The following is a 57,671-nucleotide window of genomic DNA, read 5'->3' as shown; positions in this document are numbered from 1 at the left end:
TATGGTCTGAAAGCATCAACTGTCAAAACACCTGTGTAGGTTCCCGCTGGTGCAGTAGCATTTAATGTGACATCCAAAGCAATGTCTTTTGGAGTAGCAGCAGTTAAGCCTTCAGCAGTTATTGAGGCAGTACTAACATCACCACCATTAACAACAACTGCAAGATTATTCGCGCCGCTTACAAAAGGACCAGGTGTAATGTCTACTTCATAACTTCCTGTAGGACTGTTAGACCAAACGATGTAGGCACTGGGAATAGTTTTGAGCACAGGTGCTGCGGCTACTGTAAAGGGGGATACAATATCAAGAGTACTACCAGCAGATTGACCACTGCCTTCGTAAGCAGCGGGAGTACCACCATTTGAAGTTAATAATGCTGCTCCTGCGGCGCCAACTAAATCAGTTGGAGTAATGGCTACATCAGCAGTTGTGATAGTTCTCAAAAACAGAATCTCTGGGACAGAGACATTGACAGTGATGGGCTGTGTTTGACTACCTGGAGCAATCTGAGCGTTAACAGGAGCAGAAAGAATTGCACCACCTAGAATAGCAGTACCAAAAGCAGCAAGAGCTAAAAATTTGTTCTTCATATTGGAAAACATCTCCCTATTTTTTGTGTTGTATTGTTAGCAAATCTCGTGGACTCGATAGTTTGTCTACAAATGGCTGAAATTTTAGTGAAACCGCAACCAGTTAAATTTCGCTTCTTCTTATATCGACTTTGTTTCTAAAATCACCTCCTGTTTAAAGCACGTATAATTCTGTACCGTTAGTCCCGTTGTCGGCGGTGAAGAACAGCTGTGTACCAACGACAGTCAGCCTGCCAGGGTTAGCATTTCCTGTAGCGTTAATGTTGCTAACCTTACGAGTATTGGCAGTTGTGCCGTCACTGAACCACACCTCCCTGTTGCTGCTTTCACCTTCAGAACCTTCCAAAGGATCAGAAGCTGCAAAAGCCAGGGTGCCATTGAAATTGACGAGACTAGTGGGAATACTGTTATTAGGCTGGCTATTTCCGTCTGTGCCAGCCCAAATATCTTTGACAACTGCTGTGTTAACGTCTGTGCCATCAGTTCGCCACAATTCTAGACCAGTTACTGGGTCGTTGCCAACAAAGTAAAGAATATTACCAACAGCAGTTAGAGAGAAAGACCCTAAACCAACATTAGGTGCTTGTCCATTAGTTCTGATGTTGACGGTTCCGCCAGATGTTCCATCACTCTTCCACAGTTCCAAGTTAAAGTCATTATCGCTATCTGTCACAAAGTACAAAGTGTTACCAACGGCTGTCAAATATGTCGGCGCGAACCTATTGTTCCCAGGTGTAATATCTTTCAGCAAGCTAGCTGTTGTACCACTTTGGTATTTCCAGACCTCAAAACCGCTTGTACCATTGCTGGCAGTGAAGTAGAGTGTACTATCAACTACTCTAAAGTTAGCAGGATATGATTGAGTAGTTCCTCCGACACTAATAACTTGCGTACCGCCTATAGTGCCATCAGTTGACCAAAGCTCACTGTTGTTTTTGGCTGTGAAAAAGAGCTTACTGTTAAAAGCAACGAAAGTGGGTGATTGAGAACTACTGAAACTAGGATTAATATCTACTAAACTGACACTTGTGCTGTTATAAACCCACAGTTTTTTGATATTGCTGCTATCAACTGCTACAAAGAAAAGTTTGTTACCAACAACGGTAAGATTACTGGGGTTAGAACTGCCAGTATTCAGATTAATATCACTAATCCTAGTTACAGACGTGCCATTGTACTCCCAAAGTTCTGTACCAAAAGTGCTGTTAGTAGCAGTGAAGTATAACTTGTTATTGAAAACAATCAAATCATCAGGATTAAAACCATTAGTATTAGTAATGCGGGTATTTGTAGTTCCATTAGTCCTCCATAGTTGAATACCTGTAGTACCATCATTGGCAGTAAAGTACAAAGCGTTATTCCAAGTGGTCAAGTTATCAGGGTCAGAACTACCAGCTCCAGGATTTATTTCCAGTTGTCGGGCTTGTGGCTGCGCCGTTATGTCTAAGTTGTAGAAAGTTTCGGCTGAACCAGAAGGATAGATCCGAATGTAGTATGTACCTGCACTCAGGGAAAGATTGCTGATAGTTTCGTTGCTATTTCCGGTTTGATTAGATATCGCTATTTGTGTATTAACGCTGTTGAATAGCCGTACATCTGCATTGTCACTCAAGCCAGAAAGGCTGAGATTAAAGGAACTGCTGGTATTAAGATTGAACTTATAGTAATCATTAGAATCTATACTGCCCACAAACTCACTGCGGGAAATAGAACCGCTTAAAGTACCTAAATTCTGAGCTGCCCCTTGACTGTTACCAGCTTGGTCTGGGCTTATAGTTTGTGCAACCGCACTTAGAGTATAGTTAGCTGTTGTTGTACCAGCACCACGAGTTACTAAGATGTTGTAAGTACCAGGATTTAAGCTGCGGCGAATTGCATCTAGGGTTGTTCCTGATTGGTTAGTGGTTGGAACAATGCCATTACCATTTTGGTCTTGCAGTGTTAAATTAGCATCTGCTGAGAGTGATGTGAATCGGATATCAACTAAGGCGGTTGAGTTGAGAGTGAACTTATAATAGTCTTGAGTATCATTAGTGTTGACTAAATCTGAGATAGTGGCAGGAAGACTGACAACAGTGGCATTTGCTACAGTGTTTCCTCCTTGATCTGGGGCATCTGCGGTAAAATTAACCTGCAAATTATAGTTAGTCGAGTCTGCGGCTCCATAGACTTGGATATAGTAACTACCTGCGGCTAAAGAACGATTTATAGAATCTTGGTTTGTACCTGTTTGAGTACTAGTGGCGGCAGGTTGAAGAGATTGTCCAGAGCTATTCAACAACTGTATGTCAGCATTCCCACTTGAAGGATTGAGGTTAATACCAATAGTGCCATTATTATTTAAGGTGAATTTGTAGTAGTCGCTAGTATCTGTAACAAAGCCACTACTTGCGACAAAATCAGTTCCACTGTAGCTGCCACCATTGACAAATCCACTAATATCTCTGTTAGTGTTTGCCAGTGCAATTGTATTGTCAGAGATACCACTATCTTGAATGACTTCGGCTGACAGAGTGAGATTATAAGTTGTGCTAACTGCCCCAGTTACTAAATAAATCCGGGCATAGTAAGTGTTGGGAGCTTGGTTATTAAGGGTAAAACGTATATTCTCTGATGCGTTACCAGACAAGTTAGGAGCAGTAATAGTTGAACCATTACTATCTGTCAAGATTAAATTGGCATTACTATTTGCTGCTAATCCATCTAGGCTTAAGGTAACTATACTAGAACTACTAAGAGTAAATTTGTAGTAATCGTCTCTATCAAGACTGCTGAGAGAGTCTTGAAAGGTGTTGCTTGTACTGGTAAGAGAACCACCGATATAAGTTGCAGTATTTAAAGCTGTGGCTGTTGTACTTCCTGGATCGGTGAATCCTGAATAAGTTGGCATAAGTTATCTATTATTTTTTATAAAATAAACACTTGTATTGGCTGAAATTACTTATGGCTTTGCAACTAATGCAAGTTTATTGCTATTAATCAACCACAAATTTTTTGTTACTTCTGGCAAATTATTAAACTGTGTCATGATTATGCACCCATTCAGAAGTATGGTTTTTCCTTTTGGAATTTAAGTGTTTGTATGTGAATTAGTTGATGTTAAATATTTAAAATTCTGATATTTGTTGTACCTAGGTTTCAAGTTTTAAACACACTGCTGAATCTTCATAGTCTTTCGTTAGCAGTCAATTTGGTTCATTTCAGCGAAAAATAAGTACTAGATGAGGAAAGTTATTGCCATTACGAAGTTGCTCAAACTTTTTGTAGCCAATTGTAATTTTGTTACAACTTTATAAATTCATCCACAAAAGAGTTATGTATTAGCTGTTGCTATGAAATTTTTAATGTTCTTTTGTATTTCTCCTTCAAACTTCACTGCAAATAAAATTTAACTCTCAGGTAAAAGATACTGCCTGCGTAAAAATACTTAATTTATTGATTCTAATTGTTAAAAAAATAAATTAGTTTCTAGAGGATTTTAGTATAAAAGTTTTCCGGTTAGATCCTGACAGAGAGTATTTTAAAGGAGAATAATCGATAATACATATCTGTTTTTTCTTTACTAACTCTCTTATCCAAAGCATTTTTCACAGCATTACAATATGTTTCAAGCTACTCGTCGCCGTCTCGCCCTTTGGTATACTGCCGTCACTGCTGTATTACTACTACTGTTTGCCAGTGGCGTTTATTTATACGTCCGCAGTACACTGATTGAGCGCATTGACGATACCCTTAACCATGTAGTGGAAATAGTGGAGCGTTGTCTCACAACAAGCCCCTGTGCATCTAAGCTCATATTTGAGCCAATTGATGCTGATGCAGATAAATTTCGCATTAATAATCTAGAAGCCAGTTTTCCTGAGAATGCCGACACCGTAGAAGATGACCACATCGACCTTGAATGGTTTAGTCCAACTGGTGAATTACTTTGGTCAACGCTATCCGAACCCCTAAATATTCCCATTCATGCCAACCGCACTGGTGAAACTGTGCGCGTAGTTAAGGGGGAGAAAGAAAAAGGCAAAGATGATAAACTCCTCACTCCTAACTCCCCACTCTTTACTCCCCACTCCCCATTGTTATTACGGCAAGTTACCCAACGGGTGGAAGTAGGGCGGCAAGTATTAGGATATCTGCGTGTTAGCCATCCCTGGTTTGAAGTCACTAAACCTAGTCGTGAGTTAATTTTTGATTTGGCGCTAGGTATTGGTTTAATGGTGGTTTCTGTAGGGGCAAGTGGCTGGTTTCTTTCGGGTAAAGCGATGGAACCTGTAGGTGAATCTTATCAACGCCTCAAACAATTCACTGCTGATGCTTCCCACGAACTTAGAAGTCCGATTACTTTGATTCAAACAAATGTGCAAGTTGCGCTTGCTGACTTGGATTTAGCAGAGACAGAAGCAACCACTTCTATGCAGTATCGGCAACAGTTAAAGGTGGTAGAACGCTTAACCCAGCGTTTGGGTAAATTAGTCAATGACTTACTGTTCTTAGCACGACAGGATAGTGGGATTAGCAAAGATATTTTTTCACCTTGTCCGCTAGATGCCTTGCTGATGGAAGTGGTTGAAGAACAACAATTGTTAGTCCCTGAAAAAAAAATCGCCCTTTCTCTAGACTTAGTTGATCCTCCTGCCTCTGAAACTAACCCTGAATTACTGGAAAATTGGTTTACCTTTGTGGGTAATTGGGATCAACTGGTGCGCCTGTTCACAAATTTAATTGCTAACGCCTTGCATTACACTCCATCTGGCGGACGGGTGAAAGTTGAATTAGCGCGGATTGAAGGAATAAATCGAGTTTCTGGACTACGTTATACCAGTGCCCAGTTGCAAGTTAAAGTGAGTGATACCGGAGTTGGAATTCCAGCAGAGGCACTACCACGCTTGTTTGACCGCTTTTATCGGGTAGATCCGGCACGGACTCATACAACAGGGAATACAGCTACAGCTAGCGCTACTGGTTCAGGATTGGGATTAGCGATCGCTCAAGCTATTGTCGAACATCATCAAGGACATATTCAAGTGGAAAGCACTCAAGGCATTGGCACAACGTTTACTGTGACTTTACCGATAACTCTTGAGTCTTAAATCGCAAATTCAACAATTGTTTCCTGTGACAGATGTAGATAAGTGAATTTATTTACTAATATTTATATCAACAATTGCAGATTTAACCATTAATTTGAAACTTTATACCAATTTAATGTGAAGTTGCATATATTTTGATCCCCCTAAATCCCCCTTTTTAAGGGGGACTTTGATAGATGTTTTCCGGTTCTCCCCTTATTAAGGGGAGCCAGCGCGGTCTTCTCTGCGAGATGCTGCGTGATAGCGAAGCGGTAGCGAGTCATCGAGCGTCTGGGGTCTCCCCAAGTGGAGCGACTGGCGTGGGCTAGGGGGGATCGAATTATATGCAACTTCACATTAAATTGGTATTAAAATGAGATATTTATGTCTGCTAATCTATTATTTCTAAACCTCTAGCTAGAGAACAAAGCTTGACTATATTGTTAAAATCTATGTGTTTAGATAACAGATTAGCCAACTAATTAAATTTGCTGGTTGAAAAATTTTTAAATAAAGAAAAATTCAGATCAGGAGTCAATCATGAATATGAAGCGTCAAAACTTTCGTAAGTCTGCTGAGTTATTTGGTGCTATTTGTGGTGGATTAATGATTAGTCTGCCAGTAATTCCTCAAGCAATAGCACAACAATCAGTAGGACAAGAATCTACTCCGAAGATTAACCCCTGTCCGAGAATTTTCTACGAAGAACCACATAATAGTCGGGTTGTAGTGCCGCAAGGATGTCCTCCGAATGCACTAACTCAAAGACTAGCTGCTCAAGGACTTCTTCCCACCTCCGCTACCCCATCACAAGAGCAGACAAGATTGGGTGTCGGCGGTGAATCTCCAGAAACAGGTGTTACACCACCACGCCCAGCCCCTGGAGATCAAACTCAACAGCCTTCACCAGGGGCGGTTTCGACCGATCAACCACAACTACTACAACCACGGCAAACTCCCAGCGCGATGATCGCACTGGCAAATGGTACTGTTAATGTCAGATTGGTAAATGACACTGCGGCTAATGTAACTTTCCAAGTAATTGGTGATACGGCACCGCGATCGCTACAAGGTAAGTCAAATGTTATATTGCAAGGTCTAAGGGCACCAGTAACGGTGACGTTTGAACGAGAAGATGGTGGACAGTTGACAGTGACTCCACAAGCTTCTTCAGAGCCAGGAAGTTTGGAAGTTAAATTTAACGAAGCCACCAATGCCGCACAGGGTAGAAGTGCTATGAGAATTGAACGAAACGGTTCAGTATTCTTGAATTAATCAAATTGACTACGAAAGTAGGGGCAGAAATTGCCCCTATTTTCGCTGAAGCATTTTAGTTAGCTGATCTCGCAATTGCACTTCTTGCTTGCTGTCTTCCAATGTCCGCGCCAGTATAATCGCCCTTTCGTAAAAATTACGGGCAGTTAGATAATTACCTTGTTGTTTGTATAACTGAGCGTAAGACTCAAAAGATTTTAATTCTTCTCGCAAATTTTGCAATTCTTTAGCGAGTGCTAAACGTTGCTCTAGTAAATCAAAAGCTCTCTCGTAGCGTCCGACAGCAGTGTGAGCTTTCACTAAACCGTCAATTGCCCGTAATTCATTGGTGCGATCGCGGTTAGTTTTAGCTGTCCGCATCGCTTCACCATAGGTAGCAATGGTATCTTGATAATTTCCCGACGCTCGGTAGGCATCACCTAAATTATTCAGGGTATTTGCTTCACCAATGGCATCGCCAGTCTGACGGCGGAAAATTAAGGCAGTTTCATACAATTTAATCGCCTTGTTGTAATCTCCCAACCTAGCAGTTACCAAACCCAAATTGCTCAAAGACAGTCCTTCCCCTTCAATGTTTTTGACACCGTGAGCAATTGCGAGTGCATCTTCAACTGTTTTACCAGCAGTAGAAACTTCTCCTTGTTGCAGGAGAAATGTACCGATATTATTTAGCACAAAAATCTGAGATTGGAAGTCTTTCGTATCACGAGCGATCGCTAATCCTCGTCGTAAAGCATCTTCCGCCTCTTTTAGACTATCAATCTGGATATAAGCCTTTGCAAGCAAATTGTAAGTCAGACCTTGTGCTTTGAGGTCGCCAATTGAGTGATATAGTTCTAGTGCCTGCAAGCAAGATGCAATTGTTTTATCGGCATATCCTGAAGCATATTGTTGTTTACCGATACGTAGTAGGCTATCTGCTTCATCTCTTGATTGTCGCCCAACAGAACTATTTAAAGGACGATGGAGTTGTTGCGTAATATCAACTGCACCAGCAGCGATGGGACTCAGCAAAAAAGTAAACAGTAAAAAGCTGTGTAAAAGCATCTGGGGACGAGAAATCACATCTACACAAACTAATTGCCTTGGAAATACAAGCCGTTGTTTCATAAAAATTACCCGTAAAGTTGCGGGTTTAAGTAGAAGGTCTAAGAAGAAGTTTTAAGTTTATAAATTGAAGACAAACAATATACGCGTTTACACTTAAGCTAGGATTAAGCTAAATCTTCCCCAAAGTATATGGTGCGGATATCTGTGGGTAATTTGTCCTCTAGCATACGATAGCCTTCCTGAAGAAAATTGGCTACTTCGTTGGGAGCGATCGCTTCTCCTTCGGCTTGCAGATAGGCAGCGATTCTTGTTTCGCTCCAGTGGAAAGTTTGAGACATTAACACGATTAATCGTAAAACAGGGGGTAGTTGGTCTAATGCCTGTTGTACATAGCACCATAGCGGTGGTGAAGTCGCTTGCAGAGAATAATGAATTGCTTCTGTCGGTGGTAGCTTAATTTCGTTAATACAGAAAGCTGTCATATTAATTAACCAATTTTGCATGGTTAAGGCTGGCTCACCTGATTCAGGGCTGGTTAAATTTAGTCCACCGAGTTCGTAATAGATATGCCGCCAGGTAAGGGCAAAGAGATAATCTGCTTGCACTGGCGATCGCGCCGAATGCCGAATTAAGGTATACACTATGGGGCTATAGCGGCAAAAAATCACCGTAAAATACTTTCCAGCATCTGGATGGCGCTGAAACAAAGTCAGTAGTTCATGGTCACTGTGATGAAATAGCGACTTTACCAGAGGATGATTAGCTTCAGGAAAATGAGGAATTTGCACAAGTCTTTGAGTTGATAGTTGTTAAAATAATTTTGGGAATTGCACTCCCGTAGTTAATCGCATAATATCTTGGTGTTGCCCAGTTTGTAGCCGAGACTCAGACAACTTGAGTTATTGATAAACTAGAAACAAGGACTTAATTTTAGTCTTAATCGACAATTATAAAATCGACTCCCCTATAGAATCCTTATTTGTTCATGGTTATAGCAGTTAGTGCGATGTCGTTCCTCCTCAGTCCCCTTACTTTAGGCTCCTTTCTCCCTTCCTTGCCCTTGGATAGCCTGTTTTCCACCCAAGGCATTATGGTAATGCTGCTAGCAGCTTACGCTGGTGCGATGTGGATGTTCCTCACCAGTGCCCCAAAAGTACACACTGTCATGGTGTCAGATTTGGAGATTGCCCGACAGTTGTATGAAGGGCTGCTAGATTTGCCAGCAGCTGAGGTGCCCTTGCACTATTACTACAACTACGAACAAACTATAGGCGCAACTGGGATTGATCCGCTATATATGTCTACAGGGCCGAGTTTGTCAAGCAAAATGATGAATAATGCTACCGAAGGGCTGTGGTATCAATTGAAGAAAAACACCCAGCTACACGTTATTACTGGTGCGAGTTTAGGTAGCAAAAATCAGCAACGCCACGTTTGCTTTGACCACGACTGCTTGGAAATGATTTTAATGCGAGTCGAAACGCGCGGTTTGAAATTCAAGATTCGTAACCAGAAGCCCCTGAACTTTTTGGTCAAGGACTATGAAGGGCGAGTGATTGAGGTGGCTGAGGTAGCGAATTAGCCATTAGATTTTAGATTATTTTAGATTGTGTGATGCGTAGCTTGCCATCGTAGGTATCGCGCCACACAATCTTTTTTTAGTGGCTAGGCGTAAATAAATTAAAGTTTGTAGTAAGGACTTTAGTCCAGAGAAACCTTGCTATGAGCCAATACGGTTCAGTTAATAAAAATTGTAGTAGCGCAGTAAGCTTAATGGGTTTGGCTTTAGCAATTCGAGAAACTGAGTTAGGTGAGCAAGTTTTTCCAGAAATCTGTCTTTATACTTTAAGCGAAACTCTAAATCCTGAATTCTTACCAAATCTGAATCAGGTTGAGGAGCAGGGCGAGTAATTACCTAAATAATCTTTTATCACCGTAAACCGTGGCAAATAAAAGCAGCCCAGTAACGAGGGTCTGAAAAGGGAAATTGCTGAGTAGAATTTTCTATTTCTTGAATTCGGCTGTTCAATTTGGCATACATATTATATTCACGCTTCCATTGTTCATGTTCGATAGAACCTGAAGGATATTTTTTTCTATTTCCTATCAGTTCTTTCTCCTTTGCTTCTACTTCCTGGAAGATTTTATTTAGGTCTACTTTTGTAAATTCTCGTAGCTGAATTTGGGCTTGCTGTAAAGCTTCAGGACGGTTTCTACCTTCTTGTCGCTGCTGGTAGTAAAAAATGGAAAATAATGCTGTGGCTAAATCATTGACTGACCAGAGAGTACTAACTACACTTCTAGCACCAGCACACAAAAAGCCTGTGGAGAGAGTAAGAATGTCATCAGTTAGAGAAGGAATACCCAAATTAGTTTCGCAGCAAGACAGAAACACTTCTACAAGTTGAGGTAAACGCCAACCAGGTGTCATCAATTGCCCCAAGGTGATGCTGTTACCATGCGCTAATTTTAACTGTGATTCTAAAGGATTATCGAGGCGAGATTGGGCATGGTGGCAGGAATGAAGTACTTGAACTTGTTGTGCTAGCTGTCGATAGTTATTGGAGGTGGCTTGACTGCTGCCAATTAATCTGTTTTCTGGTGGAATATTATACATTTGGGCAAGTTTTTCGCCTTCAAACCTGGCACAGGGAAGGTTATCTTCGGCATCTTCCACAGTTCCATATTGTAGAGATATTTCATTAAATTCTCCTACATTGTCGCGTTGTTGACAAAATTCTAAAATTTGGCAACTTGGGGTATAACGAATAAGAAATTTATCTCCTAAATATTCCTGATATTCTCCTGTAGGCAAAGCAGCGAAGGGAATTTGATGGAGTAACAGGTGAGGTACTAAAATTAATTCTTCTATTCCTTGAAGATGTTGGGATATGAGTTCAGATATTTGCAAGCGTTCAGCTAATTCGCGGAGAATGCTATTAATTTGAGTTTCCCATTTTTTGTAATCATTCATATAAGGCAATAACCAATTCTGGTTAATCCAGCCTTGCAACGTCTCTAACCCTTGTCCTGTGCAAGTGTGGAGAGTAATTTGGTGTTTCTGCACGACAAAAATATGGGTGTCGCTGTTGGTAGTGTAGAAACTGAGGATAGCTATATTTGGCTGGTCAATTAGCTTTTGAATTTCTGACAAGCTGAGGGGGTTAACTTGAATTTCGCCAGCTAATACGGGATCTTCGCGTCTGAGATTTTCCCAAACTTGTTGTTTTTGGGCTTCTAAAGATGCGATCGCTTCATTATAAGCTTCCCAAGCAGCGCGTGTATCACTACGGCTATTTTCAGATTTATGGCTTTGGCGTTCTTGGTCAATTTGTCGTTGCAGTTCTTCATACTGCTGCAATAATTCTTGGACTTTTGGGGGAATTTCTTCGCCTTGAGAGAGGTTGTAGCTTGCCATTAAGTCTACCAGGCGTTTGGAACGCGATCGCTCTGAGTATTCAAAGGCTTTTTCTATTTGACCAGCATTGATGCAGGCTTGCACCATTTTTTCATAAACATCAATAGCTTCTTCTAAAATTTCTTGACGACGGAATTCAGAAGTTACCCAAGTACGGATTTTTTCAATAGCATTAATTGCTTTTTCATAGCCATAAATAGCTTCAGACCAAAGTTGAGTAGTAAATGCTGCATAACCAAGATTACGAGCGTTTACCCAGCAGCTATTCGGAAAACCATCTGGAGAGTTGATTTTTAAAGCTGCTTTTAAAGCTGCTATACCTAAGACCAAATTCTCTGATTTATCGCCTTTTATACGTTTAATGTAGGTAGTCCCTAAGCTATTTTGAGTATTTGCCCATGTTTGTGGGAAGCTTTCAAAATTACGAATCTGTAAAGCAGCTTGATATGCATTTATAGCTAATTCCAGATTCTCTTCTTCATTTCCTTTAACACGAGCATTATAGGCATTTCCTAGATTGTGTTGAATCTTCGCCCACTCTTCAGGAAACGCCTGTTGGGTATGTATCAGCAAAGCTTTTTGATGGTAAACGATTGCTCGTTCTATATTCTCACTAGGTTTTCCTTCAATCAGCTTTTGGTAGGCAATAGCGAGATTGCCCTGAATTGTAGCCCAAGTTTCAGGATAAGTTTCGCGGTTATATACCTGAAGGGAATTTTCTAGACAAAGAATAGATTGCTTCTGATTCTCAGATGCTTTTCCTCTGATACGCTTACAGTAAACATTTCCTAAATTATTTTGCGTCTCTGCCCAGCTTTCTGGAGCAGCTTCACGGGTAAAAATTTGCAAAGCTCTTTCAAAAAATATGATAGATTTTTCTAGATTATCTTTGTGATCTCCATGTATCCGATGAAAATAAGCCTTTCCTAAACAATTTTGTATGGCAGCCCAAAGGTCACAAGATATTTCGGGAGTATAAACTTGTAAAGCATTTTGATAACAAGTAAGCACTTGTTCCAAATTTTCAGCCTTTTCTCCTCTAATTCTACTCAAGTATATTTCCCCAAGGAATATTTGAACTAAACCCCATTCTTTAGGAAAAGATTGTTGAGTATAGACTTGTAAAGCTTGATCAAGAAGTGAAATAGCTTTCTCTAGGTTTTCTGAGCGGTTTCCAAATTCTCTACTATAGTAAACAAATCCTAATGATCTTTGAATAGCTGCCCAATCCTCTAGAAAATCCTCCTGAGTGTAAACTTGTTGTGCTTTTTCAAAGAAGCTAATAGCAACTTCTATATTTTCAGAACGATTACCCAATATTCTTTTGTGATAAGCTTCTCCTAAAGATTTTTGTAGCCCTGCCCAATATTCTATAAAATTGCCTTGAGTATACACTTGTAATGCTTTTGTAAAACAACTAATAGCAGATTCTATATTTTTTGCTTTTTCAGTATTAATCTGTTTTAGATAAGCAGTACCTAAATTGTTTTGAAGCGCTGCCCATGTTTCTGGAAAGGAATTTAGATGACAAGCTTGTAAAGCTTCTTGACAAAGGGAAATGGCTTTTTCTATATTCTGTTCTTATTCTCCTTGAAGACAACTGATGTAAGCACTAGCCATATCGTTCTTAATTGCTAACCATTTATCTGGGTAAGCCTGTTTAGTGCTTACCAACAAAGCATTTTCAAAATAAATAATTGCATTTTCCAAATTTTCTGATTTCTCACCGTAGATTCTTTGACAGTAAGTAGCACCCAAATTATGATTGGCTCTAGCCCACTGTTCAGGAAAAAATTCATGAGTGAAAACTTTTAATGAATTCTGAAAGTATTTGATTGCTTGCTCCAGATTATCTCCAAAAATTCCACGCTGTCGCTCTCGAAAAATAAGACCTAAATTATAGTTAATATTTCCCCATTCTGTTGAATCCTCACTACGTGTATATATTTTTAAAGCACTCTGATAGCCACCAATTGCTATTTCTAAATTACTCTCTTTATCTCCTTGAGTAAACTCACGAATCCAGTAGCTAAAGACAAATATTGCTTTTGCTTTTTTTCGTGCATTACTTTTAGTTAGATTAGGGAAACTAGAAGCTACCCAATCTCGCAATACTTCGGCAAATACATCATTTAACTTTTCCAGGTTTTTTTCTAAAAGAGAGTAAAGTAATTGGCCTTTCTGAAGCCCCTGTTCAGCTACTTGCAATACCTTATCTAAAAAATGCCTGTATACTTTGCGTTCTTTAATGCTAATGGTTTGCGTTTTAAATCCAAATCCTTTTCCCATATTTATATATGCAGCCAATCTCTAGTTAGATTTCCCAAAAACTTCTACCAACTTCTCTAGCAATTCTTCAGCTAAATCCAACAACTCAATTTCATCAATTTCATCACTACTATTTCCGCGATTACTTTCCCCACACGACACATTAGCAGCCAAAACATTTTTCACAGCGAAAATCCTATCTTCTTCTTCAGATAGACTTAAACATTTTTCCAACTCTACAGCAACTTCTTCGATTGTCCTTGAACCCAAACGCTCTCTTACTTTCACCGCTACCGAATCGTCACTTTCCAGCAGTTTTACCAAAGCTGTTCTCAGTCCATCATCCTCAACAGAAAACTTCTCAACGGCTACACGCACATATTCCCGCACGCTCATGTTTGCCGCCAATGCCTTTTGGAAAACTACATCTGGTACATCTACTAGCAATACACCTTCGTTATCGCTAGCTTGATATAAGTCATCCCCTTGTTTGACGGCTACCAGCAAATCTGCACCCAAGGCGTGTAAATAGTGCAACACTGATTCCAACTCATGTTCTTTTAACGCCGATTCTAATTTGGACACCGCAGCTTGCTTTACTCCTAGTTTTTGAGCTAGCTGTGCCTGAGTCAATCCTGCTTTATTACGTATTTCCCGCATGGCATCGGTAAGATATAGGCGCAGATACTCTAACTTTCCTGCCAGAATTACCTCTGGTTCGTCGCTTACCTTTTGCTGCAACCAAACTTGAAAATTAGGCTTTTTCATCACTGTTCCCTCTGCTGCAATTCACGTAACCTCACTCTTGCAGGTTCTTTGTCTCTATCTTTGATAGCGTTGTCGTATTTCTTCATAAAGGCGTGCAGCACCACAAACCTCTGAGGAGTAACAGCCGTTAAGATAAACCGTGGATTATGTTCGCTCTTAGTCATCCGTAACTCATACAAATCATCTTCCAGTTTCTCAAAGATGCCACTGGTAAGTGATGCGAGTCCTTTGTCGCACAGGTAGCGAAGATTAACTTGCAGACGCTTGGTTTCGGAAGCACTCAGTAACGGTTTTGGTGGATTTTCTGGTTGCTCCTCTTCAGGAATCATCCTGATGAAAAAAGCCAGCAAATCTTTGGGGATTTCCCCATTGACATCTAGATAAAGTTCCCAAGTCCAGGTCACTTCATACCTCACAGTATAGTATTCCTTACAAGGAATGTCAATTGCATTATTCCCTTAAAGGAATATTATATAGAATCAGTGAGTGCAACTTAGGTAATAAAAATGGTGCGTTAGGCAAAACCATAACGCACCCTATTGTTTATATGCTTAAGTAGGTCAACTCAACTGTTCAAACTTAAATTTCCCTTTAATCAACTTGTTAAAGTGTTGACCTTTAGACGGTGCATTATCTAAGTCATCCTTGACACTGGGAGGCACTTTGAAATACTCGTAAACACTTCCACTATCAAATTCAATAGTCAGTGTTTGAGTTTTTGGCTCATAGCTAAATTGCTTAATAACGCTGCCTTCTGGCTTGAGTAGTGGGAATGCAATTACATCCCGAATACTGGCACAATCAGTTAATAACATTACCAACCGATCGATCCCAATCCCTAAACCACCTGTAGGCGGCATACCGTATTCAAGGGCTGTCAAAAAGTCTTCATCTACACCTTGGGCTTCTAAGTCACCAGCAGCTTTCCTTTCAGCTTGGGCTTCTAAGCGTTCTCTTTGATCGATGGGATCTGTAAGTTCTGAGAAGCTGTTTCCAGTTTCTCGCCCGACGATAAATAACTCAAATCTTTCCACCAAACCAGGTTGAGAACGGTGGGGTTTTGCTAGAGGCGAAATTTCTACTGGATAATCAATTACAAAGGTAGGTTGAATTAACTTAGCTTCTACCTTTTCTTCAAAAGCTAAATTTAGTAACTTACCAATTGATTTTGCTTCATCTACACCAGGAATACCAGCATTTTTACTTGCTGTTTTTGCTTCTTCCAAGGTTTGGAAAGAATTGAAATCTAAGCCAGTAAATTCTTTCACTAAATCGTGCATTGTCACTCGCCGCCAAGGTGGTGTTAAATCTATAGGTTCCCCTTGGTAGGTGATTTGCAGCGTGCCGAGTACGTCTTGGGCGACAGTGGTAATAATCCCCTCAGTCAGCGCCATCATATCGTTGTAATCGGCGTAGGCTTGGTAAACTTCAATCGTTGTAAATTCGGGATTGTGTCGAGTCGAAATTCCTTCATTACGGAAAATCCTTCCCAATTCAAACACCTTTTCAAAACCACCTACAATCAACCGCTTGAGATGGAGTTCTGTGGCAATTCGCAGATACAATTCCATTTCTAAGGTGTTGTGGTGGGTGATAAATGGACGCGCATCTGCACCTCCAGCTTCACTCTGTAAAACTGGCGTTTCAATTTCGAGAAAATCTCGCTGTTCCAAATAACGGCGAATCCCAGCTGTAATTTGGGCGCGACGGCGGAAAGTTTGTCGCACTTCCGGGTTAACAATCAAGTCAACGTAGCGCTGACGGTAGCGCTTGGCAACATCCGTTAATCCATGCCACTTGTCGGGTAGCGGCAACAGGGATTTAGTCAGGATAGTATATTGTTTAACGTAGACAGATAACTCGCCCTTTTCAGTCCGTTTAATAGTACCTTTAACTCCCAGGATGTCGCCTGCATCTGTGAGTTGTTTTAAGTGATTGAAGGCATCAGCATCAATATCTGCCATGCTTTCTTGGATGCGATTTTTATCCAAATAAAGCTGAATTGTGCCAGTTTCATCTTGTAAGGTGAAGAAAGCCAGTTTACCGAAAACGCGACGTGCCATAATGCGTCCAGCGATCGCAACTTCTAAATCAATTTCTTCACCACTGGCTAAATCAGCAAACTTTTCTTGCAACTGCGCTGCATGATGGGTAGATTCCCAACGATAGGCGTAGGGATTAGTCCCTAGCTGCTTGAGTTGTTCTACTTTCTCCAGCCTTGCGGCCCGGATATCTTCTTCCGACATGGTAACGAACTAAATAGGGCAAGATTAATTATAGATGCTGCAAAAGTTGAGAGGAAGAGATATTTGTCCTAGAGGGCGCGTGCGTAGGCGTAGCCCAACCCAGGCATCGCTAAAGGAAACACATAATGATACAAACTAGAGTCCGCCTGTGGACTGTAAACGAATATCACCGGAGTATCAAAAGTTTTAGATCGCTCTAAATACCCCGATAAATTGGGGACTTTGATTCTGGTTTCCCCCTCTTTTTAAGGGGGTTAGGGGGGATCTAAAGTGCCTAAAGTCACAATGAGATACTTTTCAAATACCCTCTAAAAATAAAACCTTTATTTCTGTACGATTTTTAGCGAATGTCTAGACAAAATAGCCTTCATTTTCAAGTTAGTAAATTGGACGATCGCCTTAACTAAATCTTGCTGTTCTGGTTGTAAATTTAGCTTTACTAGGGCTTGATTCATATTATTACCAGCCCTGAGATTGCGATTAAGTTGGGCGCGTTGTGATGTGTTTAAAACTGCCTCAATTTCTCTGTTTCTTCTTTGACGCACAGCCTGGAGTTCTTGGCTTTGTAAGGGAGTCAGATTAATATCCGACAAGGTGGAGTAACTTGCTGTTTTAGTAATTTGGGCGAAAATGACTCCAGAAGTAGTATGGAGTTGAACCGGTGTAGCTAAGGCAATTCCCGGCATGGAAAGGACAAGAGCTAGAATAATAGCGAACACAGAAAGCCGTTTTGTCAAGTGAATTGCCATATTGATAAATGCCTACATCTAAATTTAATGCTCAGATATAGTTAAGCAATATTCAAGTTTTTAATTTTGAATATTGAATTTATCCTACCCCAAAGAGTGCGTTAACGTGGTATAATTAGTATCTTGCATCAATATTAAGTAGGCTAGGCACTATTTACTAATACCAGTGCCCGCCCTATGTGATTGCTCCTTAATTACGAATCAGTATCAGGTCTTCTCATTCTGTTAATTTCCCGTCGTAATTCCTCAATTTGACGACGCAAATTATCTGTTTCATTTGGGGAAGATTCTGCTGCAACATTTACTGAGCCAGAAGCAGGCGATCGCTGATAGTTTCCTCGGCGAATTTGCTGGTATTCTTCGGATACTGCCCACGCCCGTAAGTAATGCAGGCGTTCAACGGGGAAAGGATGACTTAACATCGTACCCTGAGCGCCGTTGTAAATCAAAAATTTATATATCTGATTCAGTCCATCTTCATCCAGTGCCTGATAATTTTCTGACTGCTTGATAAATTCTTGTAAACTACATTCATTGGCATATTTGTGACTACCGCCAGACAGCTTCATCATGGTTGACATTACAGGATTCAAGTCATCCATTACCAGTAGTGCGGCGCGATCTGACGATAACTCGGCTTTACGCCGCCACTCAAAAAAGGCGTAAATCAAGCCTTGTGTTACAAGATTACCGAGGCCGAAGGTTAATTCGCCCAAGGCAGAAGCAGCACTCATCGCCCACATCGCCATTTGAATTAAAATAGTATGACCACATTTAATATGCCCCAGTTCATGGGCTAGCACCACCCTAATCTCAGCTTCGTCTAGTAAGTCTAGTATCCCTGTATTTATAACTATGTAAGGATTCTCTTGCCCCAGTGCATAGCTATTTGCTTGGGGATCTTGCGAGACAAACAGCGCGGGTTCTGGGTAAATGTCCAAATCTCGGACGCATTCCCGAAACATCTGGTAAATAGTGGAATACTGACGCGGCCCGACTTGGATGGTGTTACCCATTAGATAGACTAATTGAGGGCGTTCGTAGATAAATTCCACAAATTTACGAGCGATTAAATCAAATCCCGGTAAATTTCGTAAAGCTTGCTCGGCTTGGCGATCTAGTGGATGCCTGAAGGCTTCGCTGGAAATTCCTGTGTAAGTTGGCATAATTCAGGGTATTGGGTGATTGATCATTTGTCATTGGTCATTAGTCATTAGCAAAGGACAACTGACAAATAACAAATGACAAGATAATAGAAATGGGGCAATTGGAAGTAAAAATCACTTTGTATGGAATTAAAAGCGTGTGATTGAGGCAGAAGTTCATTTGTCACTACATAACTTTTTGCGATCGCAAGCGGGGTTCCCTTCCTGGCCCCATCATTTGACGATGGCACGGTTGGTAGCACGCGCCTTGCGCCTGGGACGTAGTGCCCTAATTCAAGTAGGAGCAGTTTGTGGCTATCAAGGGCGGTATCGCACTAGTTTTGTAGCATCAGCCCTAATGTGGCACGGCCCTGTAATTATTGTTGCTCAAGAACCAGTGCAGCAACTTCTGCTGCGGATAGAAATTCCCCGTCTACAGCAGTGGCTACCAGCCAATAAATCAATTAGAACAGGTGACGCTTGGCCTGATCCTGAGTTCCAAGGGCTACTGTTAACCTCTCCAGAAGCTTGGTTAAGAGGACAATTTGCTGGTGGCGATCGCTTTCCCGAAGGCATCCCCACAATTATTGATGGGGTAGACGATCTCGAAGATTGGGTACGCGATCAACTTACCCAAGATATTCAACCCCATGATTGGGACGAACTCATATTGGCTTGTCCAAATCAAGCTGAGGCAATTAGCGAAGCACGGATACAACTAACGCACGAACTTTTTCAGCATCCTGTTAATCCATATCACTGCTATCTAATTTCCCAACCAGAAATAGAGATTTTAAGCCGTCTTTGTTTAGCTTTAGAGTCAGCACGATCACTGCCAGAACCCTGGAAACAATTCTGGCAACAATTTCAAACCCTTAATGAAAATCTTTCCTCCCCTGCCTCTGCTGCCTCCCCTCCCCTCTTCTGGGCGACTATAGCCCATAGACAAGGTTTATTTTCTTTGCACTATGCCCCAATGGAATTAAGAGAAATCCTCTTACCCTTATGGCAGCGACAACCAGTAGTTTTAATTGGCAGCGCTATAGAACCGGAAACTGAGGCTCCTCTTTTCCGACAGCGCCTTGGTTTGGAAGATTTAACTTGCCTGAAGTTCTCCTCGGAGAGTCAAGCGGAAGCAATTCAACTGTATGTACCCTATAAATTGCCCTTACCTAACACGCCAGAATTCCAAGCGGCATTTATTCATAAAGTCCGCACACTGGTTTGTCTAAGTGCTACAGCACCGGGGTTAACGGTTGTCTTGGTGGGGGATGTACCACTCAAGGCTCAAGTGGCGACAATTTTGGCTTCAGAATTTGGTTCACGAGTGCAGGTAGAAAAAACTTGTTTAGATGAAAATGGTATTTTAATTAGCGGTTGGGAATTTTGGCGAGAACATCAGCGAGTCTTACCAGCACCCCATTTGTTAATTATTGCTACTTTACCTTTACCATCTTTAGAAAATCCGCTAGTCGCTGGTAGGGTAGCTCTTTATAAGCGATCGCATCAAGATTGGTTTCGTTTATATTTATTGCCAGCAGCCTTGAATGAATTACAAAGAGCGATCGCGCCAGTCCGAGAAAGTCAAGGCATTGTTGCTTTACTTGATAGTCGTGTAGTTAATCGTAGCTACGGCGCTCAAATTCTCTCTGCTTTAAGTCCTCTGGCACGCATTAACTATCTTGACCCCAGTTTGTTTTCTAATACCGATGAAGAAAATTCCGCTTAAAGTCATTCTCATGCCCCATTCCCCAATTGTCTATAGCCATAATTCCTGGCAAGATAAATTTAGAACCTAAGTAAAAATTGAATTGCTGATTATGGGTGAAGCAAAGCGTCGCAAAACCACACAAGGGGAAACATACGGTCAAGAGACTCGAATCTTGCCTTGGCTTCCCATCACAAAAATTCAAGGCGAACAATTTGTCAGCTGGACAACTCGTGGTGCTTGGATAGGCATTATCCTTATGGTTATAGGATGGGCAACTATCCGTTTTATTGGCCCAGCCTTCGGTTGGTGGCAAGTAGTCTACTAAATCCTGCTGTTAATTTTCTCGCTCCAAGAAACCTTGAATCTTACTCCCCTTCCCTTGTCGGCTATCCATTAGTCTTATTTTTAAGTGAGTTGTAGTTTTGTTGATAAAGATCCGGGTAGTGGATAGCCCGCAAGCAAGGAGGTCATTAAAAGGAGCCAATGCGATCTTTTCCCAAAGGGAGAGGCTAGCACCCAGATGTCTCGCCAAGTGAGCAACTGGCGTGAGGGGTGCAATGGCTTTGGGAATCATAACTATTACCCGCCGGACATGATTGCTACGAATTATGAATTAGCCCGATCGTAATACACTTCACCAAAGCTATGATCGGCATGAATTTCAACCACTAGATCAACTGCTGTTGCATCTTTTACCAAGGGCTTGATAAATAATTCCGGGTGAAGCGATCGCCAAAAATAATTGACAAATTCCTCTATCTCTGCATTGCTCATCCCCGATTTACCCGCAGCGATCATTTGCTGTTCTGCCTGTTTGCGCCACTCCAAAGAACAGCGATAATCGGTTGGATATAGCACAATTAAGCTGTCCAATCGATCCCACAGTGGTAAATAATCATGGAGGCGAAGATTCATATCACGGGCAAATGCTCTATCTTCATTTGTGACAATTGGCGGTGGTGCAGTATCAAATACATCTGCATTAATTGGTCGTACACCCACAAACCAACCTTCAAATAGTACAATATCTATACCTGTAACCATTTCTGAAGTAGTGCGATCGCCAGCGCCTTTGTATGCAGATTTATCAAACCGGGGAACCATAACTGAACTTTGCGACTGACAGATATGATCTAGTACATCTAAGCCTAAATCTATATCGTGGGTTCCTGGTGGGCCGCGCCAAATCAAGCGGGGATCTTGCTGTGTTAAGACCAAGCGATCGCTGTAAGTTTTATATAAGTCATCCAAAGAAAAACTCAGAGTCCGGTATCCCAACTGATTCAGAATCAAACTGAGAACTTTAGACATTGTAGTTTTACCAGTGCCTTGTCCTCCTAATATTCCTTGAATCAGAGGGCGTTCCAACTGTTGGCGCTGCGATGCTAGTTTGATCCCCAAAGGCAGCCACAAGTCCCACAAAACCTGTAACATTTTCTTGGGTTCGATTTGGAGGGTAGTTTGGCAGAATTGGCTAAAAGCTGGGAGGACAGATTTTAGTAAATGCGATCGAAAAGCGATCGCTTCATCGACATTTTCCGGCGTGATCCCAAAAGCTTTTGCCCTTAACCTATCTGTTAGTGCTGCTTCTCTTGCTTGCTGCTGCCAAGTTTCAGTTACAGTTTCTGAAATTAAAATTTCACCCAGCCACAAACTCATAATTTCCCCTTATGCCCCTCTGCTCCCTGCTCCCTGCCTATTCTCACGATCCCAGCTTAAAGGCTTCAAGAAACAGGCTGTAGGTGAAACCAACTTTGAGGAGATTTAGTGAGTCTACAAAGAGCGATCGCCTAGTAAAAAAGCTCTGACTGTAAAATATTCTACTAGTAACTTCCGTTAACACTACTAAAAAACCAGCTACCACAATATCTAATTCTGCCCGTTGACCAGCTGTAGTGGAAACTGCGTTTCCCAGAAAAAAACCAAACAAAAAACTAATTATCAGTAACGATAATCGCCGCCAAGGATTTAAAAACCATTGCCCCAAGCGTGTAGCAATGGCATCCAACAAGTTATTCAGACGAGTGTTTTGCATCAGATAGACTTCTGGGAAAAAGTCAAGATATCTTGAAATATCTTTATATTATTAAAGAATATATTGGTTGTAGCCTAAGCTTATTTGTTAATATTATAGATATATGCTGGGTTTCCAGCGTTAATTGAAATTTCCACATCCTATCATCTTTAAGGAAGCACAGGCGGTTTCAAGGCTGCTTTTTCTAACTCAAGATGAAATATATTTATCATCTGGGCTGGCAAAAGACACTTTGTTGTCTCTGCTAGTATCTTTACGATATTTTTATTTTTCTATACAAATACATTGACTAGTTCGGTATCTAATTTTCTTGTTTTTATCCAAGCCTACGGTCAATACACAAAGCAATTAGTGTCTGTAACTGTTGTTTTTCGGACATCAATGAAATATTTTCCTCCAAATATTTTCTAATCAAAATGATACTTATAATACATTGATGTGCTTAATCTGAATAAAATCTATCTTAAGCTACTTTTCATAATTGTCTTTCGTGATAATAGGCTACTATTTGGTCAAGCCTAGACAAAATATTTATTTCTAAAAACTATCAATATGAAATCTTTAGTGTATCGTAACGTCGGTGTTACAGCCTGTTGCTTGGGACTGCTTGTTGCTCTGGTGGGATGCTTTGGAGTGAGTGTATCCTTTGAGTCCACAAACCCAGATACATCTTCACAACTGCCAAGTGAAACTCAAGAGTGGGAGACAACTTCTTCTAAACCTGTTTCACCTGAAAAAAGTATTTCCGCTAATCTATCTACTCCAACCAATAAAGTAGAACATAGTAGTAAAGAGAATACTTATCCTGTCTTAGCAGAGCGTGATAAATCAGCAAGCAAAGCTAAGAATCAAGGGACTTTGCGGATGAGTAATCAAACAAATCAACCTGTACGCCTGGCTCTACTGGCGCGACAGTCGGTAGCAAAAGGCTCTGGTACTAAACAGGCTAACTACGATGTACCGGCACATTGGGATTTTGCCCCTCAAGAAGGTAGTGAGAAGGGACTGGTTCTATCCCTACCTCAGAATAATTTGAAGCTGGAGAAGGGAGATATTTTAGTTGCCTTCGCACAAGATGGCTCCCGTCGTTATTGGGGCCCCTATGTTGTTGGTGAAACTCAATTACCTAAATGGAATTCCCAAAGCAGAGAATGGCAACTAGTGCTGAGTCCATAATCTATAACATTCAGAATTGAATTTTCTGTTTGAAAATGTGCTTATTAAGAGTTATGAAAACCTAGAAGCTGTAGGGGCAATTTATGTATTGCCCCTACGTTAATTAAGTACAGCTTCACATAAAATCGCTATGAGGATTGCTAAATAGTTACCATAGATAACTTCTGCATTTAGCCTTGTAGATTGACTTTTGTTTCATTTATTTTTACTATTAAACCCCATTATGGTATAGGGCTAGAGTAAATACGCTCATCTGATGTTGCTAATAAATAGAGCAATCGGGGCAATCTCGGAAAAACGACTTATTAAGCGTGCTCATTACATTGTTTGAAGTTATGTAGCCTTTTGATTACGGCCTATCAAACACTGCGGTAAACTATGCGTTGATTATGATTCTTTCGCAGAGAAGAACACTCGAAAGGAGCGGTTTTTTCAATGTCTCACACCGTAAAAATCTACGATACCTGCATTGGCTGCACCCAATGCGTCCGCGCTTGCCCTACTGATGTACTTGAGATGGTTCCTTGGGATGGCTGTAAAGCTGCTCAAATTGCCTCTTCACCCCGTACAGAAGACTGCGTGGGCTGTAAGCGCTGCGAAACCGCTTGTCCCACCGACTTTTTGAGCATCCGGGTTTACCTGGGCGCTGAAACAACTCGCAGTATGGGTCTGGCTTACTAAAAAGCTAGTGCCGAGTGCTGAGTGCTGAGACAAAAAGAAGTAAATCAAAAAAGCTAATTTCTTGATTCTTCACTCAGAACTCGGAACTCGGAACTTAAGACTTTGAAGTGTGTCAATATCAAGCACCTTTAGCATCGTAGAGTGGACACTACCTGCTTTACGAAATTTTAATTTTAGATTGGGGATAAAAATCTCTGGGTACTTAAATCCTAGAAGCGTATTTGTACAGTCAGGTCAAAAGCTGACTGTGAATCTGCTTTAAAAGCCCAAAATCCATAACAATACCTAGTGGTAAAGGGAGTAATATTACTCCCTTTTTTCTTTGCAAAACGTCGAGTTTGTGCTAAACACTATACTGGATTTAATCATCCTGAAAAAAAGTGGTGTGAACAATGTGCGGAATTGTTGGATATATAGGCACTCAAGCGGCGACAGACATTTTACTGGCTGGGCTGGAAAAACTAGAGTACAGGGGCTACGATTCTGCTGGAATCGCCACTGTTTGGGAAGGTGAAGTTAATTGTGTGCGGGCAAAGGGCAAACTGCATAACCTACGCTCTAAACTAGAACAAATAGAAGCCCCCGCCCAGATTGGTATTGGTCACACTCGTTGGGCAACTCATGGTAAGCCAGAAGAATACAACGCCCATCCCCATTTAGATACCGCAAAGCGAGTGGCGGTGGTACAAAATGGCATTATCGAAAATTACCGCGACTTACGCGAAGAACTTAAAGCAAAAGGACACCAGTTTGTTTCTGAAACTGATACTGAAGTAATTCCCCATCTCATAGCCGAATTTTTAAAGAATATTCCCCCCTCATCTTCCTCATCCCCCTTTTTAGAAGCAGTTCGCCAAGCCGTTAACCACTTACACGGGGCATTTGCGATCGCAGTTATTTCTGCTGACTACCCCGATGAATTGATTGTTGTTCGCCAACAAGCACCTTTGGTAATTGGTTTTGGGCAAGGAGAATTCTTTTGTGCGTCTGACACGCCTGCGATCGTTGCTTACACCCGCGCAGTGCTACCTTTAGAAAATGGCGAAATTGCCCGTCTCACTCCTTTAGGCGTTGAGATTTACAATTTTGCTGGCGACAGGTTGAAAAAGCAACCCCGGCTGCTCAACTTCAATCCTGCATTGGTAGAAAAGCAGGGATTCAAACACTTCATGCTCAAAGAAATTCATGAGCAACCAGGAGTAGTAAGAGCTAGTTTAGATGCTTACTTCAATCCAGCCGAATCTACCGAATCGCCAATCAATCTTGGTTTACCTGCGGATTTATACAACGATTTAGAACAAATTCAGATCCTTGCCTGCGGTACTAGTTGGCACGCAGCATTAATCGGAAAATATTTACTCGAACAATTAGCAGGAATTTCTACTCAGGTACATTACGCTTCTGAGTATCGCTATGCACCATCACCCGTGACCGCTAACACGTTGATTATCGGTGTTACCCAATCAGGTGAAACAGCCGATACCCTAGCAGCTTTGACAATGGAAAAAGAACGTCGCCAAGGGAGAGAACCTAAATATCAAGCGCGACTACTGGGCATTACCAATCGCCCCGAAAGTAGCCTTGGTCATCTAGTGCCGCATGTCATCAGTACCTTAGCAGGAATTGAAATTGGGGTAGCGGCGACAAAAACTTTTACTGCTCAACTGATGGCATTTTATGCTTTGGCATTGGATTTAGCCGCCCGTCGTCAAACTGTTTCAAAAGACACATTAGATCAAATTATTAACGGGTTACGGCAGATTCCTAAAGAAATTGAAGCAACTTTGGAAAGTCAGGAACGTTTAACCGAACAGCTAGCCCACGAATTTGCCGAAACCCAAGATTTCATTTTTATAGGAAGAGGAATCAACTTTCCCATTGCTTTAGAAGGGGCGTTGAAATTAAAAGAAATCAGCTATATTCACGCTGAAGGGTATCCAGCTGGAGAGATGAAACATGGCCCGATCGCACTTTTAGATGCGAAAGTACCAGTAGTTGCGATCGCAATTCCTGGTAGTGTGTACGAAAAAGTTATTTCTAATGCCCAAGAAGCCAAAGCCAGAGATTCTCGGTTAATTGGCGTTACTCCTGTCAACGATGGCGAAGCTGCGGAAATCTTTAACGATCTTCTTCCCGTCTCTCATGTAGAAGAATTACTTTCTCCGATTTTGACAGTAGTTCCTTTGCAATTATTGGCTTATCACATTGCCGCCCGTCGCGGTTTGGATGTCGATCAGCCAAGAAATTTGGCCAAGTCAGTAACGGTGGAATAGTTTATTAATAGAGGTAGTAGCTGTTGTGGAGGAGTAATTCGGTTCAACAAAATATAATTCGGTTCAACAATTCATAAAACGATTGAACAATAACCTCTAAAGAAGTACGATTGTACCAAGTAAAAGTGCGATCGCTGCCAGAGGTTATTTTTATGGTTAGGGGCAGAAGGGAATGGACACAAGCTAAATATGAACGATACATAAAAGAAGGTCGTGGCCGAGGAAGCGGTAAAAACTATAAACCTTGGCTTACAATTCAGGATTTTCCCTCTAAAGGCCGTTCCTCTAGAATTCCTGGTTGGAAAACGAATCGAGTACATCATTTCTTCTCAGACCATGAAAAACGGTTATTTTATTTGTTTGAGTGGTCAGATATAGTCACAGATATAAAAGAGCAGTTTCCTCTAGATAATTTGGATCTAGCTATGAGTATCGCTACAGACATAGGTATAAAGTACCCTGTAGATACACAAACTGGCACTCCTTATGTTTTAACAAGCGACTTTATGCTTACAGTCAATCGCAATGGGAAGCAGATACAGATTGCGCGGACTGTCAAGCAGTCAACAGAACTGGAGAAAAAGCGAGTTAATGAGAAATTGGAGATAGAAAGACAATATTACTTAGCAAAGGGTATTGACTGGGGCATTATCACAGAAAAAGAAATTTCAAGGCTTTTAGCAGAAAATGTTGAGTGGGTTCATTCTGCTTATAGGCTAGAAGCAAATTCAGAAATGGACACTTCACAACTGCATGAGTTGTCAACAATTTTAAAATCCAAGCTTCAGGAAGAAGATGCAACCATCAATAAAATAACTACTACTTTAGATAAAGAGATGAATGTAAATTATGGTACATCACTCTATGTGTTTAAACATTTAATTGCCAGAAAAGAACTCATTGTGGATTTAGTAAAAATAAAATTATCTGCTTGCCCATCAACTGAAGTTATTCAAAAAATAGTATTTTAAACTTCCATAGTAGGTAAATAATATGGTTAAAGGTTTATTTGTCAATGATTTAATAGAGTGGACTTTAGATCTCAACGTTCATATAGTTGAAAGAATTATTTGGATAGACGAAGGTTATATTATTGCATTCGTTATAGATATTAATGCTAAAAAAGGTTTACCTGAACCTAAGAAAATATCTGAAATTTTAGAAGCCATATCTGAAGGTATTGCTTTTAAACAGCAACAAGATCCTTGGGCAAGAATCGTAAGGGATGAAAATTTGACGGATCGTGAAAAGGAATACAGAAATAAAGCTTGGAAAATAATTTCATCATTAGTTACAGAAGAACCATCAATATATTACAGGAATTTTAGAGGTTCGCTGGTTAAAAAAGTTGTTGAAAAGCATAACTTAGAAAGAAATAAAGACAAATTGGTAGAAAAAACTGTCTATGGATATTTGAGAAGATTTTGGCAAAGGGGAAAAAATATAAACGCTCTTATACCTGATTTTATCAATTCATCAGGTAAGGGCAAAATTCGAGGTCAATCAAGCAATAAGAGAGGAAGACCAAGAAAATATGCACATGAGCCAGATATTGGTGAAGGTGTCAATGTTACAGAAGAAGATAGAAAGATTTTTAGAATAGCCATAAGCAAATTTTACAATAACTCAAAAGAGAACTACTTAACAACTGCTTATGAATTAATGGTTAAAAATTATTATAAAGAAGGAATTAGATATGACGAAAATGGTGTTCAAAAATCTATTTTAATTCCGGCTGATAAAATACCTACAATTACCCAATTTAAATACTGGTATCAACTTGAGCAGGATGATGTCACAAAAACTTTGACATCTCGAAAAGGAGCCAAGAAGTTTGCTTTAGAGAATAGAGCAATTTTGGGAACCTCTAAGATGGAAACTATTGGCCCAGGTTCTCGATATCAAATCGATGCAACAGTTGCTGATGTATATTTAGTATCAAAATATAACCGTGATTGGATAATTGGCAGACCAGTTATTTATGTAATTATTGATGTTTTTAGCCGAATAATCACGGGTATTTATGTTGGTTTAGAAGGCCCATCTTGGATGGGGGCAATGATGGCACTAGCCAATGTAGCGACAGATAAAACCCTGTTTTGCCAGGAATATAACATTAATATTACTGAAGATGAATGGCCATGCAATCAAATGCCAGATACAATTTTAGGAGATAAGGGAGAATTAGCAGGTATGTCCGTTGAAACATTAATCCCTAATCTTTATGTTCATATTGAAAATGCAGCTTCCTATAGAGCAGATTGGAAAGGTTTAGTAGAAAGACACTTTCGTATAATCCATGAATATGTAAAGCCTTTTTTACCTGGTTATATAGATACTGATTTTAGACAAAGAGGTGCAAGAGATTATAGGCTTGATGGCAAACTTGACATAGATCAATTTACTGAAATTATTGTTCGTTTAATTGTTCACCACAACAATAAACCTCTTAAGGAATATGAAAGGGACGAAGCGATGATTGTTGATGATATACCCCCTATACCCACAGAGTTGTGGAAGTGGGGTATTACGAATCGTTCTGGTAGACTTAGAACTTTTTCTGAAGATATTGTCAAATTGAATTTGATGCCTACTGAAAAAGCAACCATTACCGCTAAAGGCATCAAAATGAGAGGGAAGGAGATGTACTATACCTGTGATAGTGCTGAAAAAAGGCAATGGTTTGAAAAAGCTAGAAGTAATCTCCTTTCTAAGTCAGATAAATCACTGATTGTGTCTTACGATATCAGAAATCCAAACTTCATTTACCTCCCATCAAGTGATGGTAGAGATTTTGAAAAATGTTTTCTTATTGATTCAGAAGGGCGGTATGCTAATAAAAACTTTCATGATATTGAATATTTGCTTGCTTATGAAGAATTGCAAAGACAGAAAAGCCAAGGTAAACAACTACAGGAAAAGGTAGATTTGATAGCTGATATTGAAAGCGTAGTAGATAGAGCAGGAAAAATGACCGATGCTGCTAAAGAGCCTAATTTAAGTAAGACCAAAAAACTTTCTGGAATCAGAGAAAATAGGGCTTTTGAAAAGGCTAAACGGCGAGAGAGCGAAGGATTTGAACTAGCAAATACAGAAAATCAGAACAGTTTTCAGGCTGTAGAGAGCAAACTCGAAACTTCTGAACAGCCAGAATCATTACAGCCAAATCATCTGGATCTTCTCAGGAAAAACCGACAGGAGCGTAAACGTGGACAGGAATGAAGGTGAATTAATTAGGATTCCCAATGGAGAATTAGCGATTGTTGCCAGATACATAGACCAAAAACTGCCAGAATATAACGCTAATCCCTTAATTCAGGCACTACCTCCTATCCTTTCAGCAAAAGAATTTTTAAATAAAGCAACAAGAACGCCAGAGTTTCATGAAGAAGAAAAGGAGCTAGAAGCTCATTATAGATTTCATTGCATCGAGAGGTTATCTAGATATTTTGATCCTCAAAATAAAACTGTTGAATTACAGAAGGTAATTTGTGCGCTCATAATGACTGGCTATCTGGCTCGGAATGTGCTAAAGCCTGAATATGCAAGTCGCTCTAGGCAAATTTATAATGCAATAAAAGACGGAGGAGGTAAAAACTTAGAAAACTACGTCAATCTTCCTACGTCTGCTTCCGGTTTAACCTTAATTGGCCCATCAGGAATGGGGAAGTCTACAAATTTTCAAAATATTCTTAATCTTTATCCTCAAGTAATTCTTCACCCTGACCATAGTGTCTACCAGATAGTTTGGTTGAAGGTTGATTGTCCTCATGCGGGTTCTTTGAAGGGTCTGTGTACTGATATTTTTCTTGCTGTTGACAGGTTATTGGGTACTAACTACTTCAAAAAATTTGGTTCATCGCGCAACTCTGAAGATTATATGCTTGCTCAAGTTGCTCAGATTGCCCATACTCATCATTTAGGGGTTTTGGTCATAGATGAAATGCAAAATCTTGTGACAGCAAGAAGAAGTAGCTCAGATATGTTGAATTTTTTAGTAAAAATGGACAATACTATAGGAATTCCAGTAATTCGCGTTGGCACAAATGAGGCTTTTCCTATTCTTCAAGGAAATTTTAGAAATGCTAGGAGAGGGACAGGAGAAGGAAGTGTAATTTGGGACAGAATGGTAAATAATGATGAATGGTCTTTTTTCATGGAAGGGATATGGGAATACCAATGGACAAAAACGCCTGTTCCTTTCTCTGATGAAATTAATGAAGTTTTCTATAACGAAAGTCAAGGAATTATTGATATTGCCGTCAAACTTTATAAGATGGCTCAATGGAGAGCTATTTCAATTGGTGGGAAAGAAATTATTACTACTAACTTAATTCGACAAGCTGCTAAAGACGGGCTATATTTAGTCAAGCCAATGCTAGATGCTATTAGGTCAGGGGACAAGGAGTGGATGATTAAGTATAAGGATATTGCTCCTCTGGATACTACAGAATATCAAAATAAATGTCTCTCTGAGCTTGATTCTGACGATTTGAAAGAAATTCAGAGATTAGCTAGAAAGCAGCAGAATCAGCAGAAAGTATCGCCGAAGCTAAATTATGTAATTCTTGAGCTTTTGAAATTGGAAGTAGAAGCTGCTAGAGCAAAGGAATGTGCAGAACAAGTAATTGTTTCTGGTGATGAAAATGTAGACATTACATTTTTAGTCAATAAAGCATATGCTCTTGCTTTGCAAGGAGGGCAAGAAAATGGGAACCTTGTTAAGATAAGTAAAAATAAAGCTAAGTTTAAGCCGAAGTACGTAGAAAATGACATTCGGCGCACTGTTGAAAATGCACAGAAAGAGAAAAAATCTGCATATGAAGGTTTGAAATTGGCAGGTATAATCAAAGATCCAGTCGAGGATTTTATAAATATGTCGCATATCGATGCTTAGTTTCTTCCCAACTCTTTATCCAGATGAACTTTTGTATAGTGCTTTGGCTAGATACCATATTCGCAGTGGTAACAAAATTTTTAAGCAAACTGACTTAGAGCTATTCGGTTATAGTTCTCAACAAGTTTGCAAGATTACTTTAACTAATCACTTAAATTATTTAGTAAAAAACTTGCCTTTACGTTCCCACCAAACAGTCGGTAATTTACTGCAAAATCATACTTTATACCCTTTTTATGCAACTTTCTTAATACCACAGGAAGCTTGGTTATTAAAAGACTCAATGAGTAAAAAACTTAGTGGTTCTATTTTAAAACTTGCTAAGGTGGCTAATGGTTCTAGTGGCGAGTCAAAAAAATTTTTAAAATTTTGTCCTCAATGTTTAGAACAAGATACACATCAATATGGTGAGCCTTACTGGCATAGAACACATCAAGTACCTGGCATATTGGTTTGTCCAACTCATGGTGTCTTTTTGTGTGATAGCTCTGTCGCAATTGAATCGAAAGGCATACATTATTATGCTGCAAGCTTAGATAATTGTTTAACAGTTACTGGTTTAAAAAGTTTGACAAACCAGGCTTTAAAAACACTCGTCACACTGGCAAATGATATTAACTTGCTGATTCATGGTAATTTTGCCTTTAAAGGCTTGGCTTGGCTTCGCGCTCAGTACCAGCATTACTTAGTCAGTAAAGGGCTATTACAAATTTTTCCTGCTGGGAAGTTTAAATTTGACGAATATGGTTTTTCAAAGCTTATATTTGATTTTTATGGTCAAGAGTCTTTAGAAGCCCTCAATCCAAAGTTAACCCAACATCAAGGTAAATATTTCTCCCATTGCTTGCTTGGATGTGACTTAAATCCATCAATTGACCGGATTACTCATATCTTGATAATAAAATATTTAGCAAATTCTATAGAAATATTTTTTCTGTAGGAAAGTTCACATATACTTTTAAATATATTAATATAAAGCAATAAAAAGTTATTAAAAATTATCATGTTTGCTTGTCGTTTTAAAGTAATCTCACATTAATCACTAAGGTAGTCTAAGTAATAATTTAGCTGCCTCAAATATCACGTATCTGCTTAAAGATAAGGTGGGAAAGATGATTATTGATTGCAGCTTACCTACGCAGATTCCTCCAGAGTCACCTTTAAACCTAACAAAGCAAAGAAAGCTTTTAACGTCTGAGTTACCATACATAGAATTAATTTTTAACCTGATTGGTGAGACAGTACCTCTCGACCACGGCTATGAGCTATTTTCTGCGATCGCTCATTTTGAACCCGAACTTCATAAATTAGATACAGTTGGAATTCATACCATTGCAGGTATTCCCAAGCCAGGCGTAATTCAGCTAACTAAAAATTCTAGGCTTCGGATTCGGCTACCGATGGATCAAGTGCGTTTGGTTTATCCGTTAGCAGGTAAGCCCCTGAGAATTGGTAAGCATACAATTCGTTTGGGGATTCCTGAAATTTATTTGCTTGAGCCTGCTGAGAAACTGCGATCGCGTATAGTGATTATCCAGGGTTATCAAGAACCGGAGTCGTTTTTAACAGCAGCACAGCGTCAATTAGAACAACTGGGTATCCAGGGAAAAGCCTTTATTACCAAAAATACTGATGGTAGCCCAAAACGTAGAAGTATCAAAATCAAGCGCTTTACGGTTGTGGGTTTTGGGTTAGAAATCATTAATCTCAGCAATGAAGATTCGCTAACATTGCTGAGATATGGCATTGGGGGAAAACGTAAGATGGGCTGTGGCGTTTTTGTGCCTGTGAAGAGAAAGGGAAACGCAAGTTAAAGCTGGTTTTGACTACTACCCAATATAAGTTTGAGAGTATTTCCCAGAAATAAATAAGATGTCCATAGTAGCTAGTGTTGTCAACCCCAAAATCTATTTAAATCTGGGCGACCCAAGCATAACTTGGATACATCGTGCTGGCATAGCAGGGCTGTGGATGACCCTCAAGCAACTAGAAAAACTACACCCAATACCTGCGGAACGACCTGGTAATTTAACTTGGTTACTGACTCCTCGCAGCATCAGCCTTGAATGGCAAGGGCAGGATTTCGTAGTTTTAGACTGGCTGCTAAAGCAATCCTTTCAGATTAATAAAGAAGGTCTAATTTCGCTGACAGGCTTAAATACGCATTCAATCAAGATTGAAACTCAAATTAATATTCACTTGGGAATAACAGGAACGTTTCTCCAACATAACCAGGTTTTTAAATTTGACGGCGGTAAATCCTGGTCATTAATAGTTGATGGTATAGAAATCGATGTCGAGTATAAGAAAGCAGTTTCCTATGCTCATCAAGATTTTGCTAAACAACTCTGTGATAAACAAGGTCAATTATTTGGACAATCAATTGGTGTAGCAGGGTGGCTATATCCGGGTTCTGTAGTTCGTCATGTTGCTTTTACAAAAAAAACTAAGTTTGAAGAGAAACCACAATTGGCTTTTGCTCTTTTATATGCTCCTGTTGCTTGCCGCTACTTTGTTTTGCGATCGCACATCAAACTGGAACATACACAATATGCCCTAGTTATACCTGAAGTGGTTGACTTAGAAATTTATGCCCAGGAATACTGGAGTTTGGGAAACTTAGATTACAAGGATTTCCATGTATCTAGCTTAGGAGATGCTGCATTAAGATTCCTTACTTACGAAACAATTATAGAATTGGCTACACCCGATCAAGTAAAACGATGCCAAGTAATATTATTTGGAACGGTAGTTTGGTCAAAGCAGCAAAAAACTCGCATAGAAATAGGAGTGGTAGAAGCGACTGAAATAATAGATTTTATCTATAAGCTTAGTCGTATTTATTTTCCAGAGTACCAAATTGTTAAGTATAAAAATAAAAATCTTATCATTAGCAATGTGTTTACGGGAACAATTGCCGATAACTTAGTAAAGGGGTTTCCTTGGTGGGCTAATTTATATACAACCTTTAAAAATAAAAATTTATTTAAATTTATTACTAATGATGGAGTTTATAAGATGATTCAAAACGCTGAATGGAATCTAGAAAGCCAAAAACTATTTATTAAAGCTTGTCATGAAGCATTGAAGAAAATATACGCTAAAATTTATGGACGAACAAATGAAGGTCAATATGCTCAAATTGAACGAGAAAATATACGTATTTTATCGCAACTAGGACGTTGTACAAATGCTGAAAATTTTCGGAAATTTATTGCGGAGTTTTGGGGAAGAGCAGGTCAAATTTCAATTTTAGAAAAACACTGGGAAGAATTACTGCCATTAACTTCTGGAATAATGGATTGGAAAGTTGCCAGAGATTTAACTTTTATTGCTCTTGCTAGTTATCCAAAAAGCAATATGGTTGAAAAAGAAATATTGGAAATCTCTGATTCTAATAGTGAATAATTACACATTTTTTTGCTTAATAAAACACAAAATATGAATTTAATAGGCAATTTTAAATGTTTCATTTATTCGGCAATATTTTGACTAGCTATGGAACCGCAGCTAATAATCGTGGGGAAAATGAAGGTAATATAACTCCCTTACAAAAATTGAATTGGAAAGGTGAAGTTCATACTACAGTTTCATCTGAGGCGATTCGTTGGGCATTACGGTACTACTGGCAAAATGTTGGCTATCCGGTGAATCGACGTTGGGATGAGAACGCTCAACCAGTAGCAGATTATGTTTTGCAAGACCCCAACTTTGATGATATTCGCTTTATTGATGATGATATTTTGGGATTTATGCAGGCTGAAGCAGCAAAAGTGGAAGCGTCAGATGAGTCTGGAGGCGATGCCGAGGAAGCATCTCAAGATGAGAACAAAAAAAGTTCTAAAGGTAAGGATAAGCAAACTTCTCCACGTAAGGGCAAGCAAAAGCCTAAAGGAAAAATAACTGCTAGGCGAGGTGTATTAGAAGTTACTCGTGCAGTATCAATGATACCCTTTATGGGAAACATTACCTTTAATGCTGTTAGTGGAGTAAAAGGACGAAATTCTCTTTATGCCACAGAGATTCATGCTACTCGTTATCAATATGGTTTTGCATTGACACCCGATAGCCTCAAAGATAAATCTCGCATCCATGCTGTTCTAGATGGTTTGATTTCGATTGGTGAAGTGGCGGGAAATCATGCCCGTTTTTTGTATGATTTCTCCCCTGAAAGTATTGTACTGCGGTGGACACATGATTTTTCCCCTCGTTTTCTATATTGCTTTGAGCAAGACGAACTGGGAAATTTGTCAGTATCCAACTTAGTGCGACAGGTAGAGGTAGGAGATATTGATCCCAAAGAATTATGGATTGGAGGCTTAATTTCTCAGGGTTTAGAAGATTTGGGAGCAAATGTGTTTCCTGGAGTGAAGTCGGCAGTCAAAGCATTAAAACAGGTCATTGCTGAAGATTTGCAGTTGTCATCGGGGGGCAATTAACATGACAACAATTGCTTTGAAAGTTGAAGTACCTATTGCTTGTTTTCGTCAATCCCGTGCTAGAGAATACGCTGAAACGTATCCAGTACCTCCACCTTCTACGGTGTACGGGATGTTACTTTCTCTGATTGGTGAGACAGATCGTTATAAGCATTGTGGAACTCAATTAGCGATCGCGCTCTTGTCCAAACCAGAAAAATCTATTGTAATTCGGACTTTTCGCAGGTTTAAAACGAAAGATATCCACGACCCTAAGAATACTAAACCTGATTACCAAGAGTTACTAACGAATGTTGAGTTTGTAGTTTGGGTGAAAACAGACAAAGCAAAGCCTACTTTACCAGAACTTTTGCAGCAGGCATTTGCGAACCCAGCTTCTATTAATCGATTTGGTGGACTGTGTTTAGGTGAAAGTCGGGATCTAGTCAATACTGTTACCCTTTTATCTGAGAAGTATCATGGTGAGTCTTTGTGGTGGTTAGTTACAGATGAAGATGGTTCGCTAACCTTACCCTACTGGGTTGACCATGTTGGGTCTAAGAGAACACGCTGGCAGTGTTATGAGCTTCAAGAGTCCCAAGTATGGCAACCACCGGATTTATCGTGGACTACAATTCAAACTAGTTGAAAAATGAGGATATTTAGATTTTGACAAGCATACCTGCTTGTTGAGCCGACATAAAGAGATAAAAAGTCGGTATTCTCTACTGAATCAGCAATTCAGCGTTTTCATTATGATTAAGGATGCTTGCAATTCCTCAGAAAGTTCCAACAATAAGCCTTCTGGGTGTTGTTAAGCTAGCCTAGCCTATTAAATTTTGCAAATTTAGTGCCTCCTAATGACAGGTGCTTGTAAGATTATCTAGAAGACTTGATGGATTAAGATGTTTAGCCATCGCTGTTCTTTAACATTAGATGTCGTCAGACGTTGAGCAGACGGTAGGCTTTCAGCGATCGCACTCAACGCCGTGTTCTTTAACATTAGATGTCGTCAGACGTTGAGCAGTTGATGCCAAATTGAGGGAATTCAAGGAAACATTAGTTCTTTAACATTAGATGTCGTCAGACGTTGAGCAGTGATAGTTGAACTTAATACTATTTATCAAGCTCTTGTTCTTTAACATTAGATGTCGTCAGACGTTGAGCAGTTTCCAAATTGCCCCCAGAGTTTTTACGTAAAGGGGTTCTTTAACATTAGATGTCGTCAGACGTTGAGCAGAATTTATTCAGCAAACCTGGGATTACTATCGGAAGGTTCTTTAACATTAGATGTCGTCAGACGTTGAACAATGGGATATGGGGTAAGGGGAACCCTTGGTACAGTATTCTTTAACATTAGATGTCGTCAGACGTTAAGCAAGATTTTGCTGTTCGCTGCCATAGCTGATACTTCAAAAACCTCCCTCAACCCTTTTCATGCGAAATTTTTGTGCGGATTTGTTCCCATTGCTCAATCTGCTTCTGTAGTTGCAATTTGCGATCGCCCTCAACTGCGACAAGACCAGTAAACAAACCCTGACCGTTCAACTGATCGCTGTAAATAGCTATCAATTCAGTCAGTGCTTTTTTATGCCTTTCATCTCCTCCTCAGTGAAGGAATTTACATTTAGGCAAATCAGTCGTCTGCCAATTCTCTCCACAAGCTCCGACCTGCTTATTTGAACCTCGCATGACTAGAAGTCACGCGATTCCTGCTTCAACGATCTCTGCCTGAATTACTTCAGGACTTACAAGTTCTCCACAGGCGTTTTTTATAACCTCCGGCGTACCGACGGCGGTTAGTAATCTCAATCCCTCACTCAGAATATTTAAACTTGCGTTTACGTCTCTCAAATTGTGATTATCACAACTGGGACAAGACCATTCGCGCAGCTTTAAATCTTTAACTAATGGGTTTACAAAACCACAGCAGTTACAAGTCTGAGATGATGGATAAAATGTACCAACTTTTTGCACAATTCTGTCATGCCACAGAGCTTTGTATTCAAGCATGGCGACAAACTTTGACCAGCTAGCGTCTGAAATACTCAGGGCTAATTTATGGGTTTTGACCATATTGGCAACTCGCAAATCTTCAATACAGATAATACTGTTTTCTTTCATTAAACGAGTTGACAGCTTATGCAGAAAGTCATCTCTCAGATTCGTAATGCGATCATTTGTACGAGCCAGCTTGATTTTCGCTTTGACTCTATTGCTACTACCTTTGACGCTACGCGATAATTTTTTATGTGCCTTCCGTAGCTTACGAGTTTGAGTCCGGTAATATTTGGGGTTATCTATAACTTCAGCATTGCTCGTAACAAGATAAGACTTAATTCCCAAGTCTAAGCCAATATTTTGAGAGACTTGAGGATGTTTCTGTATCTCTGTTTCGCACAGAATGCCAGCAATATATTTGCCGGACGTTGTGCGAGTTATGGTAACGTTTACAAGTTTTCCAGTAATTTCCTGAGACTTGTGAAACTTTACCCATCCCAGTTTAGGAAGTTTTAAACGATTTTCTATTACCTGAATATTACCGTTGGTTAGGTTAGTTTTGTAAGACTGCTTACACCCATGCTTCTTTTTAAAATTAGGAAAACCTACACCCTTTTTACCTTTGATCTTCTTTAAGTCAGCAAAAAAGTTTTTGTATGCTGTCTCTAAATTCTTGAGTGAATTCTGTAAGGCAAACTTATCTACTTCCTTCAACCATTCAATTTCTTTCTTGAGTATAGTTAGCTGTTGACTACAAGCGTTGTAGTTTAAGGTTTTTCCCTCACTTGCATATAACTCTTCCTTCAGCGCCAAAAAGCGGTTGTACACATATCTTGCAGAACCAATTGTCTTGTTAATTAAGACTTTTTGATTGTGTGTGGGTATGAGAGTAACTTTAAATGCTTTTTGGATGGATGACAATTTATTAAATTTGCTGAATCCCTCTAGATTTTAACATAAAGTCATACTTAATATAGAGCGCCTAACTCATGACTTGAAGTCACGAGTGTGCGGCTTACAGAAATCAAAATTGGAAGCGATCGCATCTAATCCTTCAATACCAGTGGGAGTAAGGGCTAGGTTAACCATTTTCTTCACCTCATCGTACATCTCTGGTACGTCTTTTTGTCCTTTCTTTCCCATTAATACCCAGCTATTACACACCTCCTAAATCATAGTCAACAGCAAGGACTACAGGTAGATTCTATAAATTGCTCAAAAATATTTAGTTATTGTGTAATACCTGAACTGTTGATAATATAGGTGTTATGTAATGCCTAAAACTTTGATGATAGAGGGCAAAAATCCTCATAATTTTGTTGGCTGTGCAGAGAAAGGTGCGGAAGGCGATCGCCACAAACTTGAAACACTTTGGAATTTACAAAAATATTCTTTTCAGGTTTCAACATAAGAAAGAATCTATGCTTGGCTTTTTCCCAGCCCCTTATCCAGATGAAATTTTATACAGTATCTTGGCTCGTTACCACATTAGGAGTGGTAACACAAGTCCAAAAATAACTCTAAGAGAGCTATTTAATTCTCAAGATGTAATAGCTACTGTTGACTTACCTTCTAACCTTAATTCGTTGATTGAGAATCTACAATTTATCTCGAATTATCAAATAGAAGATTTGATATATAAATATACCCTCTATCCTTTCTACAGTGTTTTTCTGCCATCGAAAAGAGCTAGTCAGGTGATGGAGTCTATGAAAGCAGATTTCGGAGGAGATATTCATACCAGAACCGGAATTATGGCGAGTTCCTTGAAGATGCAGAGGTATCTGCGATTTTGCCCAAAATGTTTGGAAGAAGATTTGCAAAACTATGGGGAGTCATACTGGCATAAGCTACACCAAACACCAGGGGTTCTGGTTTGCCTCGTTCATGGTGTGACTTTGCAAGATAGCACAATTCCCATGCAAGGTTTTAATAGGCATGAATACTATGCTGCAAGCCTAGAAAACTGTCCTGTTATACCGATACAAGAGACTTACAGTCAAGAGACTTACAGTCAAGAGACTTTAAAGAAGTTGCGACTGCTGGCTCAAGATATTTCATGGTTGATAAATAGTAATCTTTTCTCTAGAGAACTAGAGTGGTTTCAAAGAAAATATATAGCTTTATTGATTGAAAAAAATTTTGCAACAGCAACCGGGCGAGTAAACCAGAAAAGGCTACTAGATAATTTCTTGTTCTTTTATGGTGCTGAAGTGCTTGAGGCTGTTAACTCAATGGTGAATTACGAAAATGAGCAAAACTGGCTATTCAGCATTGTTAGGAAGCATAGAAAGTCATTTCATCCCATCAGACATCTACTCGTAATTAGATTCCTGACGAATTCTATCGAGGAATTTTTCAATACAGATTACCAGTATAAACCTTTTGGTGAGGGGCCTTGGCTGTGTCTAAATGCTGCGGTAAACCATTATCTTAAGCCAGTAATAACTAATCTTGTTGTTACTCACTGTTTGGATAATAAAAAGCCGTTAGGTACTTTTTCTTGTTCCTGTGGGATGGTTTATTGCAGAACTGGCCCTGATGAAACTGATGAAGATAAGCAGCGAATTGGCAAAGTCTTGACTTACGGTCAATTCTGGGAGCAGAAGCTAAAAGAACTGGTAGAAATCCAAGAGTTAGGTCTACGAGAGACAGCAAGACAACTCAAGGTCGATTCCAGAACAGTAAAACATTATACTGCCATACTTAAGCTAAAAACTTTTTGGAAATCTTCACAGAAAAATCAGCTAGTAGACTCACAGGAAGTTTTAGACTCTAATCTAAATTTAGCCAGTGATGACAGAATCAAATACAGGGAAGTTTGGAAAGCTTTACAACAGCAGTACCCAGAAGCCTCAAAAACTACTTTGAGGGGATTAGCCAAGGGAACGTATATTTGGCTATACAGAAACGACAAAGAGTGGCTCAACAAAAATTCGCCTTCTTTAAAAGTACCTCTCCCTTGCGTCGGAAAAGTTGACTGGGCAGAAAGGGACAAGCAAGTTCTCGAAAAGGTAAAAACTGCTGTGCGAACATTTCTGAGTGCAGAAAAACCCGCGAGAGTCACTATTTGCAGGATAGGGAAAAGTATTGGCTTACTGGCACTACTCGAAAAACATTTGGCAGAAATGCCACTGACTAAGGTTTATTTAGAATCAGTCACAGAAACTGTAGAGGATTTTCAGATTCGGCGTATTAAGTGGGCAATTAAGCGGCTTGATGATTGCGGAGAAGAAATTCAGCCTTGGAAGGTGATTAGACTGGCTGCGCTACGAGAAAATCGCTCACAGAGAGTACAAGCGGCTCTAGAAACTGAGCTTTATAAGCAACCGGATTAAGTTAATAACACTTCCTTGATGATAGTTTTGTTGATCAATCAAAAGCTCCAAACAAGAAAGAGACGTGTTAAATTCACGTCTCTAAGTGATGGGAATAATACTGCGTTCTAAGCTACATCTGCGACCAGTAAGCCGTTAACAGCAATAATCAAAAGCAGCGCTGAATCAGAAGTGTCACAGCAGTGTCTTTTATCGCTATTACAGGGTTGTGCTATCCATTTGCCTTCAAGATTATGGTAAAAAGTTCCCAGAAGTTGGGAACCATTCCAAACTCGATACAGTTCTCCCCAATCATCTGGTACTGAGTCAATTTCAATTTCTGGCGCTACTGCATCAGCTAAGTGGTCAACATATTCCTCAAACTCTGCTTGAGCCGAGGCTTGGTTGTCAAATTCATCTTGTACAATCATCTGAGTAACCTCATTGATGGGGTTTAACAAAAGTCGATCGCAGTCTCTTCCCGGAGGGCGATCGCCTTTGTCTTGTTACTATATTGTAGTTACCTGTTATTACTAAAACAATAGCGTTACTACAAAATTTTCAAAATTCGCCACAATTAAGGTAAATAGAGTTATTACAGATTGAAAGTTTTCAGCAGAAAGTAGTATGGCAAAGCGGCAGACAACAAAATTGAGCAATCAGATCATTGTTAGAATGGACGATGAGACAAAGGAAGCTTTTATGAATAAAGCTAAGGCTGAAGGCAAGACAGCCTCAGAATTGATCATGGGATGGATTCGTTCTTACATGGCTGAAGAACTCCAAGGAACTCCAGACTTAGCCAAAATGCAAGCGGACTTGGAGAATCTAAAACAACAAGTTGCTGCACTCCAAAATGAATACTTGGGAAAATTAGCAGCCTGAGAGAAGAGAACGATTCTCTCAGGCTATGGATAGATCAAATTATCAGTTCTGCCCCTAAGAACCCAAAAAACCCGTCAGATGCCTGACGGGTTTAGTTTTGTTAGGGAGATTAACTATGGGAAGATATGCAGTTACTACGAGTAATAAATAGGTAGTAACTAAATTTAAGATTCCGATCGCACTCAAATCCGTTAACCCATAAGACTTTCCCTTACTTCTTTGGGTGTGACGTAATGCTTTACCTCATTACTATCTAACAAGTTTATGTATCTCAACTTCATTCTTGTTCAAATCCCTGATTACTAAATTTGAGAACCCTACAGTTCTCGCTAACTGTGCGAATCACGTTCTCTGGCACTCCTTCAGGGACAGTGACCTGAAGTTCTAAGGTAATTTCTACTTCAGCATCTACCAAACTACTGAGGTGTTGAATAACCTCGTCTGCTATCTGTCCTATGTCACGTCTTAGCCGCAATGCGTCCAATTTGACTGAACCATAGAAACGTTTTGGTGGAACTATGACAGTTACTTGGCTATCAGAGGAGCCATCTGCTGTTACTACAGTGTCAATAGTTTTTTCCTTGTCAGTCTTATAGCTTCCTGTTTTTTCTTTAAATACTGGTGGAGTTACAGGTTTAGCAGCAGCATCTGCCTCAAACTGGCGTTGCGCTACTTCTGGCTTAACTATCAGACTTTGACTGCTAAGGGTTACGGTAATGTGTTCAGCTGCTTTCAAACCAAGATAACGTCCTTTGGATTCATCCCAGCCTGTGGCATAAGCAAAGTTTTCATTCCATAGTAACGCTGCAACTCCTTCTGCGATCGCTTGTAATAGCACTTGTTGATTTTTGATGCGTGGCAGGTAAAGGTAGTACGCTAAGTACTCCCACAACTTTTTAAGGTCGAGGTGGTTTACATCGCGCCAGAGATATGGATCGAGGGCTTCTAGGCGCAGGCGACTAGCGGCATAGTTAGCAATCAAATGTTCTTCATGAACTGCTTTGCGGCTTGCTTGCAGAATAGGAGAGTCTTGCTTTTGCAATCGGATTTCTTGCCATTCAATCTCTCCTTGAGGGTCGGGTTGCATCGGTACTAACAGCCAGATGTAAGCCTCCTGAATTAAACTTTTTACATCTTTGTCGGTTTGCTGTTGTTTAGTCGTCGCCTGATTACTTTGAAAAACATCTAAGTTTAAGGCTTCTTTATCTCTAATAATCGAATTCCAGGCGAGGTACTGGCAAACAGATTGTTCTAATAGCTCCAGTTTTGCCTTGTCTGGTGCCAGGAACAGCAACATATTTTTGCAGTACCGAGGACTGGCCCCCTTTTGGTTTAGTATTTCTTCGGCTCTAGTGCGGGCTTGGGTTTCGCTTTCCTTATGTTTATGGGGATGTTGTGGCCCCATGACAACCAGCCTTACGGCCATTTCATCAGGAACATCTGCGGAGGAGTCGGGAGCAATATGTACTCCAGCAAATTCACCCCGTTGTTTATCAGCCTTTAATCGGAGAATGATTTCATCCCAAACTTTATCTTGATCCTGTTGAATTTGCTCGGCTCGGTCTTGGGCAAGTCTGGTGACACTAGGCTGAGTTGAGAACCAGTAACGAGTGTTATCAACATAAAGATGTGTGGACTGGTCGGTAAGTCGGCGCAAAGCGTCGCCAAAAGTTGCTGCACTTTCCCCTGGTTGAACACACCCTAACTTGATCCGATGATCTTCAACACCACGATTGGCTGCTCTTAGAGTAGGAGCAGAACCAAGGTAAATCGTCCGGGCAACGCGGCGACAGGCAGAGTAACGTCCTAAGTTCGGGTTTTGGCGATCGCACGCTAATGGTAGAGAATTATATCCATCTACATCTTTTTCAATCACTGGCACCCAGTTATCTTCGAGGTAGCGAGTCAATTCTGTTTGTACCTGTCCGTCATCCATTGGTACGCTGGCAGGCATGATTAACAAACTCTTGTCCTGTCCTTCCCAAAGTGAATGAATCACCTTTGCCATCAGTCGCAGCACACCCCGCGTGCGTTGGAATTTGTCGAGAGTTGACCAGTCATTATAAAGTCGATCAAATAGTTCTGGATGGATAGGATAGGCATTTTCTAGCCGTCGTTTGTAACTAGCTTCTCGGCACTCACTAGGAAACTCCTGAGATTGGTTTTGGTACATTTCTGCAAAGGCACGGATGATGGCATCACGGGCAATAAAGCCACTTTCTTCGGTGATGGGTTGAAACAGTCGCCGCCGCACAATTTCAAAGCTTTCATCGGCAGTTGCTGGTCGCCAAGGAGATTCGACTCTGCCAATAGCATTTTTGAGTCTACTTAAGGCTGCTTTACCGCGATCGCCTCCAATCTCATTATCAGATGCCGGAATACTTACGACCAAAAGAGTTTGATTAGCGTTTTTTGCCGACTCACTCAAAGTCTGGGCAAAGGTAAAGTGAGTGTCAAAGCTGCCCCCCGGAAGGTCGTTTATTTCGTGAAGCTGTCGGGCATAAGCCACCCATTCATCAATTAAAATCAGGCAGGGTGCATAGCGGTTAAACAGCAGCCGGAGGGCATCGCCAGGGTTAGTTGAAGTTTCATCTGCTTCTCGAATCATTTCGTAGGCTTCCCTACCGCCCAGTTGCCAAGCTAATTCGCCCCAGAGTGTTCGGACAAATGTGCCATCTTTTTTAGGTTGAGGCTGACCAGGAGAAATTTTATTTCCTACCAGCACTGCTGTATTAACTTTTGGCGGAGGTAAAACATTTGCCGCTTCCAGCACTGGTTCCAATCCTGGTAACTCGGATGCCGGAACTCCCATAAACAGGTGGTATAGTGCCAGCATCGCGTGGGTTTTGCCGCCACCAAAGTTGGTTTGCAGTTCGATAACGGGGTCGCCTTTATTGCTAGAAAGACGTAGTAAGGCATTTGTGAGCAGTTGCTTTAGCCCTTCGGTGAGAAAAGTGCGGCTAAAAAACTCTGTAGGTATACGGTATTCGTCGGAACCTTCACCTAAATAAACTTGCCAAAGGTCGGCAGCAAATTCTGCTTGTTGGTAGCTACCAGAGGCAACATCTGGGTGAGGTGTAACAATTTCTCGCCAGGGTTTTAAACCGCCTACAGGATTGCCTTCTAGAGGTTGGAGAGTAGCACGACGAGTTTCACGACGGGCTTGTTCTGTAAAGCGTAGCCGCAAAAGTTCTTGTTTTTGTTTATCAACTTCATCTGCTTCTGGTGCAGAAAAAGCAGAAAGTAACCGCGATACGCTATCAAGAGCGCGATAGGCATCATCTGTAGAGAGTGGCTTGTTGTGCGCCCAAGAGTTGCGCGTGTCAATTAATTCCCCAACCAAGCTTCTTTCAGCATTGCCCAGAGTCTTTTTGAACACTTCACGCCACTGATTAGACATGAGTTTCAGCAGTGCTGATTCGTCCTGCTTGAGAATTTGCTGGACATTACGTCTTAGGCTGTGGTCTTCTGGAACAAAAGGTGTAGCGGCAACTACCCACTTATCACCATAAATGGAACGCATTTCCCTTTCCACAAAAGGATATAAGCCATCTCTCAAAAGGTCTAGCACCCTGCCAACTCGTTCGCGGTTACTTACGGACATAGATTTTTTATACTAGTTTTTCTTTGAACTCAGGGCTGCTGCCTCACAATCGCTACATCTACTCTGGGCGTTAGAGCCACCCAGAATGTGTTAATAGGCTGAGGCTAATAATGAGAGTCGAAAATAATTAAAGTAAAGCCATTTGTAAGGGAGTCGATTCTTCGGTTTCAGCAGCGAGGCGAGAAATTTCTGGCCAGGAAATCACTAAGCTGTTGTAAGCGACACCTTCAGCAGCCCAGCCTTTTCTGTCGCAAATGTTATACAGCCGATAAGCTAATTCCCTTGCTGCTTCTCCTATGGTTCCCAGTTGAGATAGCAAATTTGCAGCACCTTGATTTCCAGCACCGTCTTGCAATTCCCGAATCATGTGTTGTGTGGCTTCCCAGACCGTGAGGCGGTTATCGGTTTGGGGATTCCAATTTTTGGGTAATTCGTCGCGGCGCAATAGTCGCACTTTACCCGCCTTGGCAGTGAGGATGCCAGCGTCTACCATGCCTTGTACTGCTGTATTCTTAGCTTTAGAGAGGGTTTCAGCATCGCCAAATAACCCTTCAGTAAAGGTGTGCTGTTCATACCAAATCAAAGCAAAACGGGTTTCAGCGTCGAATTCTCCTTCTTGTTCTGCGAGAAATTCGTCTAAGGTTTGGTTAATTAATTGCAAAGCGGTACGCACAGGCATTTCTTTCCCGTCTGATTCTATGACTTTGCTGTAGCGGGAGTAAATTGCCATACCAGGGCCAATGCTGGCTTGTGCTAAATCTACTGGGGCGATGTTGCCTTGTTGCAGTTTTTGCAGAGCATCAGGGAGTTCGCGTTTGAGAATGTTGACGAATTGCCGGCGGGTGGTGGATGGGGCGGTTTCTGGGCGGGGACGACAGACGAGGACGATGGATGAGGCGAGGGCATTGCTACCGATGTCGCGTAGCCTTCCTGGTTTTTCTGTACGCATTGGCAAAGTAGCAGTAATGCTAAAACCAGATTGAATTAGCCCTTCTAGCATTGTTTCCCAACCAGTTGAAGCAATATTTACTTGATTGTTTCCTTTCTCATCATTGTCTTCGTCTGTCTCTGCTTGTTTAAAAGCATAGTAAACGCTGAAAGGATAGTCTGGATGAGCAGATTTTCTGACTACATTAAATACTTTTCTCAAACCTTCCTCAAAAAATTCCTTGGCTTGTTCACGATTACCGTGGCGAAATGGGTCTGCGACAAGTTCTTGATTTTTGGGTACTAGCAGAGTTGAGAATAGTTCAGGATATATAAAACTTAGAGAACGACGCAGCCAAACATAGAAAAAATCTGATAAGTCAGCATATGGTACTGCATCATAGTAAGGTGGGTCAGTAGAGACAATTAGTTTATAAGAACTATCAATTTCTGTAGTTGCGTCTTTCAGTATTGCTCTACTATTAACAACAAAGTTTGTTTCATGAAGGGGTAAAGAAATCAATACTCTAGTTATTGAATTTATAGCAACGCTTAAGTCCCCAGCTGAACCTGAAAAAGAGTTTGCCTCGGCAAAATCCCAGACCATAGGTAAAGCCTGTCTTCCAAAAGTATGCACCAACTGATCGCGACTTTGGCTCCAAATAACGAGGGATGAATTGTTATCAGCTAAACGACTTACACCCAGACCCAAATAGGTTGCTACTGCATCCGCGTAAGCTGTTGCATCCTTATCACCTTCACAAAGCAGCGAATTATTATCAGGTGCTTTAGCAGACACCGCCTCAAAAAATACCTTTTCCCTAGCTTCGCTTACCAAGTTACTTAAAGTATCGAGCGCTAAGAGTTGGCGAGAGGTAAACAAGTCGGCGTGTGTTGTCATCCCATAGATACAAGGTGTGATATGACGAGAGTTGTGGACAAGTTCTATTTCTGGTTTCCACTTTGGCTGCGCTTTCGCTGCAATTTCTTCATGTTCCTCATTCGGTGATAAATATACCCGCCCTCGCTTATTTTCTGCCACAATAGCCGTCAAACGTGAATTAATCCGCCCTGTTTTCCCTTCACTGCGTATGTAATCCAAAGGTACAGGCGTATCGCAACAGATACAAACTGCACCCTTGCGGCTAACAGTTCCATCTCGTGGCTTACCTTTACCAGTCTTCACCTGAAAACTGACCACAGGCGGTTGCTGACTGTTATCAACAATTGGTTCAACCCAAGCTTGCTTATCCTTCTTCGTTGAAAGCGTAAATGAACGAACTAACGGCATTTTTGCACCACAAGCTGGGTTAGGACATTTCACCGTTCTTGCCCACAACCAAGCAATTACCATCGCCTGACCACCACCATATTCCTGTGGTAAATCTACTTTTGGGTAAAGATGCCCAATCCGCTTAAAAGCCTCATCTCGCATCCATTGCCCGTAATAGCGTACATCTTCAGCTAAACCCTGCGCCCCATACCATTTTTTAGTAGTCAGAGAGTTTTTGCGCGAATCAGGGTTAACCGGAGGCTGATTTGCAAATTTGGGTGGGATTTCAATCAAAGCTTTGGTAATTAAAACCGCCACCGGATTAATATCACTACCATGTGCCTCCAAACCCAATCTTTGCGCTTCCAAAGGTATGGAACCCCCACCGCAAAAAGGGTCTAGGACAGGTGGTGGATTGTTATTAGTTGATTTGAGAATTTCTGCTTTAGCTGCGCCTAAAACTTCCTGATTATTGATATTTTCCCACTTCACCAATTGCTCGATAATTTCAAACAGGCGTTTTCTCTCTGTATCCTGCGCCTCTTTTGTGGGAAATTTATCAGGATGACTTGACGGATCATCTACCAAAGACGAAAACAAAACTGCCCGACAAGTTGCTAGCGGTCGCCGCGCCCACCATAAATGTAGCGTCGAAGGGTGTCCATGCCTAATTGATTTTTCTCTGGCAGATTCTTTGTTAATTGCTTCCAGTGGTAACGCGACTTCGATTAGCTTTTTGCGGTAGGTCATTATTTTGCAAGACTTGTATAATTGAAGTCTGTATTTCTACCAGCAAGCAGCGCAAAACATTCCGAATGAGTGGGCTTACGGAATCATTGCATCAAATAATTTAGTGGGCAATTAGCCTTTGTTGATTACTGCTTACTTAACTTAGTTACAGAGCTTCGTCTGGCAATTATAGTCATTGTGATACAGTCTAAGTCGAGTAAAATTACTTAAAAATGCCTAAAAATATATAGTTTTAATAATTGAACAATTGCACATTATCTTTACGAGAAAGCTTCTTCTCCAGAAGGTAATAAATCCAAGAAGGGTAAAAAACGATGACTTCTAACACAATTTCTTGGGATTCTATCCGTGATGAGGTTTTAGCAGATCCAGAGGTAAAGGCTGAATACAATGCCTTGGAGTCAGAATTCAAGTGTGCAAAACAAGTTATTGCTTTAAGGAAGGCTAGCGGCTTAAATCAACCGGATTTTGCTAAGTTGGTTGGCATTAAACAGCCACAGCTAGCTCGGATTGAATCTGGGAAACAGGTTCCTAAAATTGAAACTCTAGCAAAACTTGCTAGGAGTGCAGGTTACGATGTCGAGATTCGCTTTGTAGCACCCAAAGGAAAGCGATCGCATAAAGTCGAGCCTCTGAGAATTTCTGCTAAAGAGTTAGTTTAGTCCTGTGATTGCTCTCACCAAAGCATCCCTTTTTACTTGGATAACTAGCTATCCAATAAAGGAGGCAGACTCAAGAGCGATTACTCTGACAAAATTGCGATGTCTACGATGGTCACTGAGCTTTGTCGAAGTGCGGGCTACGCTTACGCACCGAAAAACAATCAGCAAACCAAGTAAACCTTTAGCAGTTATTTTAGTGAAAGCTAGAGTTATTAAATTTTGGCATATTTGGGCTAGCTTAAATCATCATAGAATAATGGCACATCATAAAATTTAAACTTTTGATCTACTGTAATTATTGTTAAACCTTCTACCAAAGCTTGAGCAATTAACATCCGATCAAAAGGATCTTTATGGTGTAGAGGCAAATCAGCAACCTTTATTCCATGTGCCAATGTCATAGACAAAATCTCAAACCGACTGAAGCGCAAAGCCTCCTCCAAATTACTAGGAGCAATTAACTTTCCTAAAGACTGTTTAATTGAAATCTCCCAAGCACTAATCGCACTAACGAAAATTACATTTTCAGGATTAGTAATTACCTCTCGTAACCGATCTGACAATTTAGAATCATTTTCTAAAAACCACAACAAAATATGAGTATCTAACAAAAAACTCACTACTCATCCCCATAAAATGCTGCAATTACTTCTTCTGGAGTCTCATCAAAATCATCAGCAATCTTAACTTTTCCCTGCCAAAAACCCGCAACTCTTGGCTTTAAGGCATCATTTAAATCAGCTTTAGTAACTGTAGGCTCAGGTTGAGTCAAAGGCAAAACTTTTGCCAAAGGGACACCCTGATGAGTTAGGGTAACTTCAACATGATTTTGGATATCTGACAATAAATCAGCTAAATTTTCAGATAAGTCAGCAATATCAAAAGTTTTTGGTGACATTTTGCTTATGCTCTCCTGATTACCAGCATTATAACCAATAAAATCTACCCTCACTGAAGACGAAATTAAATAGTATTGGAGGATGAAGAATGATTAAAAATATGAAGAGTGTAATCGTTAACACGGTAAATAATTATTTTAAACTGGCTCAGTTCCCTGTTGCCACAACTCCAGCCAATCATAATTAATACTCGTCACAGCAAAATCTGGTTCTTTATGGAACGGACGGCGTAAGTAGTGAATAGAACAATTACCTTCCATATCTTCTGCTAAAGGCACTTGCACCAATGCCAAAATGAAATTATCTGGCTTGTTTAGAGCGGTAATAATTTCATTCTTCGTCACTGTCACAGTTTTAGCGCCTGTAATTCGCCCTTTCACCTCAATAAATCGCAACTGTCCTGTTTCTGGAATGCGTGACTCAATATCATAGCCGCACTTCTGGGTACTCACATCAGTTGGTTCGTACCCTAAATTGCGTTCTACTTCCATCACAGCCGTCATTGCTGCCTGTTCTACCCGTTCTGTCTCCCTGGCAAACATCGCTGTTGTTGTCTGTTGTTTGCCTTGCATTCGTTGCAGCAAGCTTACTGAAACTACCAACGCGCCCCCAACCACCACAGGCGGTAATGGCGATAATCTACGTTCTTGCTCTAATTCCTCCAAGCGTTGCATTAACCGTGCTTGCAAATCATCAGCTCGCTGACGTGCTTTACCTGAGTTAATTTTGGCATTAGGCTTGCCAGCTTCCTCTTGCATTTTCAGTTCTTCAGCCCGATGATCCCAGTAATTAATCTCCTTGGTTAATCTATCTTTTACTGCTGTCATCGTCTTAGCAATAAGTTCCTCTTTGCGCTGCTTGAGTTCTTGAAGATGTTGGGGAACAAGGTGAGCGATCGCATAACTCTTGGCTTTTGCTTCTAAATCTTCTCGCAACCAAGATTCTTCTAAAACTTTTTCCACAACACCCTTTTCCTCGTCTGTTAGCGGACGGTAATTGAGGTAAGGTGCGTAACCTGCATTGTAAGTATTGCCTTCTGGATTGATTTCTACATATTGCATCCGCCGCGATACTAAACGCCTAGAGCCATTTAGATTTGTCCGCGCGTCTTGTATGGAATGTTCTAGATAAACTAAGGCGCGGGTTCCTTCGCTGGAATCATTTTCATCAATTAAGATAGTCCCTTGTTTCAACAAATCCCGGTGTCGTTCCAAAGTCAGGTCAATTGTGGCATCCAGTAGAGAATGTCCAGAACAGATGAAGGCAGCTAGGGGTTTACCAGAAATGCTGATTAAATCTTTTTCAAAGCAGACACGTTCGTAACGTAGCAGCAACGGTTCACCTACACCAATTTGCCGCCCTCGATTGCGAATAACTGCCGGAACATGACTGATTTCGTAACGCTGGGGTTCACGTTGACGCAATGTTCCACCTAATTGGGTAAATGCTTCTAGGAAGAAAGAAGCAATAAAATGAGGTTGCAACCGTCGCGCTTCTGCTCTTTCCATTTCTTCCCGAATTTGCTGCACTTTGGCGATATCCATCGAATCCCGTGCCAAAGCCCGTTCTTCTAAAAGTTCGCGTAGTCGCTGTTGGTCGAGTTTATCATGTACGATTTGGTTGAGTCTGTCTCGCACCTCTGGTTGATCGCCATAGCGAATTGCTTCAATCAATAACTCTCGTAATTCTGTCCCTGCGATCGCTTTCCCCAATACATCAAATACTTTACCTCCCAGTGCCTTCTGCTCTGCCTCTATCTTTTTCAATAGCGCTAAATATACATCGCCTTCACGAGTGCCTTTTGCCACTAAATTCCATAAGTGACAAACCTCCGTCTGCCCAATCCGGTGAATTCGTCCGAAACGCTGTTCTAGGCGGTTAGGATTCCAAGGTAAATCGTAATTAACCATGAGATGCGCCCTTTGCAAGTTAATCCCTTCACCCGCAGCATCCGTAGCTATTAAGACTTGTACTTCGATATCTTGGGTAAACGCCTCCTGCATTTTGCGGCGTTCTTCGCGTCCCATTGCGCCATGTATATTTACCACAGCTTCATTACGTCCAATTAGCGTCCGAATCCGATCTGTCAAATAATTTAATGTGTCCCGGTACTCAGTAAAAATCAGGAGTTTCCGCCGATGTCCTTGGGCGTTGAACATTTCGGCATCATTTTGCAAAAGATTCGAGAGTTCTTCCCATTTTTTATCTTTACCACTACGTCGCACCCGCAGTGCCAGTTGCTCTAATTCTTCTAAAAGTTTAATTTCTGTTTGTAATTCTGCGATCGTCCGTGATGCTGTAGCTAGGTCAACGACTTCCTGTTCTGTTGCTTCTCGTTCTTCACCAGGAATATCCTCTAAATCATCTTCTAAGTCTTCCAGATCCAGAACCTGCTTAAATTCAATGATGGTTGCATTACTTCCCCGCCTCAAAACTTCTTCTTGCCTCAGCCGTTTTTGCAACCTTTCCCGACGGCGTAGGAGCGATTGATATATAGCTTCTGGGGAAGAAGCAAGCCGACGTTGCAAAATAGTTAAAGCAAAGCCAACATTACCTTTGCGTCCTTCATTTTCTAAAGCATCGGCACGATTAAATTCCTCGCGGACGTACTCAGTGACTCGCTTATACAGTACCGCTTCTAAATCCGATAGTTCATATTCTATAGTGCTAGCTTGGCGTTCTGGAAATAGCGGTTTTCCATCAAATTTCAGCAAATCCTCTTTAACCAATCGCCGCATCAAGTCGGAAGTATCGGCTACGTGAACACCATCGCGGAAGCGTCCTTCAAATCTGTCTCCATCCAATAACGCCATGAACAACTGGAAGTCTTCCTCTTTGCCGTTATGTGGTGTCGCTGACATTAATAAAAAATGCCTAGTTAAGGTTGAGAGTAACTTACCAAGTTTGTAGCGTTTCGTCTCTTTAATTTCACCACCAAAAAATGAAGCTGACATTTTATGAGCTTCATCACAAACAACCAAATCCCAGTCTGTCTGCGCTAGTTTTGCTTGTAAATCTTGATTACGGCTGAGTTTGTCTAGTCGCACAATCACCAACGGCATTTCAGCAAAAGCATTTCCAGTTACTGCTGATTCAATGCGATCGTTGGTGAGAATTTCAAAACGTAAATGAAACTTTTGCGACAATTCATCTTGCCACTGTGGCGCTAAACTACCGGGACAAATCACAAGGCAACGATGCAAATCACCTCGGATCAGCAATTCCCGCATCAGCAACCCTGCCATAATAGTTTTACCTGCACCTGGATCATCTGCTAAGAGAAAACGCAGAGGTTGACGAGTTAACATTTCCCCGTAAACGGCAGTGATTTGGTGTGGTAAAGGTTCGACTAGAGAAGTGTGAACGGCTAGCAAGGGGTCGAAGAGATAAGCTAGACGGATGCGGTGCGCTTCTGATGCCAGACGAAAATTAGCCCCATCAGCAGTAAAACTCCAAGCACCACCAGAGGTGATTATTTCCAAGGTAGGTTCTCTGTCTCGAAAGACTAACTCATTCCCTAGCGTGCCGCTAGCATCTTTGTATGTTAATTCCACAACATCAGAGCCATGCCACTGAGCATCAACGATGGCGACAATACTGTTTGGCAGGATACCTTGTACTTGCGTGCCTTTTGTCAAATCCTCAAGTCTAACCATATTGCGGTGTTTTCCCTTTTGGCAGATGTCAGTAGCAATGTAGATACCAATGTTTTTTGGCTGGACATTGCTCCTTATGACCATAAGAGACACTAGGCTGGTTAGTAGCTAGTATATTTACTGTTTTTGGCTGTGGTAGCTTGATGTTGCTTAGAAAATGGCGTTGCTTAGTTGACACAGCTGATTTAAGCGATCGCTCAATTCTATCGGCTATATGTAAAGTGAAATAGAGTGCGATCACCCGATTAAGCGATCGTGATTCTGATTTGCGTATATTTCACACTATGGAAACAAAAATTTTGTGCCTGTACAAATGCTGCGATCGCAGCATTGTATGAAGTACATGGCTAGAATTTACAGTTATACAAGGTTTTTGAGGATTGTCGGCAATTTAATAGCAGAAAATGTACTTAGATTTTATTTATTGTTGTTACTTTTTTACCTAAAGTAAATTCGATATTATTCTAATTCAGTATTTAAAATAAAAAGCTCATGAGATAAAGTGAGCAGCAATATCAGGGGTGATAGATATGTATATTAATAAATTCGGTCTTTATATCGCCATAGCTGACTTTACAGGAACTTCTTATTAGTAACAGCCGTATAACTATTTATGAGTACAGTAAATTTACTGTCTGCAACTTCTTCCTGGTTGTTGGGATTCTAAAGATTTAATCTGAATTACCGATGAAAAACTCTCAGCTAGACACAACCCTTGAGTATTATAAGACTGCAATTGACAGGCTAAAAGCAGCTGGTACGTCTATAGATACTGAGCAGGTTCTGGAAGTGTTAAATGCTAGGAATGCTGTGCAGGTGGCTTTAAAGGATGCAACATTCATTTCTACCAGCAGGTTAAAGCAGCTTCTAGAGTTAGATGCAGAACTCAGGAAACAGGCAGGACAGATTAACAAAGTTATCAAAGCTGAACAATTTGCTCTCTGGCGAGAAAGTATACATCCCTCTGCTGAAGCTTGGTGGTGGAGGTTGGAAAATCTTAGCCCTCCCCACAAGTGGGATAGTTGGGATTGGTTGTGGAAAGGTTTGGTAGTTGCTGGTTGGACTGCTAACCTCAGTTTACTGATTAATATTGCTACTCGCTTTTTCAGTGGGGGAGCAGGATTATTGGGAGCTTCTGCGGTTATTTTGCCAAGTATTCTGGCATTGCTACAGGCAAGTAGTGAACTAACTAAAGCTGGTAAAGAAGGATTTGACAAATTACTCACAAAGCTAAATATTCCCCAACACTTACAAGAAGAGGCTAAGTTGGGGTCAACTTTGTTAATGACAATATTTTTACTTGGTTTTTGGTTAACTCTACCGTCAATTGCTCAGTTATATAACCGTAATGGGCTAAATAATTACCAAGAAGGAAAATTAGGAGCAGCAGAACAAGACTACCTCAAAGCAATTTCCTTGGATGCCGATAATGCGGATGCTCATTACAATCTCGGCAATCTTTACGAGGATTTACAAGACTTTGAGAAAGCCCGGAAGCATTATCAAATCGCAGTGGGAAGTGACGTTCCTGATGCTTACAACAATCTAGCTCGCTTATATATCCAGGATAAAAAATATTCTCAGGCTACAGCTTTGCTACAAAACGGACTGGTGAAAGCTAAAGAGCAGAATAGCTCACCCGAAGTCAGATATAGCCTGTTTAAAAATTTAGGATGGGTGAGGTTTGAGCAAGGCAGATATAAAGAAGCACAAGACACCCTAAAAGCAGCAATTGGGATGGCGAATAACCCAGAAGTAGCAAAGTATATCGGGAATACTGGTGCGGCACACTGTATCTTAGCTCAGGCAATGGAGCGAGAAAAAGAACCAACCGCATTGGAGCAATGGCAGAAGTGTTGTGAACAAGGTTCTACTCTCAATGCTGAGGAGGACGCATGGTTACATCTAGCTCACCAAAAATTAAACAAGGCGGGAATATGCAAAAAGACCGGAAACTGATTAGGTTAATTGGGATCTTACTCAGCCTACCTTTTATAGCGGTAGCAACACCTGGGTTTACTCAACAGAATAGTCTAAATTTTATCACCGAGGTTAAGGGAGATGTCAAAATTAAGTACTCTGGACGCAAGAACTATCAAAAAGTATATGGCGGTGAAATACTAAATTCCTCTGATTCTTTGCAATTGGGGCGAGGTGCTTCTACGAAAGTCGTATGTAATAACTTATCAACTTGGAATGTTAGCTCTCCAGGGAAATTTTCAGTTTCTAGTGGTTGTCCATCCACTGAAAAACCCATTCTCATTAGAAATGGTAGTAACCGCGTTCGGACTCGCGCTCCAAATGATCCGACAATTCCTTACATCATTAGTCCGCGTGATACAGCAATTTTGAGTGACAAACTAACTCTGCGTTGGAATGCTGTCAAGGGTGCAACCAGCTATCAGGTAAAGTTACGCGGGCCAGGAGTTAATTGGACAACTGAGGTGAAGCAGCCAGAGGTTGTTTATTCTGGTAAGGAAACTCTGCAACCAGGCTCTCGTTATCGGGTAATTGTGACTGCTGATAATGGAGTATCTTCTGAGAGTGAAGCACCTGCTGGATTTACTTTACTGAGTGAAGAGGATGCTAAACGGGTAAAGGCTGAAATTACACAATTGCAAAAGCAACCGCTAACGGATGAGTCCAAAACCCTTGCTTTGGCATATCTGTACCAAAGTATGAATTTAAACGCTGCGGCAATTGATTTATTAGCAGGATTAGTTAAGCAAGGAAGTAGAACCACATCGGTTTATCAGCTTTTAGGCAGTCTCCACCAGCAGGTAGGTTTACATCGATTAGGTAAGGAACAGTATTTCACTGCACTGAAGTTAGCTAAGGCAGAAAAAAATCTGGAAGCGCAAGCAATCATCCAAGCCAGTTTAGGGGAAATTGATATAGTCCTTGACAACTTGCAGCAGGCATTTGAGTCATTGCAAGCTGCTCAAAGTAATTATCGTGCTTTGGGAGATGAGCAACAAGTACAGCAACTACAGCAGAAATTAGATAACCTGAAAGGAAGGCTACCAGAATGATTAACCTGCGAACTAGACAAGTAATAACCCTGTTGACTTTGTTAGCAACATCTGGGTTATGGGTGTTAATGCCAAAGCCCACAATTGGGCAATCAACCCCTCCGGTTTCAACTGCTCAGTCTGCCCAATTGACAGAAGCAAAACGACTCAATCAACAGGTGATTCAACTTTATAAAGAAGGCAAATATGCTGAAGCAATTCCTTTAGCAGAGCGTATGCTGGCTATTCGTAAGAAGCTGCTGGGGAATGAGCATCCCGATGTGGCATCTAGCTTGAATAATCTGGCTGTGCTGTACGAAAAACAGGGAAGGTATGCAGATGCCGAACCCCTATATCGCCAAGCATTAGAAATGAGAAAACGCCTGCTGGGAGATGAGCATCCCGATGTAGCACAAAGCTTAAATAATTTAGCTGGGCTTTACGAAAAACAGGGAAGGTACGCAGATGCTGAACCCCTATATCGCCAAGCATTAGAAATGAGTAAACGCCTGCTGGGAGATGAGCATCCCGATGTGGCAACTAGCTTAAATAATCTAGCTGCGCTGTACAAAAGCCAGGGAAGGTACGCAGATGCCGAACCCCTATATCGCCAAGCATTAGAAATGAGTAAACGCCTGCTGGGGGATGAGCATCCCGATGTGGCAACTAGCTTAAATAATCTAGCTGGGTTGCACAAAAGCCAGGGAAGGTACGCAGATGCCGAACCCCTATATCGCCAAGCATTAGAAATGAGAAAACACCTGCTGGGAGATGAGCATCCCGATGTGTCAACTAGCTTAAATAATCTAGCTGGGCTATACGAAAGTCAGGGAAGGTACCCAGATGCTGAACCCCTATATCGCCAAGCATTAGAAATGAGTAAACGCCTGCTGGGAGATGAGCATCCCGATGTGGCA

The 57,671-nt window shown here is 40.8% G+C and carries 46 protein-coding genes, 1 pseudogene and 1 CRISPR repeat array (1 of these 48 running past the window's edge); of the genes and pseudogenes, 24 read left to right on the top strand and 23 right to left on the bottom strand.

The window, feature by feature from the left end:
* Window positions 1-590, bottom strand: the 5' portion of a protein-coding gene (locus G1O98_RS08005) for a hypothetical protein (RefSeq protein WP_163928265.1). 1 nt of this gene lie to the left of the window's left edge; the window shows 590 of its 591 coding nt (coding positions 1-590); the start codon lies at window positions 588-590; the stop codon is cut by the window's left edge — 2 of its three bases fall inside, at window positions 1-2.
* Window positions 591-744: 154 nt separating this feature from the next.
* Window positions 745-3,480, bottom strand: coding sequence for a pre-peptidase C-terminal domain-containing protein (locus G1O98_RS08000; RefSeq protein ID WP_163928263.1), 2,736 nt, complete (start codon window positions 3,478-3,480; stop codon window positions 745-747).
* A 712-nt stretch (window positions 3,481-4,192) separates the two neighbouring features.
* On the opposite strand from G1O98_RS08000, the gene G1O98_RS07995 reads away from it, so the two are divergent.
* Window positions 4,193-5,680: a HAMP domain-containing sensor histidine kinase gene (locus G1O98_RS07995; protein WP_163928261.1), complete on the top strand. Its 1,488-nt coding sequence runs from the start codon at window positions 4,193-4,195 to the stop codon at window positions 5,678-5,680.
* A 519-nt stretch (window positions 5,681-6,199) separates the two neighbouring features.
* Window positions 6,200-6,934, top strand: a complete 735-nt coding sequence (locus G1O98_RS07990) for a hypothetical protein (RefSeq protein ID WP_163928259.1) — start codon at window positions 6,200-6,202, stop codon at window positions 6,932-6,934.
* A gap of 36 nt (window positions 6,935-6,970) precedes the next feature.
* On the opposite strand, the gene G1O98_RS07985 is transcribed toward G1O98_RS07990, so the two are convergent.
* Window positions 6,971-7,981, bottom strand: coding sequence for a tetratricopeptide repeat protein (locus G1O98_RS07985; RefSeq protein WP_163928286.1), 1,011 nt, complete (start codon window positions 7,979-7,981; stop codon window positions 6,971-6,973).
* Window positions 7,982-8,148: 167 nt separating this feature from the next.
* Window positions 8,149-8,772, bottom strand: a complete 624-nt coding sequence (locus G1O98_RS07980; RefSeq protein WP_163928257.1) for a sigma-70 family RNA polymerase sigma factor — start codon at window positions 8,770-8,772, stop codon at window positions 8,149-8,151.
* Between the two features lie 197 nt (window positions 8,773-8,969).
* Here G1O98_RS07980 and G1O98_RS07975 point away from each other — a divergent pair, with 197 nt between their 5' ends.
* Both G1O98_RS07975 and G1O98_RS07970 read left to right on the top strand, forming a co-directional pair.
* The gene (locus G1O98_RS07975) at window positions 8,970-9,566 is read left to right on the top strand and encodes a glyoxalase-like domain protein (protein ID WP_114081453.1); all 597 of its coding nucleotides are present in this window, start codon (window positions 8,970-8,972) and stop codon (window positions 9,564-9,566) included.
* Window positions 9,567-9,706: 140 nt separating this feature from the next.
* Window positions 9,707-9,895 carry a DUF29 domain-containing protein gene (locus G1O98_RS07970; RefSeq protein WP_243458377.1) on the top strand — a complete coding sequence of 63 codons (189 nt, stop codon included), beginning with the start codon at window positions 9,707-9,709 and terminating at the stop codon, window positions 9,893-9,895.
* Window positions 9,896-9,914: 19 nt separating this feature from the next.
* On the opposite strand, the gene G1O98_RS41100 is transcribed toward G1O98_RS07970, so the two are convergent.
* The 7 genes from G1O98_RS41100 to G1O98_RS07935 form a co-directional block, all read right to left on the bottom strand.
* Window positions 9,915-12,962, bottom strand: coding sequence for a CHAT domain-containing protein (locus G1O98_RS41100; RefSeq protein ID WP_345940533.1), 3,048 nt, complete (start codon window positions 12,960-12,962; stop codon window positions 9,915-9,917).
* 21 nt (window positions 12,963-12,983) lie between these two features.
* Window positions 12,984-13,691 (bottom strand): hypothetical protein, encoded by a 708-nt coding sequence (locus G1O98_RS07960; RefSeq protein WP_207794493.1) that lies wholly within the window; start codon window positions 13,689-13,691, stop codon window positions 12,984-12,986.
* A 21-nt stretch (window positions 13,692-13,712) separates the two neighbouring features.
* Window positions 13,713-14,438: a helix-turn-helix domain-containing protein gene (locus tag G1O98_RS07955; protein WP_163928253.1), complete on the bottom strand. Its 726-nt coding sequence runs from the start codon at window positions 14,436-14,438 to the stop codon at window positions 13,713-13,715.
* Window positions 14,438-14,842, bottom strand: a complete 405-nt coding sequence (locus G1O98_RS07950) for a type II toxin-antitoxin system RelE/ParE family toxin (protein WP_163928251.1) — start codon at window positions 14,840-14,842, stop codon at window positions 14,438-14,440. Before G1O98_RS07950 ends, G1O98_RS07955 begins: the two co-directional genes overlap by 1 nt.
* Before the next feature lie 156 nt (window positions 14,843-14,998).
* On the bottom strand, window positions 14,999-16,684 hold the full coding sequence (gene lysS, locus G1O98_RS07945; protein WP_163928250.1) for a lysine--tRNA ligase: 1,686 nt from the start codon (window positions 16,682-16,684) through the stop codon (window positions 14,999-15,001).
* Between the two features lie 323 nt (window positions 16,685-17,007).
* Entirely contained in the window at window positions 17,008-17,433 is a 426-nt protein-coding gene (locus G1O98_RS07940; protein WP_163928248.1) for a hypothetical protein, read from the bottom strand.
* 194 nt (window positions 17,434-17,627) lie between these two features.
* On the bottom strand, window positions 17,628-18,599 hold the full coding sequence (locus tag G1O98_RS07935; RefSeq protein ID WP_163928246.1) for a M48 family metallopeptidase: 972 nt from the start codon (window positions 18,597-18,599) through the stop codon (window positions 17,628-17,630).
* A 139-nt stretch (window positions 18,600-18,738) separates the two neighbouring features.
* Between G1O98_RS07935 and G1O98_RS07930 the strand changes: the two genes are divergently transcribed.
* Together G1O98_RS07930 and G1O98_RS07925 are read left to right on the top strand one after the other, a co-directional pair.
* Complete coding sequence (locus tag G1O98_RS07930) at window positions 18,739-20,307, top strand: ATP-dependent DNA helicase (protein ID WP_163928244.1); 1,569 nt, start codon at window positions 18,739-18,741, stop codon at window positions 20,305-20,307.
* Between the two features lie 91 nt (window positions 20,308-20,398).
* Window positions 20,399-20,614 carry a DUF2839 domain-containing protein gene (locus G1O98_RS07925; protein WP_114081445.1) on the top strand — a complete coding sequence of 72 codons (216 nt, stop codon included), beginning with the start codon at window positions 20,399-20,401 and terminating at the stop codon, window positions 20,612-20,614.
* A 9-nt stretch (window positions 20,615-20,623) separates the two neighbouring features.
* On the opposite strand, the gene G1O98_RS07920 is transcribed toward G1O98_RS07925, so the two are convergent.
* Genes G1O98_RS07920 through G1O98_RS07910 form a run of 3 tightly spaced genes read right to left on the bottom strand, consistent with a single transcriptional unit; the run spans window position 20,624 to window position 22,324 of the window.
* Entirely contained in the window at window positions 20,624-20,863 is a 240-nt protein-coding gene (locus G1O98_RS07920; RefSeq protein WP_163928242.1) for a hypothetical protein, read from the bottom strand.
* Window positions 20,864-20,895: 32 nt separating this feature from the next.
* Window positions 20,896-21,948, bottom strand: a complete 1,053-nt coding sequence (locus G1O98_RS07915) for a glycerate kinase (RefSeq protein WP_163928240.1) — start codon at window positions 21,946-21,948, stop codon at window positions 20,896-20,898.
* Between the two features lie 43 nt (window positions 21,949-21,991).
* A complete protein-coding gene (locus G1O98_RS07910) occupies window positions 21,992-22,324 on the bottom strand; it encodes a DUF565 domain-containing protein (RefSeq protein ID WP_012411493.1) in 333 nt (110 codons plus the stop codon).
* A 552-nt stretch (window positions 22,325-22,876) separates the two neighbouring features.
* On the opposite strand from G1O98_RS07910, the gene G1O98_RS07905 reads away from it, so the two are divergent.
* The 11 genes from G1O98_RS07905 to cas5 all read left to right on the top strand — a co-directional run bounded on the left by G1O98_RS07905 (window position 22,877) and on the right by cas5 (window position 36,418).
* The gene (locus tag G1O98_RS07905) at window positions 22,877-23,500 is read left to right on the top strand and encodes a hypothetical protein (RefSeq protein ID WP_163928238.1); all 624 of its coding nucleotides are present in this window, start codon (window positions 22,877-22,879) and stop codon (window positions 23,498-23,500) included.
* Window positions 23,501-23,935: 435 nt separating this feature from the next.
* Window positions 23,936-24,181, top strand: a complete 246-nt coding sequence (gene psaC, locus G1O98_RS07900) for a photosystem I iron-sulfur center protein PsaC (RefSeq protein WP_012411495.1) — start codon at window positions 23,936-23,938, stop codon at window positions 24,179-24,181.
* Between the two features lie 392 nt (window positions 24,182-24,573).
* Complete coding sequence (gene glmS, locus G1O98_RS07895) at window positions 24,574-26,454, top strand: glutamine--fructose-6-phosphate transaminase (isomerizing) (RefSeq protein WP_163928236.1); 1,881 nt, start codon at window positions 24,574-24,576, stop codon at window positions 26,452-26,454.
* Window positions 26,455-26,606: 152 nt separating this feature from the next.
* Window positions 26,607-27,425, top strand: a complete 819-nt coding sequence (locus tag G1O98_RS07890; RefSeq protein WP_163928234.1) for a TnsA endonuclease C-terminal domain-containing protein — start codon at window positions 26,607-26,609, stop codon at window positions 27,423-27,425.
* 22 nt (window positions 27,426-27,447) lie between these two features.
* Entirely contained in the window at window positions 27,448-29,676 is a 2,229-nt protein-coding gene (locus G1O98_RS07885; RefSeq protein WP_163928232.1) for a DDE-type integrase/transposase/recombinase, read from the top strand.
* Entirely contained in the window at window positions 29,663-31,351 is a 1,689-nt protein-coding gene (locus tag G1O98_RS07880; protein ID WP_163928230.1) for an ATP-binding protein, read from the top strand. The genes G1O98_RS07885 and G1O98_RS07880 overlap by 14 nt, the downstream gene beginning before the upstream one ends.
* Window positions 31,344-32,291: a TnsD family Tn7-like transposition protein gene (locus G1O98_RS07875; protein WP_163928228.1), complete on the top strand. Its 948-nt coding sequence runs from the start codon at window positions 31,344-31,346 to the stop codon at window positions 32,289-32,291. The genes G1O98_RS07880 and G1O98_RS07875 overlap by 8 nt, the downstream gene beginning before the upstream one ends.
* A gap of 172 nt (window positions 32,292-32,463) precedes the next feature.
* On the top strand, window positions 32,464-33,165 hold the full coding sequence (gene cas6 / locus G1O98_RS07870; RefSeq protein ID WP_163928227.1) for a type I-MYXAN CRISPR-associated protein Cas6/Cmx6: 702 nt from the start codon (window positions 32,464-32,466) through the stop codon (window positions 33,163-33,165).
* Between the two features lie 58 nt (window positions 33,166-33,223).
* Window positions 33,224-34,759 carry a type I-MYXAN CRISPR-associated Cas8a1/Cmx1 gene (cas8a1, locus tag G1O98_RS07865; RefSeq protein ID WP_163928225.1) on the top strand — a complete coding sequence of 512 codons (1,536 nt, stop codon included), beginning with the start codon at window positions 33,224-33,226 and terminating at the stop codon, window positions 34,757-34,759.
* A gap of 56 nt (window positions 34,760-34,815) precedes the next feature.
* A complete protein-coding gene (locus tag G1O98_RS07860; protein WP_163928222.1) occupies window positions 34,816-35,790 on the top strand; it encodes a DevR family CRISPR-associated autoregulator in 975 nt (324 codons plus the stop codon).
* A 1-nt stretch (window position 35,791) separates the two neighbouring features.
* A complete protein-coding gene (cas5, locus tag G1O98_RS07855) occupies window positions 35,792-36,418 on the top strand; it encodes a type I-MYXAN CRISPR-associated protein Cas5/Cmx5/DevS (RefSeq protein WP_163928220.1) in 627 nt (208 codons plus the stop codon).
* A 272-nt stretch (window positions 36,419-36,690) separates the two neighbouring features.
* A CRISPR array of direct repeats spans window positions 36,691-37,149; the repeat unit is 35 nt; unit sequence GTTCTTTAACATTAGATGTCGTCAGACGTTGAGCA.
* A gap of 45 nt (window positions 37,150-37,194) precedes the next feature.
* Here the strand turns inward: cas5 and G1O98_RS07850 are convergent.
* The 3 genes from G1O98_RS07850 to G1O98_RS07840 form a co-directional block, all read right to left on the bottom strand.
* Window positions 37,195-37,341 (bottom strand): hypothetical protein, encoded by a 147-nt coding sequence (locus G1O98_RS07850; RefSeq protein ID WP_163928218.1) that lies wholly within the window; start codon window positions 37,339-37,341, stop codon window positions 37,195-37,197.
* 129 nt (window positions 37,342-37,470) lie between these two features.
* Window positions 37,471-38,691 (bottom strand): IS200/IS605 family element RNA-guided endonuclease TnpB, encoded by a 1,221-nt coding sequence (gene tnpB, locus G1O98_RS07845; protein WP_175586578.1) that lies wholly within the window; start codon window positions 38,689-38,691, stop codon window positions 37,471-37,473.
* 66 nt (window positions 38,692-38,757) lie between these two features.
* Window positions 38,758-38,913 carry a hypothetical protein gene (locus tag G1O98_RS07840; RefSeq protein WP_163928216.1) on the bottom strand — a complete coding sequence of 52 codons (156 nt, stop codon included), beginning with the start codon at window positions 38,911-38,913 and terminating at the stop codon, window positions 38,758-38,760.
* A gap of 130 nt (window positions 38,914-39,043) precedes the next feature.
* Between G1O98_RS07840 and G1O98_RS07835 the strand changes: the two genes are divergently transcribed.
* Both G1O98_RS07835 and G1O98_RS07830 read left to right on the top strand, forming a co-directional pair.
* The gene (locus G1O98_RS07835) at window positions 39,044-39,181 is read left to right on the top strand and encodes a hypothetical protein (protein ID WP_163928214.1); all 138 of its coding nucleotides are present in this window, start codon (window positions 39,044-39,046) and stop codon (window positions 39,179-39,181) included.
* A 10-nt stretch (window positions 39,182-39,191) separates the two neighbouring features.
* Entirely contained in the window at window positions 39,192-41,108 is a 1,917-nt protein-coding gene (locus G1O98_RS07830) for a TnsD family Tn7-like transposition protein (RefSeq protein ID WP_163928213.1), read from the top strand.
* A gap of 107 nt (window positions 41,109-41,215) precedes the next feature.
* Here the strand turns inward: G1O98_RS07830 and G1O98_RS07825 are convergent, their stop codons facing one another.
* Window positions 41,216-41,518 (bottom strand): hypothetical protein, encoded by a 303-nt coding sequence (locus G1O98_RS07825; RefSeq protein ID WP_163928212.1) that lies wholly within the window; start codon window positions 41,516-41,518, stop codon window positions 41,216-41,218.
* Between the two features lie 271 nt (window positions 41,519-41,789).
* On the opposite strand from G1O98_RS07825, the gene G1O98_RS07820 reads away from it, so the two are divergent.
* Entirely contained in the window at window positions 41,790-41,972 is a 183-nt protein-coding gene (locus G1O98_RS07820) for a hypothetical protein (RefSeq protein ID WP_230967196.1), read from the top strand.
* Between the two features lie 277 nt (window positions 41,973-42,249).
* Here G1O98_RS07820 and G1O98_RS07815 read toward each other — a convergent pair whose 3' ends face one another.
* Window positions 42,250-45,576: a Swt1 family HEPN domain-containing protein gene (locus G1O98_RS07815; protein WP_163928210.1), complete on the bottom strand. Its 3,327-nt coding sequence runs from the start codon at window positions 45,574-45,576 to the stop codon at window positions 42,250-42,252.
* Between the two features lie 127 nt (window positions 45,577-45,703).
* Window positions 45,704-48,526 (bottom strand): DUF1156 domain-containing protein, encoded by a 2,823-nt coding sequence (locus G1O98_RS07810; RefSeq protein WP_163928208.1) that lies wholly within the window; start codon window positions 48,524-48,526, stop codon window positions 45,704-45,706.
* Between the two features lie 314 nt (window positions 48,527-48,840).
* Between G1O98_RS07810 and G1O98_RS07805 the strand changes: the two genes are divergently transcribed.
* A complete protein-coding gene (locus G1O98_RS07805; RefSeq protein WP_163928206.1) occupies window positions 48,841-49,188 on the top strand; it encodes a helix-turn-helix transcriptional regulator in 348 nt (115 codons plus the stop codon).
* A 233-nt stretch (window positions 49,189-49,421) separates the two neighbouring features.
* On the opposite strand, the gene G1O98_RS07800 is transcribed toward G1O98_RS07805, so the two are convergent.
* The 3 genes from G1O98_RS07800 to G1O98_RS07790 form a co-directional block, all read right to left on the bottom strand.
* Window positions 49,422-49,808, bottom strand: a complete 387-nt coding sequence (locus G1O98_RS07800) for a type II toxin-antitoxin system VapC family toxin (RefSeq protein WP_163928204.1) — start codon at window positions 49,806-49,808, stop codon at window positions 49,422-49,424.
* Window positions 49,808-50,086 (bottom strand): hypothetical protein, encoded by a 279-nt coding sequence (locus G1O98_RS07795; RefSeq protein WP_163928202.1) that lies wholly within the window; start codon window positions 50,084-50,086, stop codon window positions 49,808-49,810. The genes G1O98_RS07800 and G1O98_RS07795 overlap by 1 nt, the downstream gene beginning before the upstream one ends.
* 138 nt (window positions 50,087-50,224) lie before the next feature.
* Window positions 50,225-53,743, bottom strand: a complete 3,519-nt coding sequence (locus tag G1O98_RS07790) for a helicase-related protein (protein ID WP_163928280.1) — start codon at window positions 53,741-53,743, stop codon at window positions 50,225-50,227.
* Window positions 53,744-54,430: 687 nt separating this feature from the next.
* Between G1O98_RS07790 and G1O98_RS07785 the strand changes: the two genes are divergently transcribed.
* The 3 genes and pseudogenes from G1O98_RS07785 to G1O98_RS07775 all read left to right on the top strand — a co-directional run.
* Window positions 54,431-55,702: a tetratricopeptide repeat protein gene (locus tag G1O98_RS07785; protein ID WP_163928200.1), complete on the top strand. Its 1,272-nt coding sequence runs from the start codon at window positions 54,431-54,433 to the stop codon at window positions 55,700-55,702.
* Window positions 55,639-56,775: a fibronectin type III domain-containing protein gene (locus G1O98_RS07780; protein WP_163928199.1), complete on the top strand. Its 1,137-nt coding sequence runs from the start codon at window positions 55,639-55,641 to the stop codon at window positions 56,773-56,775. The genes G1O98_RS07785 and G1O98_RS07780 overlap by 64 nt, the downstream gene beginning before the upstream one ends.
* 170 nt (window positions 56,776-56,945) lie before the next feature.
* Window positions 56,946-57,671: pseudogene (locus G1O98_RS07775) on the top strand (tetratricopeptide repeat-containing protein); the annotation flags it as partial.

This window comes from Nostoc sp. UIC 10630 (assembly GCF_010747425.1).
In the GTDB taxonomy this organism is placed as follows: Bacteria; Cyanobacteriota; Cyanobacteriia; order Cyanobacteriales; family Nostocaceae; genus Nostoc.
The sequence above is the reverse complement of the archived record's forward strand: the minus strand, read 5'-3'. Positions and strand labels throughout refer to the sequence as shown.

What these genes read in the sequence shown, in the direction of transcription:
- G1O98_RS08000 (WP_163928263.1), bottom strand. Translation starts at nt 3,480, where the DNA reads ATGCCAACTTATTCAGGATTCACCGATCCAGGAAGTACAACAGCCACA.
- G1O98_RS07995 (WP_163928261.1), top strand. Translation starts at nt 4,193, where the DNA reads ATGTTTCAAGCTACTCGTCGCCGTCTCGCCCTTTGGTATACTGCCGTC.
- G1O98_RS07990 (WP_163928259.1), top strand. Translation starts at nt 6,200, where the DNA reads ATGAATATGAAGCGTCAAAACTTTCGTAAGTCTGCTGAGTTATTTGGT.
- G1O98_RS07985 (WP_163928286.1), bottom strand. Translation starts at nt 7,981, where the DNA reads ATGCTTTTACACAGCTTTTTACTGTTTACTTTTTTGCTGAGTCCCATC.
- G1O98_RS07975 (WP_114081453.1), top strand. Translation starts at nt 8,970, where the DNA reads ATGGTTATAGCAGTTAGTGCGATGTCGTTCCTCCTCAGTCCCCTTACT.
- G1O98_RS07970 (WP_243458377.1), top strand. Translation starts at nt 9,707, where the DNA reads ATGAGCCAATACGGTTCAGTTAATAAAAATTGTAGTAGCGCAGTAAGC.
- G1O98_RS07960 (WP_207794493.1), bottom strand. Translation starts at nt 13,691, where the DNA reads ATGGGAAAAGGATTTGGATTTAAAACGCAAACCATTAGCATTAAAGAA.
- G1O98_RS07955 (WP_163928253.1), bottom strand. Translation starts at nt 14,438, where the DNA reads ATGAAAAAGCCTAATTTTCAAGTTTGGTTGCAGCAAAAGGTAAGCGAC.
- lysS (WP_163928250.1), bottom strand. Translation starts at nt 16,684, where the DNA reads ATGTCGGAAGAAGATATCCGGGCCGCAAGGCTGGAGAAAGTAGAACAA.
- G1O98_RS07940 (WP_163928248.1), bottom strand. Translation starts at nt 17,433, where the DNA reads ATGGCAATTCACTTGACAAAACGGCTTTCTGTGTTCGCTATTATTCTA.
- G1O98_RS07935 (WP_163928246.1), bottom strand. Translation starts at nt 18,599, where the DNA reads ATGCCAACTTACACAGGAATTTCCAGCGAAGCCTTCAGGCATCCACTA.
- G1O98_RS07925 (WP_114081445.1), top strand. Translation starts at nt 20,399, where the DNA reads ATGGGTGAAGCAAAGCGTCGCAAAACCACACAAGGGGAAACATACGGT.
- G1O98_RS07920 (WP_163928242.1), bottom strand. Translation starts at nt 20,863, where the DNA reads ATGATTCCCAAAGCCATTGCACCCCTCACGCCAGTTGCTCACTTGGCG.
- G1O98_RS07915 (WP_163928240.1), bottom strand. Translation starts at nt 21,948, where the DNA reads ATGAGTTTGTGGCTGGGTGAAATTTTAATTTCAGAAACTGTAACTGAA.
- G1O98_RS07910 (WP_012411493.1), bottom strand. Translation starts at nt 22,324, where the DNA reads ATGCAAAACACTCGTCTGAATAACTTGTTGGATGCCATTGCTACACGC.
- G1O98_RS07905 (WP_163928238.1), top strand. Translation starts at nt 22,877, where the DNA reads ATGAAATCTTTAGTGTATCGTAACGTCGGTGTTACAGCCTGTTGCTTG.
- psaC (WP_012411495.1), top strand. Translation starts at nt 23,936, where the DNA reads ATGTCTCACACCGTAAAAATCTACGATACCTGCATTGGCTGCACCCAA.
- glmS (WP_163928236.1), top strand. Translation starts at nt 24,574, where the DNA reads ATGTGCGGAATTGTTGGATATATAGGCACTCAAGCGGCGACAGACATT.
- G1O98_RS07890 (WP_163928234.1), top strand. Translation starts at nt 26,607, where the DNA reads ATGGTTAGGGGCAGAAGGGAATGGACACAAGCTAAATATGAACGATAC.
- G1O98_RS07885 (WP_163928232.1), top strand. Translation starts at nt 27,448, where the DNA reads ATGGTTAAAGGTTTATTTGTCAATGATTTAATAGAGTGGACTTTAGAT.
- G1O98_RS07875 (WP_163928228.1), top strand. Translation starts at nt 31,344, where the DNA reads ATGCTTAGTTTCTTCCCAACTCTTTATCCAGATGAACTTTTGTATAGT.
- cas6 (WP_163928227.1), top strand. Translation starts at nt 32,464, where the DNA reads ATGATTATTGATTGCAGCTTACCTACGCAGATTCCTCCAGAGTCACCT.
- cas8a1 (WP_163928225.1), top strand. Translation starts at nt 33,224, where the DNA reads ATGTCCATAGTAGCTAGTGTTGTCAACCCCAAAATCTATTTAAATCTG.
- G1O98_RS07860 (WP_163928222.1), top strand. Translation starts at nt 34,816, where the DNA reads ATGTTTCATTTATTCGGCAATATTTTGACTAGCTATGGAACCGCAGCT.
- cas5 (WP_163928220.1), top strand. Translation starts at nt 35,792, where the DNA reads ATGACAACAATTGCTTTGAAAGTTGAAGTACCTATTGCTTGTTTTCGT.
- G1O98_RS07840 (WP_163928216.1), bottom strand. Translation starts at nt 38,913, where the DNA reads ATGGGAAAGAAAGGACAAAAAGACGTACCAGAGATGTACGATGAGGTG.
- G1O98_RS07835 (WP_163928214.1), top strand. Translation starts at nt 39,044, where the DNA reads ATGCCTAAAACTTTGATGATAGAGGGCAAAAATCCTCATAATTTTGTT.
- G1O98_RS07830 (WP_163928213.1), top strand. Translation starts at nt 39,192, where the DNA reads ATGCTTGGCTTTTTCCCAGCCCCTTATCCAGATGAAATTTTATACAGT.
- G1O98_RS07825 (WP_163928212.1), bottom strand. Translation starts at nt 41,518, where the DNA reads ATGATTGTACAAGATGAATTTGACAACCAAGCCTCGGCTCAAGCAGAG.
- G1O98_RS07820 (WP_230967196.1), top strand. Translation starts at nt 41,790, where the DNA reads ATGAATAAAGCTAAGGCTGAAGGCAAGACAGCCTCAGAATTGATCATG.
- G1O98_RS07815 (WP_163928210.1), bottom strand. Translation starts at nt 45,576, where the DNA reads ATGTCCGTAAGTAACCGCGAACGAGTTGGCAGGGTGCTAGACCTTTTG.
- G1O98_RS07810 (WP_163928208.1), bottom strand. Translation starts at nt 48,526, where the DNA reads ATGACCTACCGCAAAAAGCTAATCGAAGTCGCGTTACCACTGGAAGCA.
- G1O98_RS07805 (WP_163928206.1), top strand. Translation starts at nt 48,841, where the DNA reads ATGACTTCTAACACAATTTCTTGGGATTCTATCCGTGATGAGGTTTTA.
- G1O98_RS07795 (WP_163928202.1), bottom strand. Translation starts at nt 50,086, where the DNA reads ATGTCACCAAAAACTTTTGATATTGCTGACTTATCTGAAAATTTAGCT.
- G1O98_RS07790 (WP_163928280.1), bottom strand. Translation starts at nt 53,743, where the DNA reads ATGGTTAGACTTGAGGATTTGACAAAAGGCACGCAAGTACAAGGTATC.
- G1O98_RS07785 (WP_163928200.1), top strand. Translation starts at nt 54,431, where the DNA reads ATGAAAAACTCTCAGCTAGACACAACCCTTGAGTATTATAAGACTGCA.
- G1O98_RS07780 (WP_163928199.1), top strand. Translation starts at nt 55,639, where the DNA reads ATGGTTACATCTAGCTCACCAAAAATTAAACAAGGCGGGAATATGCAA.